Genomic DNA, 56,749 nt, shown 5'->3' with positions numbered 1-56,749 from the left:
CCATCACGCCGACGTCGCAGACGGAACCGCAGGCGCCGTTTTTCGCGTCGTAGGCGCCGAAGTAGATGCGGCGTATTCGTGCGTTCAGCAGCGCGCCGGCGCACATCGGGCACGGCTCTAACGTAACGTATATATCGCAGTCGGAAAGGCGCCAGCCGCCGACCGCTTCGCAGGCGCGGCCGATCGCGACCATCTCCGCGTGAAGGCGCGGGTCGCCGTCCGTTTCGCAGGAGTTCCGTCCCGCCGCGATTATTTCGCCGTTACGCACTATCACCGCGCCGACCGGCACTTCGCCCTCCGCGGCGGCCTTCTTCGCCTCCGCGACGGCGGCTTCCATAAATGCGTTTTTCATACTCTGTCAAGCGCCTGATCGAGATCGGCGATTATGTCCCGTATGTCCTCTATGCCGACGGAGAAGCGCACCGTTCCCTCGGTTATGCCTCCGGCGCGGAGCTGCTCCGCGGAAAGCTGAGAATGCGTCGTTGACGCGGGGTGTATCACCATCGAGCGTACGTCGCCGACGTTAGCTACGTTGGAAATAAGCTTCAGCGCGTCGATGAAGCGTGCGCCCGCTTCCCTGCCGCCCTTCAGCTCGAAGGCGAAGGTGCCGCCGATCCCTTTGGGCATATACTTCCGCTGCAGCGCGTGGTAACGGTTGCTCTCAAGCGCGGGGCAGTCGACGGAAGCGACCTTCGGGTGCTTCTCGAGGTACTCCGCCGCCGCAATCGCGTTCTCGCAGTGGCGCTGCATACGCACGGAAAGCGTTTCGCACCCGAGCGTCAGCATAAACGCGTTGAACGGCGAGAGCGCCGCGCCGACGTCGCGCAGGATCTGCGCGCGCAGCCGCGTGAGGAACGCGAGCCTGCCGAATTTCTCGCTGAAAACTATATCGTGATAGCTCTTGTCGGGCTCGTTGAACTGCGGGAAGCGCGGGTTGCCTCCGAAATCGAAGGTGCCGCAGTCGACGGTGACTCCGCCCATGCTCGTGCCGTTGCCGCAGATATACTTCGTCGCGGAATAGATGACTATGTCCGCGCCCGCCTCCTTCGGTCTGAATACCGCCGGCGTCGCGAATGTGTTATCAACGACGAGCGGCACTCCAGCTTCGCGGCAGATCGCGGAAAGCGCGGCGAAATCCGGTATCGCGTCGGTCGGGTTGCCGACGGACTCGACGAAGACGAACTTCGTCTTTTCGTTTATCGCGGCGCGGAAGCTCTCCGCGTCGTTGATGTCCGCCCAGCGCACCTTTATCCCGAGATTGCCGAGCGTCACTCCGAAAAGGTTGACCGCGCCGCCGTAGATCGCCGTCGAAGAAACGAACTCATCCCCGTGCCTGCAGAGGCAGAGCGCGGTCATCAGCATCGCGGCGTGTCCGCTCGCTGCCGCGACCGCCCCGACGCCGCCGTCGAGCGCGGCTATGCGCTTCTCGAAAATATCGACGGTCGGGTTGCCGAGGCGGGTGTAGATATACCCATCCTCCGTGAGCTCGAAAATTGAGCGCGCCTGCTCGGTGCTGTCGAACTTGTAAGCCGCGGTCTGATAAATCGGCACCGCCACGGATTTCGTGGTTTCGTCCCCGTCGTAGCCCGCGTGGACGGCGAGGGTGTCAAGACTGTAATTCTCCATAAAAATACTCCTCACGGCGGCTGATTCCCAAAAATTATAATTGATATTATCCGTCGGGTATGATATAATCGTATTCGGAAACGATTGCCCGAACGCTATTATTGCCGTTCAGTGCTATTATAATGGAGGAAACGCGAATGTGCAAGAGGTTTTTTTGTGTATTGTTCGCCGCGGTACTGTGCTTTTTAACGGCGGTGCCCGCGTTCAACGCGAACGCCGCGCTTTATGAAAAGCCGGATCTCGAGCTCTCCTCCGAGCACGCGCTCGTCATCAACCTCAACACCGGAGTCGAGGTGTTCGGCGTCAAGCCCGACGAAACGGTATTCCCCGCGTCGATAACGAAGGTGCTTACAGCGATACTCGTTATCGAGAACTGTACCGACCTCGAGGAAGAAGTCGAAGTAACGCATTCCGCGCTCAGCCGCGTCGATACTATCAACCACTCGAACGCCGGACTCATCGCCGGCGAACAGCTCACGGTGCGCAAGCTTCTCGAGCTGCTTATGGTCTGCTCCGCCTGCGACGCCGCGACCGTGCTTGCGGAGCGCGTTTCCGGCTCCGAGGAGGCGTTCGCGGAGCTTATGAACGCCAAGGCCGACGAGCTCGGCTGCACCGGCACTCACTTCGTCAACTCCAGCGGCGTACACGACGCGAACCACTACACTACGGCGCGCGATATGGGCGCCATCGCGCTTTACGCGCTGAAGAATCCCGCCTTTGTCGAGTTCTTCGACATGAAGCAGACGAAGAGACCGGCTTACGGCAACCGCCCGGAAAAGACCTTCTCCACCACCAACCTTTTGCTCATCGGCTCGGATCCGAATTACTACAAATACGCCACCGGCGGTAAGACCGGCACGACGACTCCCGCCGGGCGATGCCTCGTCAGCACCGCAAAGAAAGGAGAGGACGAATACCTCTGTCTCGTCTTCGGCGCCGCCGCGGAAAAGGGAGTTAACCAGGCGTTTCCCGACACAAGAAAAATCTATAAGTGGTGCTTCGACAACCTCTCCGTCGTCAAGGTCGGCACGACCGAAGGCGCACAGTTCGAGACGAAGCTCCGCTACGCATGGAACCACGACTACGTGACCCTCTCCGTCGAAGAGGACGTCTACGCGGTCATGCCTAACGGCGCGGATACGACCGTCAATCACGACAACGAGGACGGCACTGCTACCGGATTGCTCGTCTCCGTCGACATACCCGACCACCTCGACGCGCCCGTCGCGAAGGGCGATCCCGCGGGCACGGCTAAGTTCTTCTACCGCGACGAAGACGGCGTCGTCGAGCTCGCCACAGGCGCCGTAGTCGTTTACGAGAGCGTCGACCGCAACTTCTTCTCATTCATCTTCACGAACATCGGCGCGTTCTTCTCGTCAACGCCGGTGCTGATAATCTTCTTCGTGCTTCTCGCCGCGCTGATCGGCTTCATCGTCTTTATGATTATCCGGCATTCGCGCAGCAACAGACACCGCACCACTTTCCGCCGGCGCAGAAGCGCTAAAACGAATTACAGACGCAGCTTCAGAAGATAATCATTCAAGGAGGTATCGTTATGAAAAAACTGCTTTCACTCGCGCTCGCGCTCATCATAGTCGCGGCGCTTCCCGTCGCCGTTTCCGCGGTTGACACGCCGCCGATTATCGTCTCGACGGACGGCGGCGGCACCGCGTCTTATGAGGTAGTCTACGAAACCGACACGGAGATCACGCTGAACGTCACCTTCTATCCCGACGCCGGCCATGAAACCCTGCTCCTTTCGGTATCCGGCAGTCTCGGCGCCTTCGAAGAGCCGTTAGAATATGAAGAATTCAACGGTAACGCTCCGGAATCGATCGAGTTCACGGTGGAAAAGGATTACAAATCCATCACTCTGCTGATAATGTTCGTTGAATCCGGCGCTTCCTCTCTCAAGGGCGACTTCGACGGCGACGGAGAAATCACCGTTTCCGACGCGCTCGCCGCGCTGCGCATCGCCGCGAAGCTCGCCGAGGAAACCGACGACGCAATCAGGATCGGCGACACCGACGGCGACGGCCACGTCACCGTTTCCGACGCGCTTGCGATACTCCGCGTCGCCGCGAAGCTCGCCGACCCGGGCACGCTCGGATAACGCTGCATATCGCGCGGAGAGATTACGGCGTTTAATCAAACATGTTTTTTATTCAAACTCCACCCTCGTGGCGGAGTTTTGGGGTGATGATATGAGCGAAAAAGAATACGCGCGGATCGCGTTCAACAAAGGCGTGCCGGAGAAGGTACCGCTGTGGGAGCTGCACTTCCACCTCTGGAACAAGTATTCCGACGAAAAAGCGGTTTTCGGCGGCGACTTCCTCGCGCTGCCGGACGGCGAAAAGGACGACGCGCTGAAGCGCGACGCGGAGATAATGGCGAAGGTCGGGCAGGAGCTCGGCTTCGGCGCCGTTTCGGTGCCGGATATGCCGTGGGACTGTCCCTACACGCTGCCGGAGGACGCGCGGCTGAAGCTGATACGCTTCCTGCGCGAGCTGGAGCCCGACTTCCTCGTCGGCGGCGGCAACAGCTGCTGCCTGGCGATGCCGGACAACGAGGAATATATGGACTTTTCGTATATGATGTACGACGCGCCCGAAAAAATAGTCGAGCGCGCGGAGAATATGCTTACGAACGGGCTTGAGCAGCTCGGGCGGATGGCGGACGCCGGCGCGGAGTTCGTCTACCTGCCGAGCGATCTTTCCGACGCGCGCGCGCCCTACTTCAACCCCGAGCAGCTCGAAGAGTTCTTTATGCCCTTCGCGAAAAGATGGAGCGCGAGAGTCAAAGAGCTCGGGCTGATCCCGATATTCCACACCGACGGCAACATAATGCCGATAATAGACAAAGCGGTCGAGACCGGAGTCAACGCCCTGCAGGCGCTCGACCCGATTGCCGGAATAACCGTCGGCGGACTGCGCGAAATGCTGGAAGGCAAGCTCTGCCTCTGCGGCAACGTCGACTGCGGGCTGATGCTTTCCGGCGCGCCGGAGGCGGTCTACGCCTCCACCGCGGACATTATCGCGCAGGGAAAGGGCAGCCCATTCGTGCTCGGCAATTCCAACGCCGTAGTCTACGCCACGCCGAAGGAGAACTACGACGCGTTCCTGCAGGCGTGGAGAGATAACAGATAAACGGATACGTTTTCAAAAAGCGCCCGCGAATTCGCGGGCGCTTTTTGTTGTATAACCGGCGGCTTGATGATCCGCGCCGACTTTGTCGGCGGGAGTGGTACTATCGCTGACGCGATAGTGATATTGCTCGCAGTGGTATTACGCTCCGCATAGTGGTATTGCGGCTGCGCCACAGATACAACCCCTCAGTCGCCTGCGGCGACAGCTCCCCTTGCACAGGGGAGCCGCGGGCGATTGAGATCGCCCCTGCGGCGGCAGATACCGCGCATAACAACGCCCCCGTCTGTCAACGGACGGGGGCGGGCGGCGAAACACGCAAACGCAAAACTTATTCTTTTTCGCCGTCGGTAGTATTATCTGCCACGACGGCGCCGCTTATGCGCGGAAGCATTTACCACTTCGGCATATTCTCGACGAAGTTGCCCGCCGCATGGAGCGCCTTGCCCGCGGATTTCTTGATGCTGTTCATCTTCGGCTTCTTCTTGAGCATCAGTCCGCCGACCATGCCCATTGCGGCTCCGGCGGCGAAGCCCGCGGCGGCTCCTTTGATCGTACCCTTCATAAAACGACCTCCTTCGGTAGTTTCGTTTCTATTCTGTGTAAAAACGAAACCGTTATCCCGAGGAGGCGCGTGAAAAATATGTATTTTTGAACGTTTTATTGCGGCGTTCTGACCTTTTCCGGATACGCCGCGAGCATCTTTATGATTTCGGCGAGGTTCTCGCGTTGAAACTTATCCGCCCATTTCAGAAGCTTCCGCAGCGAGCCGAGCGTTTCCTTTTTGCCTTTTTCAATGCCGAGCTTGCGGCGGATATATCTGCGGATGATGCGGTATCTGTATTTGTGCCGCGGAACGCTGAGCAGGTATATCTCGTCCGCTTCTTCAAAGCAGCGGCCGCACCATTTGTAATAAACTCCCTCGATGATCCAGCCGTCGTTCCGCAGTATGCCGCCGAGCAGCGCGTCACGCTCCCGCGGATCGCGCTTAACGCCGTATCCTTCCGCTTCGTTATCCCATTGCAGTTCGTCGAGGTCGTGGTGCGGTATGCCGAGCTGAGCAGAAAGCTTTTTCGCGAGGTAGGTCTTCCCGCTTCCCGGCCCGCCTATTATATGGATTTTCATATCGCGGCTTCTCCTGCTGTCGTTATTCGTCTTCTTTGAAAAGCTTTTTGCGGAATATCGAGAATAGCGCGATACCGACCGCGAGAACGCAGAGCGCGATACCCGCGGCGAGGCGCCCGTCGATAAAGCATTTGACCGCGCAGCCGACCGAAGCGATGGCGAGTATCGGGTAGATTATGATGAAGGTTTTTTCTTTCGCGTCCATGGCGGCCTCCCGTATTTGATGGTGTTATTCTATCATATCCGCGCGAAAAATGCAATCTCGAAAACAAAAGTAAAAATATGCTTGACATCTCGGGCGGTAAGTGCTAGAATATATCCTCGGAGTTCGGAAAAAACCGAATACGCGCCCGTAGCTCAGCCGGATAGAGTGTTTGGCTACGAACCAAAAGGTCGTGGGTTCGAATCCCGCCGGGCGTGCCAGAAAGTCCCGCTGCAAGCAGCGGGACTTTCTATATCCCTTTGCTTTTCGAGTACGCCTTCATCAGCACCGTCGCGGAGAGCATGAGCAGCACGACGGCGGCGGGGACGTTATCCACCTTCGGCACGGCGCGGACGCCGTCCGACAGCGTCGAAAACGCGCCGACGGCGCGGCCGTCAAGCCGCAGTAGCAGCGAAGCGAAAAGCGCCGTAAGCGCGGCGTGCGCCACGCGCGAAGCGAGCATGGGCGCGACGTTCAGCCGCTCCCCTTCCGTCCGTGTCAGCGCGGCGCACTGGCAGAGCGCGCACAAGCCGCCGAAGCCCGCGCCCGCGGCGCAGAGCGCGAACCCGCCCGAAACGGCCGCCGCCGCGCTCCCGTTCGTCAGCTCCAGCGCGAGCTTCACCGCCGACGCGGCGCGCGCGGAGAGACCGCCGAGCGCCGTACCATCCGCGACTCCGATCAACGCCCCGAAAAGCACCGTCAGCGCGCAGATCTTCAGCATGCTTTCCGCGCCGTCCGCCACCGCCTCCGCGAAGCCGGACTCATATTTCACCGCCGCCGCTTTCCGCGGCGGTTCTTTTTTCGCGAAAAACCTGCCTGCGACGCCGATCAGCAGACAGGAGATAACCGCGCCCGCGTATATGCAGAAGCCCGCGTAGGCGCTGCCGAAAAGCGAAACGCCGACCGCGCCGACCGCGAACGAAGGCGAAACGCAGGCGCAGAAGGTCAGCAGGCGCTCCGCCTGCGCCTTCGTCAGCGCGCCCGCCTCGTACTCCCGCGCCGCCGCGCGCGCTCCCGCGGGATAGCCGCAGAGCCAGCCGGAAAGTATAGCGTTCGCCGCCGCGGGCGGAAGCGCGAAAAGCGCACGCGTCAGCTTCCCCGTAAGCTTTCCTCCGGAAAACGCGCCCGCGCCGCTCGCCCACGCCGACAGCGTCATGAACGGCAGCAGCGCCGGAACGAGCGTTCCGCAGAGCTTCAGTCCCCGCGCCGCGCCCGCCGCCGCGAGCGAAGGGAACGCCAGCAGCGCGAGCGTCAGCGCCGCCGGGAGCAGCGCCGCGAGTTTTCTTCGCTTTTTCGCTCTCAAAACCGCATTCATATCCTCACTCCTCACACGATAATATGCCGCGTTCGCCCGCATTATTGCGCCGGCGCGGTCATATTTATTTCACGGGTGAAAAGAAATGAAGATGAGCCGAATCATGAAGAAATACGCCGCGAAAGCGAAGTTCCGCTTCGCCGGAGACACGGAGCCGGATTCCCCCGCCGGCGTGCGCGTCGAGCTCGGGCGCAGATCCGCGCTCGTGGAGGGCTGCCGCGGCGTAGCGGAATACGACGCCGAGAGCATCACTCTGACCGGCCGGCCGCGCGTCCGCGTGCGCGGGAGCGGCCTCGAGCTGCGTTCGCTCGGCAACGGCAGCGCGATGATAAAGGGCTGCATCGACGGGGTGGATTTTACGGAGGAAGAGAAATGCCGGTAGCAAAACTGCTTCGCCGCCTGCGCGGCTTCGTGAGGTTTTCTCTGCGCGGCGGCTGCCCCGAGCGCGTCGTTACGCTCGCTGCGCGGGACGGCGTTTCCGTCCGCGACGTTCACGCCGTCGAGGGCGGCGTCTGCGCCTACGTCGACGCGCGGGATTACCGCCGTCTGCGCAGGCACGCGAAAAACAACGGCTGCCGCATGCGCGTCGAGCGCAAGTTCGGTCTGCCCTTCCTCTTCTGCAGGGGCAGGCGCAGGAACGGGCTTATCGCCGGCGCGGTCGCGGCGGCGTTCCTTCTCGCGCTGCTGTCGCGTTCAATCTGGGTGACGGACGTCAGCGGAAACACGAAAGTCAGCGAGGGCGAGATACTGTCCGAGCTGGGGCGGCAGGGGATCTATCCCGGCGCCTTCAAAAGCGATATAGACCTGATCGCCGCCGAGCAGAACGCGCTTATCGCCCTGCCGGAGCTTTCCTGGCTCGCGGTCAACCTGCGCGGTAGCCGCGCCTCCGTGGAGGTGCGCGAGCGCACGGCGCCGCCGGAAACCGTCGCGCTTTCCGCGCCCTGCAACGTCGTCGCCGCGCGGGGCGGCACGATAAAGCGCGTCAGCGCGTTCAAGGGCGACGCCGTCGTCTCGGCGGGCGACTCCGTAGCCGCGGGCGACCTGCTCGTCAGCGGGCTGACCGACGAGGCGGGAGCCGTCCACGCGGCCGCCGAATGCATCGCCGTCTGCCCCGTGAAGATCGAGGTCTTCATCCCCTATTCTTCGCAGGAACGGGAATATACGGGAAATACCGTGAAAAAAACGGCTCTACGGCTGTTTAATTTGAATATTCCTCTTTCTTTTTTCACGAAAATGAGTTACAATGAATATGATACCGTGACTTATAATAACCGTCTGCGTTTCGGCGGCGCAGAGCTCCCCGTCGGGACGGAGGAAACGGAGTACCGCGAATACGTCACCGTAGAGAAACGCGTTACGCCGCGGCAGGCGGCGGAAGCCGCTTCGCAAGAGGCGCGCAGACGCGCCGCGCTTGAAAAGGCGGACGGAGAGGCCGTCTCCGAAACCGAGAGCGTGACCTTCCTGCCGGACGGCGCGGTCTGCACGATCGAGCTAATGCTCGAAACGGACATAGCGAAAGAAAAGGAAATATATATCGAACGGGAGGCCGACATTGGCTGAAAGATTCATTGCAGTTGACAGAATGGAAAGCGTTATAAGCGTTTTCGGCAGCTTCGACGAGAATATGAAGCTCGTTGAGCGGCATTACAACGTGAGCGTTTCAAACCGCGACGGCGAGCTGAAGATCACCGGCGCGGACGAGGAGAACGCCGACCGCGCCGCGAAGGTGATCGAGCACCTGCTGATGCTCACCGCGCGAGGCGAGAACATCACCGCGCAGGAGGTACGCTACGTCATCTCCGTCGTCGACGAAGGCGGCGCGGACAAGCTCAGGACGATGAACGGCGACTGCGTCTGCGTCACCGCGAAGGGCAAGCCCATCAAGGCGAAGACGCTCGGCCAGAAGCGCTATATCGACGCGATAAAGAAGAATACTATCGTCATCGGCGTCGGCCCCGCCGGCACCGGCAAGACCTACCTCGCCGTCGCGATGGCGGTGCAGGCGTTCCGCGACAAGCAGGTCAACCGCATCATCCTCACACGCCCCGCGGTCGAAGCGGGCGAAAAGCTCGGCTTCCTGCCCGGCGACCTGCAGAACAAGGTCGATCCCTACCTGCGTCCGCTCTACGACGGGCTTTTCGATATGCTCGGAGTGGAAGCGTACAACATCTACCTGCAGCGCGGCAACATCGAGGTCGCGCCGCTGGCGTATATGCGCGGGCGCACGCTCGACGACGCCTTCATAATTCTCGACGAGGCGCAGAACACCACACGCGAGCAGATGAAGATGTTTCTCACCCGCCTCGGCGTCGGCTCGAAGGCGGTCATCACCGGCGACATCACCCAGATCGACCTGCCCGCCGGAAAGAAGAGCGGACTCGTGCACGCGATGCGCATACTCGGCGGCATCGAGGACCTCGAGATCTGCCGCTTCACCGAGAAGGACGTTGTGCGCCACGCGCTCGTGCAGCGCATAATCAAGGCATACGAAAAGGCGGACGCGGAGGCTCAGTCGCGCCCGCGCCGCCGCGTCAGGAGCGAAGAAGAATGAAGCTGAAGGTCTGTATGGATTTTGAAAAACGCCTTTACCGCGTAAAAGCGCCCTGCGCGCTGATACGCGGATGCTGCCGCGCCGCCGCCGAAGCGGAGGGGCTGAAGGGCGAATACGAAGTTTCCGTGCTCGTCACGGAGAGCGAACGCGTCCGCGAACTGAACCGCGACTACCGCGGCAAGGACGCGACGACCGACGTGCTCTCCTTCCCCCTATTCGACGAAGTCGGAACTCCGCGCCAGCTCGGCGACATAGTGCTCAACCGCGACCGCGTCTATTCGCAGGCGAAGGAGTACGGGCATTCATACGAGCGCGAGCTCGCCTTCCTGACGGTTCATTCGATGCTTCACCTGATGGGCTACGACCACGAGGAGGAATCCGACCGCGCAAAGATGCGCGCGCGGGAGGAGCTTATACTCAAAGACATCGCGCCGAGAGACTGAAACGCAAAGGAGAAACGCCGTGAAAAAGTTTTTCGCCTCATTCGGATACGCCTTCCGCGGACTCGCGGAGACGATACTGCGCGAGCGTAACATGCGCGTGCATATCTGCTTCTGCGTTTTCGTCACGTTCTTCGGTTTCGTATGCGGCATCGAGCCTTACGAATGGCTCGCCGCGGTCATACTTATGGGGCTCGTTATCTCCGCTGAGGCGCACAACACCGCTATAGAGCGCACGCTCGACCGCGTCGGCACCGAGCGAAACGAGCAGACAAGACGCGCGAAGGACGCCGCCGCGGGCGGAGTTCTCGCCGCCGCGATATTCGCCGCCGTCGGAGGCGGGATCATCTTCTTCCGCAAGGCGCGCGTCGACGCCGCGCTCGCCTTTTTCAAGGCGTACCCGTGGGCGATAGCGGTCTTCGCCGCCGCGCTCGCCGGAGCGGTCGTTTTCGTCGCGCTCGCCGGAAGACACAGAAAGGAAAAGTAATATGACACAGAGCGTTTTCGCCGCGATACTCGGCGTGCCGAACGTGGGCAAGTCCACGCTTCTCAACAGGATGGTCGGCGAAAAGATCGCCATCGTTTCCCCAAAACCGCAGACGACGCGCACCCGAGTGACCGGAGTCGTCACCGAGGGCGAAACGCAGTTCGTCTTCCTCGACACTCCCGGCATCCACAAGCCGCGCACCCTGCTCGGCGAAGGTATGATAAAGACGGTCGGCGAGGCCGCCTCCGGAGTCGACGCCGCGCTGCTCCTCTGCGAGCCGCAGGGCGCGGGGCTTTCGCCCGTCGGCGAGTTCCTTGAGCGATTGAAGAAAAGCGGCGTACCGGTCATACTCTGCGTCAACAAGATAGACACGCTGCGCGAAAAGGAAGCGCTGCTTCCGGTCATCGCGGAGCTTTCCGGACAGTTCGATTTCGAAGCCGTCCTCCCCATCAGCGCCGAGACCGGCGAGGGAGTCGACGAGCTGAAGGCGGAGCTGAAAAAGTTCGCCGTGCCGTCGCCGCACTTTTTCCCTGACGACGCCGTTACCGACCAGCCCGACCGCGTTATCGCCGCCGAGCTTATACGTGAAAAGCTGCTGCTTTCGCTCGACCACGAGATCCCGCACGGGATAGCCGTCGAGATCGAGCAGTTCTCGACGCGTGACAGCGGCATACTCGATATTTCCGCGATAATCTATTGCGAAAAGGACAGCCACAAGGGCATAATCATAGGCAAAAACGGCTCGCTGATAAAGAAGACCATGACCGCCGCGCGTATCGACTGCGAAGCGTTCTTCGGCTGCAAGGTCAACCTGCAGACGCGCGTCAAGGTCAAGGAAAACTGGCGCAACAGAGCCGGATTCATAAACTCGATAGGGATGTTCGATACTCAATGACGCTGAAAACCAAGGGGCTCGTTATCCGTGAACAGAAGGTGTCCGACGGCGACTGCGTCATCACGCTGCTCACCGAGGACCGCGGAGTGATCCGCGTCTGGACGAAGGGCATCTTCAATCCGAGGAGCAGAAACTCCGGCGCGAGACTTTTCTGCTACTCTGAGTTCACCCTCTACAAGTCGCGGGAGCGCTATTCGCTAAACTCCGCGGATCTTGCCGAGGGCTTTTTCGCGCTGCGGAGGGACATCTCCGTCGTCGCGCTCTGCTCCTACATTTCGCAGGTCGTATATTCCCTGCTCGACGAATACGCCGAGACGGCGGATATACTCCCGCTCGTGCTCAACTGCTTCCACCTCGCCGCCGAAGGCAAAAAGCCGCTGAAACTTATAAAGGCTTGCTTCGAGCTTCGCCTCGCGGCGATACTCGGCTACGCTCCCCTGCTCGGCGACTGCGAGAAGTGCGGCAGGCCCGACTTCCCGCCCGAGGGGATCGCGTGGCTCGACCTTACCAGCGGAGCGCTCCGCTGCGACGGCTGCCGCGAATCCGCATCCGGAATGACTGCCGTGACGCCCGCCGTTCTGCTCGCGATGCGGCACGTCGTTTCCGCGGAGGCGGGGCGCGTTTTCTCCTTCTCGCTCGGCGGCGAAAACCTGCTCCTTCTGGGGCAGACTGCCGAAAAATACCTACTCGCTCAATGCGGCAGGGGCTTCCCTGCCCTCGACTTCTACAAGGGGCTGGAATAATATGGATTACAGCGTAAAATCATACGAATCGCTCGAGCTTCCGCAGATAAGGCATATGCTCGCAAAGGAGTGCCAGTGCGAAGAAAGCGCCGCGCTCGCCGAGGCCCTCGAGCCCGCGGGCACGCTCGAGGGCGCGCGCAGAAGGATGAAGCGCACGACCGACGCGGTCGGGCTCATCACGCACTACGGCGGACTCGATTTCGGCGGACTGCGCGATATCGAACGCCTGCTGCTCCTCGCAGAGCAGGGCGGCTCGCTTTCGCCCGGCGACCTGCTGACCGTCGCGGACGTGCTCAAGGTCTCCAAACGCGTCGTCGCCTACCGTAAGAACATAAAGACCGGCGGCGACAGCCTGAGCGAATTCTTCAACGGAGTCGTTCCGAACGCCGACCTCGAGGAACGCATCGTCTCCGCGATACTCTCGCCCGAGGAGATCGCGGACAACGCGAGCCCCGAGCTGCTCTCGATAAGGCGCAAGAGCCGCGCCGTCGCGGAGGAGCTCCGCGTTTCGCTGCAGAAGATAATAATGTCGCCCGACAAGCAGAAGTATCTGCAGGAGGCGCTCATCACCGTGCGCGACAACAGATACGTCATACCCGTCAAGGCGCAGTACCGCGGCGAGTTCCCCGGTCTCGTGCACGACACCTCCGGAAGCGGCGGCACCTACTTTATCGAGCCGATGGCGGCGGTCGACGCTAACAACAAGCTCGCCGTACTTCGCTCGGAGGAGCAGAAGGAGATCGCGCGCATACTCGCCGAGCTTTCCGCGCTCGTCGCCGCGGCGGCGGGTTCGGTACGTTCGACATACAAGAATATAATCATGCTCGACTTCGCCTTCGCCTGCGGCCGGCTTTCGTTCCAGCTTGACGGACGCGAGCCCGAGCTGAATGCAGACGGGATAATCGACTTCGTAAAGGCGCGGCATCCGCTGATACCGAAGGGCAAGGCGGTGCCGATAGACGTGCGGCTCGGCGGCGCGTACACCTCGCTCATAATCACCGGCCCGAACACCGGCGGCAAGACCGTCGCGCTGAAAACGCTCGGCCTGCTTTCGCTGATGGCGGCGTGCGGGCTGCATATACCCGTCTCCGAAAACAGCAAGGCGGCCTTTTTCACGAGCGTGATGGCGGATATCGGCGACGAGCAGTCGATAGAGCAGTCGCTCTCCACCTTCTCGGCGCATATGAAGAACATAATCGCGATACTCGACTGCTGCGACCGCGACAGTCTGGTGCTTTTCGACGAGATAGGCGCGGGTACCGACCCGGTCGAGGGCGCGGCGCTCGCCATCGCGATACTCGAAAAGGTCAAGGCGACGGGCGCGGCGCTCGCCGCTACGACGCATTACGCGGAGCTGAAGCAGTACGCTCTGAACACCGAGGGCGTCGAAAACGCCTCCTGCGAATTCGACGTCAAGTCGCTGAAGCCCACCTACCGCCTGCTCATCGGCGTGCCCGGCAGGTCCAACGCCTTCGCGATAGCGGAACGCCTCGGACTCGACGGCGGCGTTATCGCACGCGCAGGCGAGCTTATCTCCGCCGACAACTCCCGCTTCGAGGAGGTCATCTCCAAGCTCGAAACGGCGCGGCAGGCGGCGGAAAAGGAGAAGGAGCACGCCAACGACCTTCTACGCCAGGCGAGCGCGCGCAAAGCGAAAGCCGAGCAGGAATACCTCGGCCTCGAGCGCACGCGCGACGCGCTGCTGAAAGACGCGGAAAAGGAAAAAGAGCGCCTGCTCGACGATTCGCGCAAGGAGGTCGCCGCGATAATGGAGCGCCTTAACAAGCTCGCGCGCGAGCTTGACGACGAGGAGGTCCGCAAAAAGATACTCGACGCGAAACTCGCCGCCAACACCGGCCTTAACAAGCTCGAAAACGAGATCGCGGAGCGCAAGCCGGTCAACGACCACTACGAGCTGCCGCGTCCGCTCAAGGTCGGCGACTCCGTCTTCGTCACCGACGTCAACCGCAACGGCACGGTGCAGTCCCTGCCCGATAAGAACGGCAAGCTGACCGTCATCGTCGGCAACGTCAAGATGAAAATCGACCAGTCCTCCCTGCGCCTGCTCGAGGGCAGCATGAGCAAGCCTAAGAGCGCCGGCGGCACCTCCGTCGTGCGCGTTGAAACGCCGGCGAAACTCGAAATAGACGTTCGCGGCAAGACCGCGATGGAGGCGGAGATCGAGCTTGACTCCTTCATCGACAGCTGCGTGATGAACAAGGTCAAGAACTTCACGATAATCCACGGCAAAGGCACGGGCGCGCTCCGCGCCGCCGTAGCCGTCTATCTGCGCTCGCACAAGGCGGTCAAGAGCTACCGCCCCGGCACTTACGGCGAGGGCGAGCACGGCGTCACCGTCGTCGAGCTCAAATAATTGTCGATATATGTCGAATGCTATTGATTTTTACAGCTTCGATATGATAGAATATTCCCATAAACAAAACGAAGGAGCGATAATATGAGCAACTGGAAGCTCGTCTTCGAGGACGATTTCAACGAGCCGAAGCTCAACGAAAAGGTCTGGCACAAGGATACCGGCCTTATCCGCAACAGAGAGCCGCAGTATTATACCAAAGAGGACAGAAACTGCTTCATCGAAGACGGCTGCCTCGTCATTCAGACGCTCCGCGAGGAATACGAGGGCGCGCCGTACACCTCCGCCGAGGTGACGACGGAGTTCTCCCACGCATGGACCTACGGCCGCTTCGAAATGCGCGCAAAGCTCCCCCGCAGCCGCAGCGTATGGCCGGCGTTCTGGACGCTCGGCACGAATATCCACGAGGTCAACTGGCCGCTCTGCGGCGAGATCGACATTATGGAAAAGCTCGGCGGCACCGAGCTCCGCGAAAGGCAGACGATCGCCACGCTCCACTGGCTTTCCGCCGAGACCGGCGAGCACCGCGAAAGCGGCGGCACCTCCAACGGCGTTTATACCTATGACAGAGAGCTCAGCGAAGACTTCCACGTATACGCGGTCGAATGGACGAAGGAGAAGTTCGTATGGTACTTCGACGACACCGTGATTTACGAATGCGATATAACCCCCGACATGCAGGGCTCCTTCGACAAGCCGCACTACATCCTGCTGAACACTGCGCTCGAGAACTGGGACGAGAACACCTGCCCCAACGAAGAGACCGACCTGCCGCAGAGATACGTTATAGACTACGTCCGCGTTTATCAGGAGGCGTGATATGAAATATACAAACCTCGTTTTTGAAGACGACTTCAACGGCTCCGATCTCGATCCGCAGGTCTGGGCGAAGGAGGTCGGCATGCTCCGCAAGGGCGAGCCGCAGTACTTCACCAACCGCCGCGAAAACTGCTTCGTCGAGAACGGCTGTCTCGTGATACGCACCCTGCGCGAAAACTACGAGGGCGCGGAATACACCTCCGCGAGCGTCATCACCGGCCCGCGCAAGGCGTGGCTCTACGGCCGCATTGAAATGCGTGCTAAACTCCCGCGCAGCCGCGCGCTCTGGCCTGCTTTCTGGACTCTCGGCGCCAACTTCTTCGATGGCGTCGACTGGCCGCTCTGCGGCGAGATCGACATTATGGAAATGACCGGCGGAGCCGGCGTCCGCGACTGCGAAACGCTCTCCACGGTGCACTGGGAATCCTATGAGAAGCGCGGTCACGACCAGTACGGCGGACGCGAAAAGTCCTACGTCAACGACCGCCCGCTCTGCGAAGACTTCCACGTCTACGCGGTCGAATGGGACGCCGAGGGCATGACCTTCTTCTTTGACGAGCACGAGCTCTACAGAATGGAGATAACGCCGGATATGCAGGGAGCCTTCAACAAGCCTCACTTCATCATTCTCAACACTTCGCTCGAGAACTGGGGTCCGGACTCCTGCCCGAACGAAGAGACCGAGCTGCCTCAGGACTATATTATCGACTACGTGCGGGTATATCAGTAAACCGAGATACCCATAATAGACAGCGGAGAAAGCGAGGAAGATATGGATAACAGTAACGAAGCCTATGAGAGTCTCCGTCTTATCGCCAGTTCATACAACTCCTTTACCGGCGACGCCCTCAACAGGATAATGAACATCTGCGGCGATTTGATACAGGATGAGCTTCCCGGATATGTGAAGAAGAATCTTGGCGAGATAGACGGTGAATGCTGCCGTCTGATGCGTAACCGCCTGCTGCTCAAGGGCATCTCCGACCGTATCATCAGCGAGAAAGATGACGACGGAAGCACCTGCTCCTTCCCCGACGTTTATTCGAACTGCTGCCGGACGGTAGAAGCGATCTGCTCTCATGCCGGCGTCGAATTCAGCTTCTCATCCTTCCTGCCGGACTGCGTTCTGGGCATTTCCTCAAAGGAATGCTGTTATCTGCTTATGCTTCCGATCGCCCTCGCCCTCGAACGTGACAAAAACGCCAAACTATGGCTCATCGCGTCGAAAAAGCACCGCCGCCTTGAGCTTGAATACGCCTCCTCGGTTGAGATGCCGCAGATCGCGGATCTTGTAGAGGAATGCCGCAAGACCGACTACAGCAGCGGACTGTTCTTCGCCGAGCCGCTGCTCGGACTGAATCTTCACAACGCCGCCGAGGACTGCGGCGCCTTGCTCTACGAGCAAAACAAGAAACTCACGCTTTCGATTCCGATACTTAATCCGGACACGACCGTCACTTCACCGTCGGAATCCTATATCGATAACCGCTTCTCGCTGCCTTATATCATGCTTTCGGACGTCATAAGGCGCGAAATATAAAAAACGGCCGCAAAGCGGCAGAACGGAGACCACCTATGGAAATCAAGATCATCGGCAAATCCATCCCGAACATCCCCTGGCAAAACAAGCCCGAGGGATACCCCTTCCCCGTGTGGCGCTATTCCGAGAATCCCATCACTCAGTGGAATCCCGTCGGAAGAGCGAGCCGCATCTTCAACAGCGCCGTTATCCCGAAGGACGGCAAGTTCGTCGGCGTTTTCCGCGCCGACAACCGCGCCATCCTCCCGCAGATACATTTCGGCACCTCCGAGGACGGTATCCATTGGGACATCAACCCCGACTACATACACTGGAAGGATGAAAACGGCGATGAGTTCGTTTCCGCCTACGGCTACGATCCGCGCCTTGTTGAAATCGAGGGAACCTATTACATAACCTGGTGCACCGACTTCGGCGGCGGCCCGACCATCGCGGTCGCGAAGACGAACGACTTCAAGGAATACACCCGCCTCGACAACGCCTTCCTCGTGCCGAACCGCAACGGCGTGCTCTTCCCGAGGAAAATCGGCGGCAAGTTCTATATGCTCTCCCGCCCGAGCGACTACGGTCACACCCCCTTCGGCGATATCTATATCAGCGAAAGCCCCGATATGATATATTGGGGCAGACACCGCAAGGTGATGAGCAACAAGGCGTACGGCTGGTGGCAGGATATGAAGATAGGCGCCGGCCCGATACCGATAGAGACCAACCTCGGCTGGCTGACCTTCTATCACGGCGTATGCAACACCTGCAACGGCTACGTTTATTCAATGGGCGTCGCCATACTTGACAAGAACGAGCCGTGGAAGGTGCTTTACAGAGCGTCCGACTACGTTCTCACGCCCGAAATGCCCTATGAAGTCAGCGGTATGGTGCCGAACGTCTGCTTCCCCTGCGCCGCGCTCGCGGACGCCGACACCGGCAGGATTGCGATCTACTACGGCGCGGCGGATACCTACACCGCCCTCGCCTTCACCACCGTCGACGAGGTCTGCCGCTTCGCTATCGAAAACAGCAAGCTCGCGCCGAAAGACGACGAGACCGTGAAATAAAACGCCGAGAGGAACGGAGGGAAAGCCATGTTTCCGAAAACCCCGCCCATGGGCTTCAACACCTGGAACACCTTCGCCGACAAGATCGACGAATCGCTGATACGCGAAACCGCCGACGCCATGGTCGATACCGGCCTGCGCGACGCGGGCTACGAATACCTCGTCATAGACGACTGCTGGAGCGAAAGACAGCGCGATCCCGTCACCGGCAAGATACTGCCCGATCACGTCAAGTTCCCGAACGGAATGAAGGCGGTCAGCGACTACGTCCATTCAAAAGGGCTGAAGTTCGGTATGTATTCCTGCATCGGAACGCGCACCTGCGCGGACTTCCCCGGCTCCTTCGACCACGAATTCCTCGACGCCGAGACCTTCGCGGAATACGGCGCGGACTTCCTGAAATACGACACCTGCTACAAGCCGGCCGCCGCGCCCTCCCACCTGCTCTACCGAAGGATGAGCCTGGCGCTGCAGGCAACGGGGCGCGACATACTCCTCTCCGCCTGCAACTGGGGCATGGACGGCGTTCACGACTGGATACGCTCCACCGGCGCGGGAATGTTCCGCTCGACCGGCGACATCCACGACTCCTACGAGTGCTACAAGCAGATATTCTTAAGTCAGATAAACAACTTCTCGCATAACGGCGGCGGCTGCTTCAACGACATCGACATGCTGACCGTCGGGATGTACGCGCGCGGCAACGCCGGACTGACCGGCTGCACGGATATCGAATACCGCACCGAGTTCGCGCTCTGGTGCATGTTCGCCTCGCCGCTTATGATCGGCTGCGACGTACGCAGCATGAACGATTTCACCCGCGAGCTGCTGACGAATCCCCGGATGATACGCATCAACCAGGATCCCGCGTGCCGCCCGCCCTTCATCGCCGTTCACACCGAGAAGGACGAGAACAACGTCTACGTCCGTCTGCTCTCGGATAACGAAATCGCGATAATGTTCACGAATCTCAGCGATGAGGAAGGCATCGGCACATGGCTCGCCTTCGAGGATATCGGTATCCCCGCCTCCTCCGGCAAGGGGCTGGCGCTGACCGACGCCTTCACCGGCGAGGAGATCGGCGTGCGCAGGGAGTATATGAACGAACGCGTCGCCCCGCATGACTGCAGAGTTTTTCTGGCGAAGATAGTCGACGCGAAATAAGAAACGGACAAAAACAAAAGAAAACCGCCTCACAATCGTGAGGCGGTTTTTTCACATATTGTTTCAGCTTGAATGCGCGGGCGGTCGGGACCGCCCCTACGGATGCGCTCACTAAAAGCGAGGGATTTTCGGATGATTTGCGGCGCGGAAGGAGGAAGGCAGGGCTGTCTGCCCGCCGACGACGACAAGCCGCAAAGGGCCGAAAATACACGCTTTACGCTATCGGTTCAAAGTCGGCGGCGCCGTGCTTACACAGCGGGCAGACGAAATCGTCCGGCAGCTCGTCGCCTTCGTAAACGTAGCCGCATATCTTGCAGACGAAGCCCTTTTTGCCCTCCGTCTGCGGCTTCGGCTTGACCTTTTCCTGATAGTAGGTGTAGGTCATGGTTTCCCTGTCGGATATGACGCGCGCCTCGGTTATCGAGCAGATGAACATCCCGTGAGTGCCGAGGTCGACGTACTGCTCGACTTTAAGTGACATAAAGGAGTTGATGTACTTCGGCAGGAAGGCGAGCCCGTTATCCGAGCGGAGCGGCTCGCAGTCCGCGAACTTGTCGACGTTTCTGCCGCTGCGGAAGCCGAAGTCCTCGAAGACCTTGAACGGCGCCTCGACCGAGAGGCAGTTGACGTTCATAATACCGGTCTGCTTGATTATGTGGTGGGAATAGTTCTCTTTGTTGATCGTCACGGCGACGCGGTTGGGGGTGTTGGTGACCTGCGTGACGGTGTTGACGATGAGGCCGTTATCCTTTTTGCCGTCGTTGGAGGTCACGACGTAGAGCCCGTAGCCGATCTTGAAGAGCGCGGTAAGGTCGTTCTTGTTCGCGGTCTCGTCGCGCTGCGCGAGGTAGTCGCGGCAGAGCTCCTGCGCGAGCGATTCAATCTGTTCCTTGCTCGTTTCGTTCAGCGCGGAGGTGATGTGTACGGTCGTTTCGGTGAAGGAGATATCCTTGCAGCCCTCGAGCATCGCGCGCATCGTCTTCGCGGCGAGCGGCGCCCAGCTGCCGTTTTCGATAAGCGCGACCGTTCTGTTGCGGAAGCTGCGCTCGGTCAGGTGGTGGATAAACTCCTTCATAAACGGGAATATATCGGCGTTGTAGGTGGTCGTCGCGAGGACGATGCGGCCGTAGCGGAAGGCGTCTTCGACCGCTTCCGCCATATCGCCGCGCGCGAGGTCGTGGACGGCGACCTTCGGGCAGCCCTTCGCCTTCAGCTTCTCTACGAGAAGCTCCACCGCCTGCTTCGTGTGTCCGTAGACGGAGGTGTAGGCGACGACGATGCCGTCACTCTCCACGCCGTAGGACGACCAGACGTCGTAGAGGCCGAGATAGTAGCCGAGGTTTTCGGTCAGCATCGGGCCGTGAAGCGGGCAGATGACGCGGACGTCAAGCGCGGCGGCCTTTTTCAGCACCGCCTGCACCTGCGCGCCGTACTTGCCGACGATGCCGAAGTAGTAGCGCCTCGCCTCGTGCGCCCACTCCTCGTCCGCGTCCAGCGCGCCGAACTTGCCGAAGCCGTCGGCTGAGAAAAGGACTTTGTCCGCGCTGTCGTAGGTCATGATGACCTCCGGCCAGTGGACCATCGGCGCGGTTATGAAGTTCAGCGTGTGCTTTCCGAGCGGGAGCGTGTCGCCTTCTCCGACTACTACGCGGCGGTCCGCGAAGTCGGCGCCGAAAAAGTTATTCATCATATTGAACGCTTTGGCGGAGGAAACTATGACCGCATCGGGATAGTTCTTCATAAAGTTCGCGATATTCGCGGAATGGTCCGGCTCCATATGCTGAACGACGAGGTAGTCGGGCTTGCGGCCGGCGAGCGCCTCGGCGAGGTTATCGAGCCATTCGTGAGTGAAATTTTTGTCGACCGTGTCCATAACGGCGGTCTTTTCGTCGAGGATGACGTAGGAGTTGTACGCCATACCCTGCGGCACGGCGTACTGCCCCTCAAAGAGGTCGATCTTGCGGTCGTTTACGCCCACGTAGATTATATCGTCGGTGATCTTTTTCATGTGATTTCCTCCGTCAGTTTTTAAGGCTGTGAAGCGGCGCGGGAATGCGTCCGCCTCTGGCGATGAAGGCGCGGGGGGAATACCCGTTGACCTTCATTATCGGCCCGCCGCCGAGCAGTCCGCCGAAGGAGAGCTCCTCGCCCGCCTTCTTCCCTATCGCGGGGATCACGCGGACGGCGGTCGTCTTGGTATTGACCATGCCGATGGCGGCTTCGTCCGCGATTATCGCGGAAATGACCTCCGGCGGCGTATCGCCGGGAACGTTTATCATATCGAGGCCGACGGAGCAGACGGCGGTCATGGCTTCGAGCTTCTCGATGGAGAGCGCGCCCGCCTTGACGGCGGCGACCATGCCCTCGTCCTCCGTTACGGGAATGAAGGCGCCGGAAAGTCCGCCGACGTGTGAGGAAGCCATCACGCCGCCCTTTTTGACGGCGTCGTTCAGCAGCGCGAGCGCGGCGGTGGTGCCGCAGGCGCCGCAGGCCTCAAGCCCCATCTCCTCAAGTATGCGCGCGACGGAGTCGCCCACAGCGGGAGTCGGCGCGAGCGAAAGGTCGACTATGCCGAACGGCACGCAGAGCTCGTCCGAAACGCGCTTCGCGACGAGCTGGCCCATGCGGGTTATCTTGAACGCGGTGCGCTTTATCAGCTCCGCGACTCCGGCGAGGTCCATGCCGGGATCCGCCTCCGCGAGCGCGGCGCGCACGACGCCGGGGCCGGAAACGCCGACGTTTATCACGCAGTCCGGCTCGCCGGGCCCGTGGAACGCTCCCGCCATAAAGGGGTTGTCCTCGGGCGCGTTGCAGAAGACGACGAGCTTAGCGCAGCCGATGCAGTCGCGGTCGGCGGTCGCCTCAGCGGTCTGCTTTACGACCCTGCCCATCATCGCGACGGCGTCCATGTTTATGCCGGATTTCGACGAGCCGACGTTGACGGATGAGCAGACGAGGTCGGTCTCCGCGAGCGCGCGCGGGATGCTCTCGATCAGCGCGTAGTCGCCGGCGGAGAAGCCCTTGTGCACAAGCGCGGAATAGCCGCCGATGAAGTTGACTCCGCAGTCCTTCGCCGCCGCGTCGAGCGCCTTGGCGAACTTCACGGGGTCGGAGCTCTGGCACGCCGCCGCGAGCATCGCTATCGGCGTTACCGAAATGCGCTTGTTGATGATCGGAATGCCGAGCTCCTTCTGCAGCTTCTCGCAGGTAGGAACGAGCTCTCCGGCATAGCGCACGATCTTGGCGCGGATCTTATCGCACGCCTTGTCGATATCCGGATCCGCGCAGTCGAGCAGCGATATCCCCATCGTCACGGTGCGGATATCGAGGTGCTCGTCGCGTATCATTCGTATCGTTTCGAGTATATCGTGAGTGTTGAGCATAATGACTCCTCAGATCCTGTGCATGGAATCGAATATGTCGCTGTGCATTACCTGCACCGCCATACCCGTCTCGTCGCCGACGACCTTCATCTTGTCGGCGAACTCGCCGAAATCGACCGTCAGTCCGGAAATGTCGCAGAGCATTATCATACAGAACATATCCTGCAATACCGTCTGCGAGACCTCGCTGATGTTCACGCCGTACTTCGCGCATTCGCCCGCGACGCGCGCGAGGATGCCGACGGCGTCCTTGCCCACTACCGTTAAAACAGCTCTCATAAATACCGTCCTTTCGGGGATAGTTTTTTACAATTAAACTTTACCATAAATAACGCGAAATGTAAATACCTTCTTGACAACCCTTGACCGTTTTTGATAAAATTACAAGTATAAAGAAACGCTTCCGGGAGGGCGAAATATGAAGTCTAACGGTTATCTGCGATACGTCAACACGCGCATGGGCTCGCGCAACGAGCCGCGCTTTTCAAACGGGAACACGCTCCCCTTCGCGCAGCGCCCCTTCGGCATGGCGGGCTTCGTGCTCCAGACCGGCTCGCTGATAAGACGCTGCGAGTATTTCTACGACCCTGACGCGTACGCCTTCGAGGGCTTCCGCCTCTCGCACCAGCCGAGCCCGTGGATCGGCGACCACGCCGCGCTGCTCATTCAGCCGCAGGCGGGACAAAGCCGCCATTCCGAATACGATCACTGGGCGGGTTTCGACAAGCGCAGGGCGATACTCGACCCGGACTACATCTCCCTCTACGTCGCCCGCTGGCGCATAAACGCCGAGCTGACGCCGACGGAGCGCGGCTGCGTCATGCGTTTCCGCTTCGACCACCCCGACAAGCAGCCGAAGCTCGCGTTCTTCTGCACGCGCAGCGAGGCGTCCTTCACCATCGACCCCGAGAAGCGCCGCGTCTACGGCTGGACAAACGACTGCCCGAACTGGCAGGTCTTCGACGAAAACCGCAGCTATAAAGAATACTTCGTCGCGGAGCTCGACTGCGATATCGACGCCGAAAACTGCGACCGCTTCGACCCCGCCGCGAAGGACGGCGATGGCGACTACGTCAAGGCGCTTCACAGCGAAGGCGAACGCTGCAACCTCTTCGCCGCGCTGAAATCGCGCGACGTACGCCTGCGCATGGGAATATCCTTCATCAGTCTCGAGCAGGCTGAACTTAATATGGAGCGCGAGACCTCCTTCGACTTCGACGCCGTGCGCGCCGAGGCGAACGAAGCGTGGGAAAAGAAGCTCTCCTCCCTCGAAGCAGAGTGCGCGACCGAGGAGGAGATGAAGACCTTCTATTCCTGCCTCTACCGCGTTATGTGCTATCCGCACAAGTGCTACGAGATCGACGCGGGCGGAAACGAGGTGCATTACTGCCCGTTTGACGCTACGGTCAGACCCGGCAAGCGCTACACCGACAGCGGCTTCTGGGACACCTTCCGCACCGTCTTTCCGCTGCTTTCGATAATACTTCCCGACGACTACGCCGAGATAGTCGAGGGCTTCGTGACCGACTACGTCGACCACGGCTGGCTCCCACGCTGGACCGCGATGGGCGAATCCGGCGCGATGCCGAGCACTATGATCGACTCCGTCATCGCCGACGGCGCGGTCAAAGGCATTCTCAAGGGCAAGTTGCTCGAAACCGCCTTCGAGGGTATGCTGAAAAACGCCTCCGTCGTTTCGCCCGACCGCCACTTCGGCAGGAACGCCGTCGGCGAGTATATGCAGTACGGCTACGTTCCGCACGGCGCGGAATACGACGTCGTCAATCTGACGCTCGACTTCGCCTACTGCGACTTCTGCGTCGCGCAGGTCGCGCACATACTCGGCAAATACGATATCGAGAACGAATACCGCGCCCGCGCGAACAATTACAAGAACATCTTCGACCCCGGCACGGGACTGATGCGCTGCAAAAAGACGGACGGCGAATTCACCGAGGATTTCAATCAGCATCAGTGGTTCTACGGCTACACCGAGGGCACGAGCTGGCAGAACTCCTTCTTCGTGCCGCACGACACCGAGGGCTTCGCGGCGCTCCACGGAGGGAAGGACGCGCTGATAAAGAAAATGGACGAGCTTTTCGCCCTGCCCCCGATCTATGACGATCCCGGCTACGAAACGCACGAAATGAGCGAAATGAGCGTTTCCGATCTCGGTCAGTGCGCGATCTCCAACCAGCCGAGCCATCACATCCCCTTCATCTTCGCCGCCTGCGGCGCGCCGGAGAAGACGGCGTACTGGGTGGGAAAGATCTGCGACGAATACTTCGACAGCGGCGTCGAGGGCTACCCCGGCGACGAGGATAACGGCAGTATGTCGAGCTGGTATATATTCGGCATGATGGGCTTCTACCCCTACTGCCCCGGCAAGCCGGAATACCTGCACTTCGGCAGCAGACTCAAGAGTTTGAAAATCAACGGCAAGCCCTACGACGACAAGGCGCACGGCCCGACCGTGTCGCACTTCGATCTGTAAGTAAACAACAAAAATGCGGAACGGGCGCAAAGCTCATCCCGCATAATACGCGGATATGGCGGAACTGGCAGACGCGACGGATTTAGGATCCGTTACCGAAAGGCGTGCAGGTTCGATTCCTGTTATCCGCACCATTAAAAAGCACTTGCAAATCGCAAGTGCTTTTTAATGGTATTCGTTTCTTAATGAATCTCCTGATTTCACACACCTAATTCTGCAATGAGTTTTGGAATCTCTTCGAGCTTATCGACAGCCTCTTTTGCCCACTTGGGAAAAACATCCCTGCTCATGGCATAATAGAGGGAAACAACAGGGTCACAGATCCGGTCAAGAAGCAGAAGCTCGTTATCTGTTTTCCCGTACACTGAGAAGAACAGTTTCTTGTTTTCCTCTGTGAACCAATATGTGACGTTCCTGATATCAGAGGCAGGATTTCCTTTTCCCAGCAGGTTATAATCAAACATCATGGCTTCAGAAGCGTCTTTTTTGACCACCAGGTTGGTGTGATAGAAGTCATTATAGGTGAGCGTGCGTGGGGCGGCGTCTATTCTTTCCCGTAACTCCCCATAGTGATCCATGATGGCCTTCAGTCCTTCAGAGCCTGCCAGCTCGAATCGATCCCGAATGGCCTCGATATTTTCCATAGTAAAGCAGTCCCATTCCTCGTACATTCCAGAGCCATATTGCTGAACATACTGTCCGCCATTGGTGTGGAGGATTTTATACCATTTCGCAATTGCTTTGATTACGGCCGGGGCGTCGAGATCCTGCTCCATACCAAGACGATATGTATCAGAGGAGTCTACATCCTCCAGTAGAATCGAGCGGTCGCTTTTTCCCAGCACAGTGATGGTCGGAATGCCGCAGCCATGCAAAATATCGTAATTCTGAATCTCTCTGCGGAATGCTGTGTTTTCAAAGCACTTCAAAACTGCCGTGCCATTGTCCCAACGCACTCTTGCTACGATCACGCCTTCTTTGCTTCGGATAAGGTGGACGTCATTCCCGTCTAACCCATATAAACGAAGTTCCTCTTGGAATAAGGTGGAATCCAACACATGTTCCATTTCTTCACCTCATGCAATTAAAGGACGGATTGCAGATCACGAAGGTTGTCCACTGTATAATCCGGAACTATAGCAGTAATACCATGCGTCGCCGTCATCGTCTGCATGGTCAAAAACGAAACCCGCCCTTTCAAACGCTTTTTGCGATGCCGGATTATTTGGGAAGATCACGGCGGTAGCTTTCTTTATCCGATGACCGATAATCATTTCTCCGTATGAAAGCAAATCGCACAGAAGAGCTGTTCCAAAACCTTTTCCTCGTTTTTCCGGCTTTACAAGGAGTTCCATAATGTGAAAATCGCCTTTGTATACAGATAACGCGATCACTGCAAAAGGAGCTTCGCCGTCATAAACGACTTTGCACCAGTAATCTTTGCCGGGTGTCATTTCGCCGTCGGTGACCCAGTACTCGTGAAATGCCCGCCAACCGTCGTCCATTCCGGTCATTTTTACGGCGTAGTCATCAAGCCATTCCTCGACAAAGGGCATTGTATCGTTTGTGTAGTCTTTCCAATCAAATCTCACAACTCGTCCTCACTCAATCATGTGCTCTCGATTTCTCTCACCGATTGTGAGAGATTTTTCCTTGATCTTGGTTCTCTTTTTTAGAGCGAACAATTATTTCCCATACCACGAAGGAATGACTGTTCTCATATCGTCGTACCATCCCATAATGTCTTTTGTTTGCTCAACGAATTTTTGAATCTCGCTTTCGCCAAATGGGATTGCCCACGGGATAGAGGAAAGCGTGTTGCTGCTGATGTAAAGCGCAAGCAACTTCCAAAAATCTGCCGGCACGTCGCCGTCGAAATAGCCGTCGATCATACCGCAGGCGAAACGCGGCGCTTTCTGCGCACACCAAACGATACGATTGAATTCCTCCCACGGATCGCCGAAATCATAACGATCAAAGTCGATGATCACAAGTTTCCCGTTTTCGATCATCATATTCCCAATGTGGTAGTCGCCGTGCTGGAAGCATTGCGGCCGGCCGCGAAGAAGCAGGCGGTTTTGCTCTATGTAATCGATAAAGCACTCGGCGCCATCGACCTTAATCGGGCATTCGATATATTTCTTGATCTTATAATCCATTTTAGCGTTGAAGCGCGGTTCCCAATCCGGCGCATTCGGAGGCGCGGGGATGGAATGGATGAGTTTGAGTATTCTTCCCGATTCGACGCCATAACGGTATTGCTCTTCAGGCGACAGATCGCGCACTACTTCATCTGCAGCAACACCTTCGATCCAACTTTGCACAGTGTAAACGTCGCCTTCCGTTGTTTCGCCTATCTTGATCGGAACGCACATAGGTACATCCAACTCGGCTACCCGTTTCTGGTATTCAAACGCTCCGCGCGTGCGTTCAGCCTTTTTCTGAGGCGCGATACGCAGAAAGAATTTGTATCCTTCCGGCGACACCGCACAGTACTTTTTATCACCCGACCAACCCTTTTCAATCGGAGTCTTGGTAACGAATCGCATTTTGTCACCCATATACTTTCCCATACGAAAAGCCATCAATTAATCTTTTTAAAACAATTTTATTTGACAATCTCGACATGAACGGACTTCTCTTTGTTTAATTACATCATCTTGACCAACACTACCAAACAATAGCGGGGACTGGGGATCGTGTAATTTATTATTCGCACGCACTGTTTTTTGGCTGTAATTTGCATAGCAATACAAACATCCGTTTTTACATGTATTATATGCACCAATATCTATGCTTGCAATGCAACCACACTCTTGCCTTTGGTTTTTATCTTTTTCGATTTTCAAAGCGTAATTCCCAAGGCGTTCAAATCTCGCCCGATCAATACAATGCGCATGTGTAATTCCGAATTTATCCAAATCAATTTTTTCAGAACAAGTGTCTATGTGGATTCCGTTTTCATTTGCTATTTGACTAAACTCGCTCATGAGCATTTGTACTTGCTCATCAGTGGGGTTTCGTATCTGAAGTGGAGCAGTATTGCGTTGTGTATTCTTGTAAAGGTCAATAAAACTGATCGTACATTTTTCCGTATATCCCGATAGTCTTTCGGCCAAAATCCTAAAATACTTAATATGATAATCTACCGTGTACTTGTCGTTCAGAAGAATTGGATCATATCTCCAAATAATTCTGTCTTTTCCTATGGTTTTCGATAGTTTTTTAAAAGCCGGAATAATCACTTCTTTTTTTGAAGGAATGTTCGGTTCAACATCTGTTCCGTACGAATTCAATGTGAATTGAAAATAGTACACATACCTGTCGAGTTCATGGAGTCTATCAATCATAGGAATTGGATTTTTAGTCCAGAAAACAATGCCATCGACAACATCCGGATGAAGCGATATTTCGCTTATCTGGTGTATGCTCATAGGATTCCGAACGTACACAAACCCTTCGCGTATTCTGTTGAAAAACCACTCCGAATAATAGGTTGGGATATCGGTTCTTCTGCTTGCACTTATTATCATTATTGTACCTCCACAATAAGTTGTGCGCTACGGCACCGCCCATCAACGTGATACTCTCTTTTTTTATTTGCGTCCATAACAAACAGGGGACTGTTTGATTCATATGGTTCACCGTTTCTTTGGAATTTGTTGAGCTTGTCCGAATCAAAATACCTAAATGAATAAGTCCCGTGTAGGCCTTTCTTTTTTAGTTTGTCAATTAGCTTAGGGAAATAGTCTCTTCCTCTATTACAACTATTTACATCGTTAATGATTATCAGCTTCTTATCATTGTTTCGAAGGACAACATTATTAATGATCAAATCAAAAAACAGTAATATATCATTCTTATGTGCTGTGTTGTAAAGATAAGACAACAGGTAACTTATCACAATAACATTGGCGGAATTGTGGTAATACTTTTGAAAGTGTTGTATTGCATCTTCTATAAAGAACCTTCTTGTAATGTTTTTCTCATCACAATACCTACTTATCCGATTGTGAATTGGACTCCACAAAGGATTAATATCAAACCCTGTATATCGTATGTTTTGTGATAAGTGCAAATCGTTTGCAAACTTTTCAAAAGCCATAAGATCTGCACATCCGCCGCACCCAATGGACATAATACTATAACTTGAAAAAGTAGATAGAAAGTCTTCCTTTGATCTCAATCCATATAACAACTCAGAAGCATACCTTAAAGAGTATTGACAGACGTAATGATATAGCATTTTCGGACAGTCATATTCTCTTTTTTGTATTTTTTGATCATTAGGGTAATGAATCTCATATAGACAATTATAGCAACTCCCACTACAATTGCCGCATGGATGCGTACAGGTCGTGTTACCACATCTATTTCCATAAGTCCGATATTTTGCATCAGAATACTCAATAACATTCTCAAAAAGCATATTCGATTTTCCTTTATCAATTATTTGTTAACATCAACAATATCATTAATAGTGCAGTTCAATACAACACAAATCTTCTCAAGTGTTTCCAAAGGAACAGACTCATCACGTCCCAGTTTTGCCATGGCGTTTGTGGTGATACCCGCCGCCTTGCACAACTGGGTTTTGTTGATTTTTTTGTCGATCATAAGCTTCCACAATTTATTATAAGAGCGAGCCAAAGGACCAACCTCCGTAATCATATAATAACCTACGTTAATGATATCACACATCGACTCTAAAAGCAAGAGGCAAAATTGAATTTTTCAAGGCAAAATTGAAAATTCCACGCGAAACCTATGGACAAACCGGCTGAAATATGATATACTTTTCTCCGCAGGGAAAAGAGCGTGGCGCTGTTTCAGCAAGCACTGGAAAATGTGTACATTTTCCGGCGGTGCTGTTTCGGCAAGCATCGCGTTTTGACTCCACCGGAGCAAAACACCACGGCATTGCCTTCACAAGCAACGACTTTGGACTCCCACGTCCAAAGTCCGGCTTGCTCGCAGCTTAGCAAGCATCGCGTTTGGGAACCCAAACGCCCGCTTGCTTCGCCCGCCGCTTGTTAGGGAGAGCCCTAAAACCCCTGCGAAACAATCTTGAGCAAAGGAGGTGAGAAAAGAAAAATGAAAGGCGTGATCTACGCAAGGTATTCCAGTGACAACCAGCGTGAAGAGTCTATAGAAGGTCAGATCCGTGAATGCAAAGCGTTCGCCGAGAAGAACGGTATCGACATCATCGAGATCTACATCGACCGCGCGCTGTCCGCGAAGACAGATAACCGTCCGGATTTTCAGCGGCTGATCAAGGAGAGCGGAAGCAAGAAGTTTGAAGTCCTGCTCGTATGGAAGCTCGACCGTTTCGCACGGAACAAGTTCGACTCGGCGCACTACAAACGGATCCTGAAGAACAACGGCGTTCACGTTGTATCAGCTACAGAAGTCATTTCGGACGGGCCGGAAGGAATACTGCTTGAATCGCTACTCGAAGGCATGGCGGAATACTATTCTGCCGATCTTTCGGAAAAGGTCATGCGCGGGCAAACAGAAAACGCGCTGAAATGTATGTACAACGGCGGTACACTCCCTATCGGGTACGTCATCGACAAGGAACAGCACTTTCAAATCGATCCGGTCGCGGCGCCGCTGGTATTGCAGGCGTTCACCGACTATTCAAACGGCAAGTCTATGCGTGAAGTAACGGATATGCTGAATCTTGCAGGAATCCGCACGAAACGCGGAGGTAAGGTCAGCATCAACAGCGTGACACGAATGCTACATAACCGCAGGTACATCGGCGAGTATCAGTATCGCGACGTCGTTCATCCGCACGGAATTCCGGTGATTATACCGGAAGATCTGTTTGAACGCGTGCAGGAACGCTTGGCTAAAACAAAGAAAGCCCCTGCCAAATTCAAGGCAGAGGATGAGTATCTGTTGACGACCAAACTGTTCTGCGGAAAATGCAACTGCTATATGGCGGGAGAGTCCGGCACAAGCCACACCGGGATCGTTCACCGGTATTACAAGTGCGTGAGCGTGAAGAACCACAAGGGCTGCGACAAGAAGTCCGTGCAGAAAGAGTGGATCGAAAACCTCGTCATCGACCAAATCAAGAAGATCCTGTTCGACGATGAAATGATCGAAAAACTTGCGGACATGGGCATGGAGCGTCAACGCAAAGAAAACACGGTGCTTCCCATGCTGAAACGGCAGCTTGCCGAAACGGAAAAAGGCATACGGAACTTTGTGGACGCGATCCAGCAAGGGATCATCACGGAATCGACGAAGGAACGGCTTGAAGGGTTGGAAAGAATAAAGAAAGAACTTTCGGCGCAAATCGCACGGGAAGAATTGCTCCAACCGCCGGAATTCACCAGAGATCAATTCCTGTTCTGGTTTGAGCGGATGCGCAAGTACGACACCACGAAGCTCGTTCACCGTCGCCGACTGATCGACAGTTTTGTCAATGCGATATACCTTTACGATGACAGGATCACCCTCGTCTTTAATTTCAAAGACGGCACAAAAACGATAACTTTCGCCGAGCTTGAGGAATCAGGCTTGGGTTCGGATATAAATGCACTCGCTGCACCAAAACCGCCTCCGGACGCCGGGGGCGGTTTTTATTGACAAAAGCCGCGGGGGTTGGTAGAATATGCTTATATTCATTCGCCAGGAAAGTGACAACGCGCCATGCCGAACATAATCGAAGTTACAGACCTCTCCGCGCCCGGACTTGAGGACTACGCGAAGCTGACCGAGCGGGAGCTTTTCCATCAGAACAAGCCCGAATGCGGCATATTCATCGCCGAGAGCCCGAACGTCATACACCGCGCGCTCGACGCGGGCTTCACGCCGCTTTCGCTGCTGATGGAGCGCAGTCAGATCGCCAAGACCGCCGACGTGCTCGAACGCTGCGGGGATATACCGCTTTACACCTCCTCGATGGAGGTGCTTTCCGAGCTGACCGGTTTCAAGCTGACGCGCGGAGTCCTCTGCGCTATGCGGCGCAAGCCGGAGCTGACGCTCGAAGAAGTTCTCCGCGGCGCGACCCGCGTTACCGTTCTCGAAGACGTCGTGAACCCGACGAACCTCGGCGCGATATACCGCTCCGCCGCGGCGCTCGGTATGGACGCGGTGCTGCTGACTCCCGGCTGCTGCGATCCGCTTTACCGCCGATGCATCCGCGTCAGCATGGGCACCGTCTTCCAGACGCCGTGGGCGCACGTCGGCGAGGAAACGTCCGACTGGCCGCACCCGGGAATGGAGATACTCAAAGAGCACGGATTCAAGACCGTCGCGATGGCGCTGAAAAACGACTCCGTCGCCATCGACTCCCCCGCGCTCGCCGCGGAGAAAAAGCTCGCGATAATACTCGGCACGGAGGGCGACGGGCTCGCCGATTCGACGATAGCCGCATGCGACTACACCGTGAAGATCCCAATGTCACACGGCGTCGACTCGCTCAACGTCGCCGCCGCGAGCGCGATCGCATACTGGCAGCTGGGAAACAGATGAGGAGCGGCAAATGAACGATATCATAATCGGCAACGTGTGCAGCCTTTGCGCCGCCGTCACAGATTCCATAAGCGGCGCGCAGAAGAAGCGCAACCGCATACTCGCCTTCCAGACGCTGAGCCAGGTCTTCTACGGCGTCGGCACGATAATCCTGAAGGGCTACAGCAGCACCGTGCAGAACGGCGTCGCGATACTCCGCAACTTCGCCGCGATGAAGCGGATAAAGAGCAAGGCCGTCGAGTGGATACTCATTCTGCTCGGCGTCGCGCTCGGGATCGTCTTCAACAACCTCGGCCTGCTCGGCTGGCTGCCGATCGCCGCGAACCTCGAATACTCGCTCGCCGTGTTCCGGTTCAAGGACAACGTGCGCCTGCTGAAGATCGCATTTATAATAAACATGCTGATGTATCTGACCTTCAGCATTATGATAAAGAATTACGTCGCCGCCGTCGCGAACGTCGTCGTCGCGGTCATAACCGCGATCGCGCTGATAAAGGGCGAGCCCGAATCCGCGGACGGATCCGAAGCGGAAGAGAAAAACGAAGAATCGCAAACAGCGGACGAAGAATAAAGCGCATACGCAAAAAACCGAACCCCGCGGGGTTCGGTTTTTAATCTTTCTCATATCGCAGGGCGCGTCAGATAAGCCCCTGCTTTTTCCCGTCGATAACGCTCTTCAGCGTGGAGAGCATTTCTTCTACGTTCAGCGGCTTGGCGATATGGCCGTTCATACCCGCCGCTTCCGCGACGGCTATATCCTCGCGGAACGCGTTGGCGGTCACCGCCACAATCGGTATCCCCGAAAGCGCAGGATCCGGAAGCGAACGGATCGCGCGCGCGGCGGAACAGCCGTCCATAACGGGCATCTGGATATCCATAAGTATAACGTCGTAATAGCCGTCTTCGGAAGCGGCGACCTTGTCGACCGCGATCCTGCCGTTTTCCGCCCTGTCGATCTCGAAGCCCGCCTGCGTAAGCAGCAGATTCGCTATCTCCATATTAACCTCGTTATCCTCTACGAGCAGCGCGCGGAGTCCGTCGAATCTTATCGCGGTTTCGCTCTCCGCCTTCGTTTCCTCCGGCTTTTCTATCGGGAACGACACGTTGATGATGAACTCGGTGCCTTTGCCCTTTTCGGTGACGACCTCTATACTGCCGCCCATCATATCGAGTATGTTCTTGGTTATCGACATACCGAGTCCTGTGCCCTGTATCTTGCTTACGGTGGAGACGCGTTCGCGCTCGAACGGCGAGAACATATGCTCGACGAAGTCCTGATCCATACCGATACCGGTGTCTTTCACGCGGATCTCGTAACAGCCGGTGCCGCCGTCTTTGGACAGCTGCTTCAACCCGAGCTCGACGGCGCCGTTTTCGCCAGTGAACTTGCCCGCGTTGCTCAAAAGGTTCATGAGCACTCTGGTCAGCAGGTTTTTATCGCAGAGGACCCACTTGTCCTCCACGTCGCTCGACTGCGTGAAGGTGATGTTTTTCTCGTTCAACTGCGTTTTAATGATCTCTCCGGCCTCGCGGACGCATTCTTCGATATCCGTTCTGCGCTGTTCGAGCTCTATTTTGCCGCTCTCGATGCGGCTCATTTCCAGAACGTCGTTGACGATAGCCAGGAGCTGACGGCTCGCCGTATCGATCTTATTGACGTACTCAAGCTGTTTTTCAGGCGACTCCTCTTTTTTAGCGAGCGTGGTGTAGCCGATTATCGCGTTCAGCGGAGTACGCAGGTCGTGGGTCATGTTGGAAAGGAAAAACGTCTTCGCTCTGCTCGCTTCCTCGGCCGCGGAAAGCTGCGCTTCAAGGTGCTCGTTTTCCTGCACCCTGCTGACCGTCCGCTGTATCAGCCACATCATTACGAAAACGAATATGCTTCCTCCGAAGAGGATAGCCGATATGACGATATCCGGCTTGCCGAATATTCCGACGATCAGGTAGCCCGCGAGAAACAGTATCAGCAGCACTATCGGCAGATTCAGTACGCGGCGCTCCTTATCCCAGTTCCCGCGCTTGCGCACCCTGCGGGCGAAACGAACGTAAAGGAAGATATTATACGCCATCAGCGCGCTTCCCGCGAACACCATGGAATAAATCAGATATTCGGATGTTATCAGCCGCTTCAGAAACTCCATGCTTTCGTCCGTTCCTCTCAAAATCAAGACTTAACGTGTCTATAGTTTGATTATATCCCCGGAAGACTTTTAAGTCAATATATTTTCTCGATAATAGTCCGCCGCCCCTTAAATTAAGGGACGGCGGATTTCCCGCGTTGCGTTTATGAGATAAATCCGTTTTCGTCAAGCTCGCCGCAGATGACGTTTTCAACTGATTTTGTCGCGTAATCGAAATACACGGCAATATAACGGCCGTCCATCGTCCAGATGCTGCCGTATAACCCGCTGAAAAAGCTCGACGGCTCGCCCCACCACGCGACGAGGTCCGCTTCCTTCGCTCCTTCGAGCGCTTCGGTCAGCTCCTCCCGCGACATCGTGAACGCCTCGGCCTTGTCCTTCACGTTCTTTCCGCCGCAGGCGGCGAGCGCGAGCAGCAGCGCCGCGCAGAGAATAATCACAACGATCTTTTTCATAAACTCATCCCTCCGGATAAGAGACTCCGTAATCACAAAAGTATTACAAAAAAACACCGAAAAACCGTCAGTTGCGATTATATCACGCGCCTCTTCGGCTTGTCAAGCGCACAAACCGCGCGTTATTATAACGAAACGTAAACTTCTATTTCGTATACTTTATTTGACAAATAGGAAAAAGGTGTTATAATTCATACCTTGTGAGGTGAAAAGCATGCGCACGAAAAACGAAATAGCCGAAAACGGCTGCGAATATTCCTACGACAAGCTCTGGAAGCTGCTCATAGACCGCAAGCTTCGCAAGAAGGATCTGCAGAAGCTGACTCACATCAGCCCCGCGGTCATCGCGAAGATGGGGCGCGGCGAGGCGGTCAACCTCTCCACGCTGGGCAAGATATGCGTCGTGCTCGAATGCGGGCTTTCCGACGTCGTCGATATCGTCAAGAAGGTCAAGCCGAAAAAACGCAGAAGCAAGACCGCGATAATATAATGTGCGCGCCGGCATTCCGGCCGCGAAAAGAGGACATATGAACGTTACGATAATCTGCGAGGTTCTGGGCGAAGCGAATAACGGCACCTCCGTCGCCGCCTATAACCTCATAAACCACCTTAAAGCAAAAGGTCACAACGTCAAGGTCGTCTGTCCGGACGAAGACAAGCGCGGGCAGGACGGCTGGTACGTGCTGCCGCAAAAAAACTTCGGCGCGATCATAAATCGGATGATCAAACGCAACGGCGTCGTTATGCCTAAGTTCAGCAAGGAGATAATCGGCGAAGCGATAAAAGACGCCGACGTCGTGCATATCATGATACCGCTCTTTATGGCGCGGAAATGCTCGAAGTTCGTCAAGCGCGCGGGCAAGCCGATCACGGCGGGCTTCCACGCGCAGGCGGAGAATTTCACGTCGCACATCGGACTGATGGGCTCGCGAATCATCAATAATATCATCTACCGCTGGTATTACGGCAATCTCTATAAGCGCGCCGACTGCATACACTACCCGACACAGTTTATCCGCGACGTTTTCGAGAAGCAGATCGGCAGAAAGACCAACGGCGTAGTTATCTCCAACGGCGTCAACGACTGCTTCAGGCCCGCTCCCGCGGAGAAGCCGGAGCAGTACCGCGACAAGTTCTGCGTGCTTTTCACGGGCAGGTTCTCGAAGGAGAAGTCGCATAAGGTGCTGCTCAAAGCGATCGCTAAATCGAAGTACGCCGACCGCATACAGCTCTTCTTCGCAGGCAACGGGCCGACCGAAAAGCGCATTATGCGCATGGGCGAAAAGCGCCTCCCCAACGCGCCGGTCATCGGCTTTTACTCCCGCGAAGAACTTGTCAGGCTCATCAACTCCTGCGACCTCTACTGCCACCCCGCCGAGGTAGAGATCGAAGCGATTGCCTGTCTCGAAGCGATATGCTGCGGGCTCGTCCCCGTCATCGCTGATTCGCCGAAGTGCGCGACAAAGAACTTCGCGCTCGACGGGCGCTGCCTCTTCAAGGTCAACGACAGCGCGGATCTGGCGAAAAAGATAGACTACTTCATCGAGCATCCCGAGGAACGCGCCGCGCTGCGCGAGCGCTATCTGCGCGAAAGCGCCTCCTTCGACCAGCGGACGTGTATGGAGCAGATGGAGCAGATGCTTCTCGACGTCGCCGCGAGGGCGAAAGCCGCGGAAAGCGCCAAGGCGATCGCCGCCGCCGAGGCGAAGGCCGCCGCGGTGCGGGAAAGAGCCCGCGTCAACGCCGGAGCCGAAGCGCTCGGCGAGCTTTTCGACGCCTCCGAGCCCGAGCTTGAAGACTCGGAAGAGACTGAATCCGGCGATTGCGGCGCGCCTGCCAAACGCTGACCGACACTCCGGTATATGAACAACCCCTAAACGTCCTGCCGATACATCGGCAGGACGTTTATTCTTTAATCGCAACGTCACGAATATATAATAGTTGAAAACAGAACGAAAACGTGTTATAATTTATTGAATACTATTTACTTCGCTTGTTCCATCACAGAACTGCCGCGGCTGCGCGGCGAAGAGGAGAATATTTATATGTCAGGCGGAAACAAAACCGGAAATAAGCTCGGCGGATACCTGTCGCCTCTGGGCGTATGGGCGCTCGCGTTCGGCTGCAGCGTCGGCTGGGGCGCGTTTATTATGCCCGGCACGACCTTCCTGCCGATCGCGGGACCGCTCGGCACCGCTTTAGGCATCGTCATCGGCGCGGCGATAATGTATATCATAGGCGCCAACTATCACTACATGATGAACCGCTACCCCGACGCCGGCGGCACCTTCAGCTACGCCAAAGGGGAGTTCGGCCACGACCACGCCTTCCTCAGCGCGTGGTTTCTCGTGCTGACGTACGTCTCGATAATCTGGGCGAACGCGACGGCGCTCGCGCTCATCGCGCGAAACCTGCTCGGCAATACGCTGCAGTTCGGATTTCATTACACGATCGCCGGATATGACGTTTATATGGGAGAGCTGCTGCTCTCCGCCTCCGCGCTGATAATCTTCGGTTTCATATGCGCGAAATGGAAGCGCCTCGCGGGCGCGCTGCAGATCGCTTTCGCGCTGATACTCATCATAGGAATACTCGTCACCTTCGGCTTTACGATGGCGAACCTCAAGGACGGCCTCTCCGCGTTCAAGCCCGGCTTCGCGCCCGGCAAGAGCCCGTTCGCGCAGGTGGTCGCGATAGTCGCGCTCGCGCCGTGGGCGTTTATAGGATTTGAGTCCGTTTCGCACTCCGCGAGCGAATTCAGGTTCTCGCAAAAAAAGTCATTTCTGATAATAGCGATCGCCGTCACGACCGGCGCCGTCGCCTACCTGACTCTCGCGGAGATTGCCGCCGCCGCGCTGCCCGAGGGCTTCGCAAACTGGACGGATTACATCGCCGCCGTCAACAGCGGCGAGCTTTCCGGCATCGAGGGCATCCCGACCTTCTTCGCCGCAGAGAACGCGATGGGCGAAATCGGTTCGACGGTGCTCGGAGCGACTCTGCTCGGCGGCGTGCTGACGGGACTTATCGGCAACATGATCGCCGCGAGCCGCCTGCTCTATTCGATGTCGGAAAACGAAATGCTCCCCTCCCGGTTCGGAAAGCTCAGCAAGAGCGGAGCTCCGAAAAACGCGATACTCTTCATAACCGCAATCTCCCTCGTCATCCCCTTCTTCGGCAGAACGGCGATCGGCTGGATAGTCGACGTAACGACCATCGGCGCGACTATCGCCTACGGTTACACCTCCGCCACGGCGTTCAAACGCGCTAAGCGGGAAGGCAGAAAGCTGATAATGGCGACCGGCGTGATCGGACTCGTTATGTCGGCGGCGTTCAGCATCTACCTGCTGATACCGAACTATCTCTCCGCGGCTCCGCTGGCAACCGAATCCTACCTCATTCTCGCGCTGTGGAGCATCATAGGCGTTATATTCTTCAGAACGCTTTTCAACAAGGATAAGAGCCGCAGACTCGGAAAGTCCACCGTAGCATGGATAGTGCTGCTTTTCCTTATCTTCTTCATCTCGCTGATGTGGATGCACCAGTCGACCAACAAATCGATGGAGGAGTTCGCAGCGAACGTCAACGAATACCACACGCAAGAGGCCGTAGAAACCGGCGTATCGCCCGACGATCCGCATCTGAAGGCGCACGAAGAATATATCAACTCCGAGCTCGACAAAATGAACGACACCGTCACGCGCGACAGTCTGATACAGATGGGGCTTATCGTTATCGCTCTGATCTCGATGTTCAATATTTACTCCGTCATGCAGAAGCGCGAAAAATCCGCCGATATCGAAAAGATCAAGGCCGAGCAGAGCAACAAGGCGAAGAGCTCCTTTCTCTCTAATATGAGCCATGATATCCGCACTCCCATGAACGCGATCACCGGCTACACCGCCCTCGCGAAAGCGGAGCCGGATCTTTCTCCCAAGGTCCGCGAATACCTCGACAAGATCGACTCGTCAAGCCAGCACCTGCTCGGACTTATAAACGACGTGCTCGATATGGGCCGCATCGAAAGCGGCAAGATCGAACTCCGCATTGAGGACGCCGATATTGTAAAGATCGTCACCGACGCCTGCGACGTCTTCATCCCGCAGATGAACGCGAAGCACATCGATTACAAAGTCGACGTTTCCGAAGTCGATAACAGGTGGGTGCGCTGCGACGACAACCGTCTCAGCCGCATCCTTCTCAACCTCGTATCCAACGCTTACAAGTTCACTCCCGAAAACGGCAGCGTCTCCGTAACGCTCCGCCAGACCGGCGGCGCCGACGGCGTATGCGATTACGAGCTGCGCGTCAAGGACTCCGGCATCGGTATGAGCAAGGAGTTCGCGGGGCATATCTTCGAGGCGTTCGAACGCGAACGCAGCAAGACGGTCGAAGGCATCCAGGGTACCGGCCTCGGAACGGCGATAACCAAGAGCTTCGTCGATATGATGGGAGGCACCATCTACGTCGATACTGAGCTCGGCAAGGGTACGGAATTCATCATCAACCTGCCGTTTGAGAAGGGCGAGGAGGTCAAGACCGCCGCCGAAAACGAAACCTTCGATTTTACCGGCATGAGGATACTCGTCGCGGAGGATAATCCCGTCAACTTCGAGATAGCGAAGCTCGTGCTCTCAAAGGCGGGCTTCGAGGTCGATTCCGCCGAGGACGGCGCCGTCGCGCTGGAAAAGGTCCGCTCCTCCGAGCCCGGCCGCTACGACGTCGTGCTTATGGATTTCAATATGCCCAACATGAGCGGCCTCGAGGCCGCGGAAGCGATACGCGCTCTGGACGATGAAAAACGTGCTTCCGTTCCGATAGTCGCGATGACCGCCAACGCCTTCGCCGAAGACGTGCAGGCGGCTCTCGACGCCGGTATGAACGCGCACATCTCCAAGCCGATCGACGTTCCCGGAATGCTGGCGACGCTTAGAGAAGTGCTCGCCCGCACGCATTGATTGCAGAAAGGAAAGCCCTATGAGAAACAACGCCCCCGCCTTCGGGCGCAACGACGAATCTCCCATAGAGATGATGCCGACGCTGCTTGCGGTCGGCGATATGCTCCCCGGCGGTTTCTTCGTCTACCGGAACGATGAATCGCAGGAGATATTCTACGTCAACCGCGCCGCGCTCCGTATCTTCGGCTGCGCGGATATGGAGCAGTTCCGCGAGCTGACCGGAGGGACCTTCCGCGGACTCGTGCACCCTGACGACTACGAGAATATCCAGGATTCGATCGACCGGCAGATCGCGGACGAAAGCAACGATAACCTCGACTTCGTCGAATACCGCATCATACGCCGCGACGGCGAGATACGCTGGATCGACGACTACGGCCACCTCTCGCACCTCGAGGGATACGGCAGCGTATACTATGTCTTCATCAGTGACGTGACGGATAAGCTCCGCGCGGAGCAGGAGAGATTCAAGGCCGAGCTCGAGCTCGCGCAGGAAAAGCGCGCGAACGAGATGAAATCCGCCTTCCTTTTCAACATTTCGCACGATATACGCACGCCGATGAACGCCATAATCGGCTTCTCCGATCTCGCAAGGCGTCACGCGGACGATCCCGCGATGCTGGCAGACTGCCTCGAAAAGGTTGAAATCTCAAGCAAACAGATGCTGGCGCTTATCGACGATATGCTCGATATGAATTCGCTGGCCGGCGGCCGCTTCGTAGCGAAGTCCGAGCCGGCGAAACTGACTGACCTGATATCCGTCGCGGTCGACGTCTTCCGCGCGAAGGCGCAGGAGAAGAATATCGCGCTCCGGCAGGAGACCGACCTGCCCGACCGCGCGGTGCTTCTCGACAAGCACCGCTTCCTGCGACTGATGAACAACCTTATCGACAACGCCGTCAAGTTCACCCCCGAGGGCGGAACGGTCACGGTAAAGGCGCGCGTCAAACGCAGCGAAGGCGCCTACGCCCGCTATGAGTTCTCCGTCGCCGATACCGGCGTCGGTATATCCGAGGAATTCGCCGCGCATATGTTCGAGGCGTTCGAGCGCGAAGAAAACTCCACGAAGAGCGGCTCGATCGGTACGGGACTCGGGCTCTCCATCGTCAAGGCGCTGGCGGACATAATGGGCGGCACCGTAACCGTTCAGACCGAAAAGGGCAAGGGCTCCGTCTTCACCGTCGAGCTGCCGCTGAAAGCGGCGGACGCGGACGGCACCGCTCACGTCGAAATCAAGCAGCCGAAAGCGGACGGAAAACGCCGCCTGCTCCTCGTCGAAGACGTATATATCAACCGCGTGCTCGCGGAAACGGTGCTGACCGAGGCGGGCTTCACCGTCGAATCCGTCACCGACGGCTGCTACGCCGTCGACGCGGTGCGCGAGCGCCCCGCCGGCTACTACGACCTCGTGCTGATGGATATACAGATGCCCGTCATGAACGGCTACGAAGCGACGCGCGCCATCCGCGCACTCGACAACGGCGCTTCCCTGCCGATACTCGCCCTCTCCGCCAACGCGCGCGAGGAGGATAAAAAGCGCAGTCTCGAATCCGGCATGAACGGCCATATCGCGAAGCCTTTCGAAACCGCCGGCCTCGTTTCGAGAATAAACGAACAGATAAACAAAGGCGAATAGGTATACAAAAAGAAAAACGCCTCCACGCGGGAGGCGTTTTTTTATATCAGATTCGCTTATTCCTTTTTCAAAAAACGTGAGTAACCGCTGCCGTACTGCACGCAGCGCGAAACGCGGCTGAGCGTCGCGGAGGATATCTCCGTCTGCTCCATCACCTGCGAATAGGTCTTGCCTTCTATGAGCAGCTGCGCCGCCTTGATGCGCTGCGCCATCTGCTCGACCTCCTTGACAGTGCAGAGGTCGTCGAGCAGTTCGCGGCATTCGTCGACAGAGGCCACTTCTACAAGCACCTCGTAAAGCTTCTCTATATCCGCTTTGCTGACCTTATGCTCTGTCATTCCGCGACCTCCGCGATTCATTCTTTGCTTATTATACTTTATTAAACTAAAGTTGTAAAGACATTTTTGCATTTTTGTGAGAAAAAAATTCGGGACGCGCGATTTGCGCGTCCCGAAGCCGTATCGGGTTTATATCAAAGAATGCCTTTCAGGAAGATCTCTATTCCTATCAAAATGAGGATCGCGCCGCCGATAACGGCCGCCTTGTCGGCGACGACCGCGCCCGCCTTCCTGCCGAGCCATACTCCCGCGGCGCATATACCGAAGGTGATCGCGCCGATGATAAGCGCCTCGGCAAGCGCCCAGCCGAAGCTCAGTTCCGCAATCGTGAGCCCGACGGAGAGCGCGTCGATCGAGGTGGCGATCCCTTGAACGAGCAGCGTTCCCGCGCCCGCGGTCTTCTCCGCTTCGCCGCGCAGCCCCTCCCATATCATCTTGCCGCCTATGAAAAGCAGCAGCACGAGGGCGATCCAGGGTATAAACTTACGGAACGACTCGAACTCCTCGAAAAGCGTGTGCACGCAAACCCATCCGAGAAGCGGCATCACGGTCTGGAAGCCGCCGAACACCGCCGACGAAATCAGTGCCTTGCGCTTTTTCATATCAGGTTCGCGCAGACCGTTGGCGACGGAAACGGAGAACGCGTCCATCGCGAGCCCGACTCCGAGCAGAGCCGCGTTTATGAAAAACATAGCGTTCAACCGCGTTCACCACCATTCCGGAAATACAGTAATAATATGCGCCCCGCGCCGAAAAAATCAACCCCGCGCGAAGATACGCTTCACACGGGGCGAGATGCTTTATGTGAAGTTACTTTTTTGCGGCGTCCTGCTGCTTTTTGTTATATCGCGTCCAGAGAAACGCCAGCAGACCGCCGCTGACAAGCGCCGCCGCGCCGAGCAGTATCGCCATTATCTCCAGAAGGCCGAAGCCGTTTGACGCAGGCACGAAATCCGCGAATTCGCATACGGCGAAGTAATACTTCCTGCCGGACTCGAGCGTTTCGGATACCCTGATAACGCCGCTTCCCGCGAGCTCTTCTTCCGACTCTCCGCCGTCGCTCCCGGAGAGGGCCGGCGAAACCGCCTTGCCGACGTTCTTGTTACTCGTCGAAACGTGAGACGCGCGTTCGGGGTAGAACAGCACGACCATACTTCTGCCTATCAGGCTTGCGTCAACGGGCAGGATAATCGTCACCTTGGATTTGAAGTTTTCGTCGCCGCCGAGCAGGACCTCGTAGCAGCAGACAAGCTCCTTATCCTTCGACGCGTCGAGGAGCTTTTTGTAGATATCGGCGTACTCCTTATCGTCCGCGGAGACCGACTTTGCATCTATCAGCAGAGCATCGTTCGGCTGCGAAAGCCCGATGGTGATACCGGTGACGTCGTGCGTTATGGTCTGCGCGTATGCCTCTTCGGAGGACGAACTGCTTGACGAGGAGCGGCGTTCCCCACGGCTCGATTCGCTCTCCTCGGATGAGGACTCTTCCTCTTCGGACGAACTGCTTTTTTCTTCTTCGGAAGAGCTGCTCTTCTCCTCTTCGGAGGAACTGCTTTTCTCTTCTGCGGAAGAACTGCTTTTTTCCTCCTCGGATGAGCTGCTCGATTCCTCGGCGGACGAACTGCTTTCGGCTGACTGCCCCTCTTCGCCTTCGGCAAATACGCTGAATGCCGTCAGAGAGCTCATTATAAGCAGCAGCGCGATGACTGCCGCGAGTAATTTCTGCAACCTTTTCATACGTTTCCCTTTTCGGTATTTATCTGATTTTGATATTATATAATACTACAAAAGCGCGTGATTGTCAATACCGAGAGATTATTGCCCGCCGCACTTGATTTTCGGCAGCGTTGTGATATAATATCGGTATGAAAGAATTATTGAGTATGTTTCTGACCTTTGCGAAAATAGGCGCGACAACGTTCGGCGGCGGTTACGCGATGCTTCCGATGTTTCAGCGCGAACTCGCCGACAAGCGCGGCTGGGTGACGGAAGAGGAGATTTTCGACTACTACGCGATCTCCGGCTGCACCCCCGGCGTTATCGCGGTCAACGTCGCAACGCTGACCGGCTACAAGCTGCGCGGGGTTATCGGCGCGCTATTCTGCACGCTCGGAGTCATTGCGCCTTCGCTTGTGATAATAACGCTGATCGCGGCGCTGCTGACAGGCTTCGGCGGCAACGAGATCGTGCTCCACGCGCTCGCGGGAGTCCGCGTAGCCGTATGCGCCCTCGTTTCGGTCTACATCTGGAAGATGATAAAGAAGGGCGTGAAAGATCTCGTCACGCTCGGCATCTTCGCCGCCGCGCTCGCGATAGCGGTATTCCTGCCCGTTTCGCCCGTCTACATAGTCGCGGGCGCCGGCCTGCTCGGAATCATACTCTCCTTCATACTCCCGATGAAAAAGGAGGATGAAGCGGAATGACCTTTCTGATGCTGTTCTGGGAGTTCTTCAAAACGGGGCTTTTCGCCGTCGGCGGAGGGCTCGCGACGCTCCCCTTCCTCCGCGATATCGCGACGCGCTTCGACTGGTTCACGCTCGATCAGCTCTCGGATATGATTGCCGTTTCGGAGGCGACGCCCGGGCCGATAGGCGTGAATATGGCGACCTACGCCGGCTACAACGCCGCATATATACTCGGCGCGCTGACCGCGACGCTCGCGCTCGTGCTGCCGTCCTTCATTATCGTCTGCATTGTCGCGCGGTTTTTGCAAAAATACAAAGAAAGCCGCCTCGTGAACGGTCTGTTTTATGCGCTGCGTCCGGCTACCGCCGCGATAGTTACAGCCGCGGTCGCGGGCATCTTCATCAGCGCGATATTCAACGTTTCCGCAGGCTCGGGAGCGCCGCTGACGCAGATGATCTCACTGCCGGCGCTCGGGCTTTTCGCCGTCACGCTCGCGGGAGTCGTCGCCGCCGGCAAGAAAGTGCATCCGCTGGTATTCATCGCCGCCGGCGCCGCCGCGGGGATACTGCTCAAATTATAAACCTTGACTGATTGGCGATAAGGACAATACGCCTGACAAACGGTCAAATCCGGAGGTAATTATGAAAAAAACAGCCAGACTGCTCGCGCTCCTGCTTTCGCTGTCGCTTCTGCTCTGCGGCTGCAATTTCAGCATATCCTTCGGCCCGGCTCCCGAAAGCGGCTCTTCCGGCTCGTCCGGCGGCTCCTCCGGAAGCGAAGACGGGCCCTCCGAATACACGCCGGAGCTCTGGCGCGTCACATCGGACGGCTATGCCGGCTCCTTCTATCTCTTCGGCTCGATACACGTCGGCGACGACGAAATGTTCCCGCTGCCCGACTACGTCGAGAACGCCTACGCCGAATGCGGTGCGCTCGCCGTCGAATGCGACATAGTCGCCTTCGAGCAGCTGCCGGAGGCGGAGATCGCGAAGTATTACACCCCCTTCGTGCTGACCGACGGCACAACGATACGCGACCACATCGACCACAATATTTACAGCGCAGCGAAGAAGCTGCTGAAGGACGCGGGTTATTACAACTCCTCGATGGACTATTACGGCGCAGCGATGTGGTGTTCGCTCGTCGATCAGGTCGCCGTCGAGAACAGCGGCCTGAAGTATGAGAACGGCATAGACCGCCACTTCCTCGAGGACGCGCACAAGACCGGAAAGAAGATACTCGAGGTCGAGTCGGTGGAGTTTCAGTACGCGATGGAGCGCGGCTTCTCCGACGATATATACAACGTCGTGATGCGCGACTGCGTTGAGGACGGCTACCTCGACGACTACTCCGACGGCATTCACGAACTGCTCCGCTGCTGGAAAAACGGAACCGTTTCCGATGAGCTGAAGGCCGAATCCGACTACAGCGAACTGACGGACGAGGAACGCGCGCTCATGGAGAGTTACGACAAGGTCATGTGCGACGACCGCAACGTCGGAATGGCGGACGCCGCGGAAAGATATATGAAACAGGGTATGAACGTATTCTTCGTCGTCGGAGCCGCGCATATGTGCGGCGACAAAGGCGTCGTCGCGCTGCTGAAGGCGCGCGGATACGACGTTCAGCCCGTAAGATAAGTTATCACCATCATAATCAGCCAAAAATCCAAACGAACGGAGCTTCGGTATGACAGACATCAACGAAATCATCGCAAAGCACAAGGGCAAAAAAGTGGCAGTGCTCGGCCTCGGCGTCAGCAATATGCCGCTGGTGCGCCTGCTGAAGACCTGGGGCGCGGAGATAACGATACTCGACCGCCGCAGCGAACTGCCGGACGAATTTCTCTCCGACGTGACGCTGAAATTCAGCTGCGGCGACGGCTACCTCGACCGCCTCGCCGATACGGGTTACGATATAATCTACCGCACGCCCGGTCTCTACCCCTACATTCCGCAGATAAGCGCCGCCGTCAAGAACGGCGCCGTGCTTTCCAGCGAGATGGAGCTTTTCTTCGAGCTCTGCCCCGCGCCGATAACCGCGGTCACCGGCAGCGACGGCAAGACCACCACCACGACGCTGATAGCGAAGCTCTACGAAGCCGCGGGCTACAAGACCTTCCTTGGCGGAAACATCGGTACGCCCCTGCTTTCCTCGCTGGGCGATATCAAGCCGGCGGACAAGGTCGTGCTCGAGCTCTCCTCCTTCCAGCTGATAACGATGGTGCGCTCGCCTGAAACGGCGGTCATCACCAACCTTTCGCCCAACCACCTTGACGTCCACCGCAGCTATGAGGAGTACGGCAACGCGAAGAAAAACATATTCAAGTATCAGTCCGCCTACGGCACGGTCGTGCTGAACGCGGATAACGACTTCACCGCCGCCTGCGCATCCGAAGCCAACGGCAGGGTGCTGATGTTCAGCCGCCGCGAAAAGCCCGAGAACGGCGTCTATAAGGACGCGAACGGCGACATTTACTTCCGCGAAAACGGTAAGGAAACCTACCGTTTCAACGGCTCCGAGATCATGATAAAGGGCGAGCACAACGCGGAGAACTTCATGGCGGCGATGGCTGCCGTCGGCTGCGAGATCGCGTCGAAGTACGCGCCTCAGCTCGCGCGCACCTTCGCCGGAGTCGAGCACCGCAACCGCCTGATCGCGACGAAGAACGGCGTCCGCTTCTACGACGACTCCATCGGCACGAGCCCGACCCGCACGATCGCGACGCTCTCCGCCTTCGACGAGCGCGTGATTCTCATACTCGGAGGCTACGACAAAAAGGTCAGCTTCGACCCGCTGAAAGCGCCGGTCGGCGAAAAGGCGAAGGCGGTTTTCCTCTGCGGCAACACGGCCGGCAGAATCGCCGCTGCGCTGGACGGCTGCGGCGTGCCGCTGACGCGCTGCGCCTCCTTCGACGAAGCGGTCAGAGCCGCTGCGAACGCCGCCTCCGACGGCGACGCGGTGCTGCTCTCCCCCGCCTGCGCGTCGTTTGACGAATTCAAGAACTTCGCCGAGCGCGGCAGACGCTTCGCGGCGATAGTAAACGAACTGTAATTAACGGAAGTGATATAATGAACTACCTGAAAATACTCTCCGCGCTTGAAGCGCCCTCAGGCGCCGAACACGGCGTCGCGCCCGCGCTCGCGGAGCTGCTGAAACCCTACACCTCCGACGTGCGCGTGACCGCGCTCGGCTCGGTCGTCGGCGTCATCCCCTGCGGCGAGCCGGACGCGAAAAAACTGATGCTTGACGCGCACCTCGACTCCGTCGCCGCGTTCGTCACCGAGCTTGTCGAAGGCGGTTTCGTCCGCGTCGGCGTGCTCGGCATGGACCGCCGCGTTATGCTGAACGCGGAATTCACCATCCTCGGCAAGGGCGGCGGCGTCCGCGCCGTCCCCTGCGTGCTCCCGCCGCATCTGCAGAAGGAAAGCGGCAAGGTGCCGGAGGATTCCGAGATGGCGTTCGACACCGGTCTGCCGCTCGACGAACTGAAAAATAAGGTCGCCGTCGGCGACCCCGTGATATTCACCCCGAAATACGCCGAGCTGCTCGGCGGAAGAGCCGTCTGCACCTCCGGCGACAACCGCGCCTCCTGCGCCGTCGTGCTCCGCGCGCTCGAGCTGATCGGCGGAAAGAAGGCGAAGTTTGATATCATCGCCTCCTTCGCCTCGCAGGAAGAGGCGGGCGGAAGCGGCGCGTTCACCTCCGCCTTCGAGTTCGCGCCGGACGAGGCGGTCATCCTCGACGTATCCTTCGCGCAGACGCCGGACACGCCATACCCCAAAGCCGGCAAGCTCGGCGGCGGCGTTATGATAGGCGTTTCTCCGCGGCTTTCGCGCGAACTGACGGACAAGCTGAAAGCTGCCGCCGATCGCATCGGCGAGGCGTATCAGACAGAGGTCATGCCGCGCGACACCGGCACCGACGCCGACGACATATCTATCTCCGGCAGAGGCGTCGCCTGCGCGATGCTCTCGACTCCGCTGCGCTATATGCACACCCCCGCCGAGGTCACCGACGCGGCGGACATCGAATCCGCGGCGAAGATCCTCGCGGAATACGTAATCAACGGTTAGGAGGACGCGGAAATGCTCGAACTGATCAAAGAACTCTGCAATATCGACGGCGTTTCCGGCGGTGAAGCGCCCGTGAGGGAAAAGATAATCTCCCTCATCGACGGTTTCTGCGAATGGTCCGTCGATCCGCTCGGCAACCTGCTCTGCTTCAAAAAAGGCAGACAACCGGCAAATAAAAAAGTCATGTTCGCCGCGCACATGGATGAGGTCGGCTTTATCGTCACCGGTATAGACGGCGACGGATATCTGAAGTTCGGCACTGTCGGCGGCATACTCGACAGCGCGCTCCACGGTCGCGTGCTCCGCAAGGGCGGGCTGAAATGCGTCCTCGGCGGCAAGACCTGGCACCTCGTCAGGGACGACGGCAAAAAAGAGTATATAAAGCTCGACGATCTCTACGGCGACGTCGGCGCGAAATCGAAGGAAGAAGCCGAGAAGTACGTTTCGCCCGGCGATCTCTTCGCCTTCGACGTCGAGACCGTCGACTTCGGCGCGAACTCCCTCTGCGGCAAGGCGCTCGACGACCGCGCCGGCTGCGCGATCATGATCGACATGATAAGAAGCGAACTCGAATACGACGCACACTTCGCCTTCACTGTCTGCGAGGAGGTCGGACTGCGCGGCGCGGGTCCCGCTGCGTTCAGCGTACGCCCGGACGTCGCCGTCGTGCTTGAAAGCACCACCGCCGCGGACATCTGCGGCTCCGAAGGCAGCAAGCGCGTGACCGTTCAGGGCGACGGAGTCGCCGTTTCCTTCGCCGACCGCGCGACCGTTTACGATCGCGAGCTTTTCGCTCTCGTATGCAAGACCGCGGAAAAGAAGGGTATCAAATATCAGGTCAAGTCCGCGATCGCGGGCGGCAACGACTCCGGCGCGATACATAAAGCCGCCGCCGGCGTGAAAACTACCGCGCTCTCCATCCCCGCAAGGTATATCCACACGTCCCAGAGCACCGTCAACAAGGCGGACGTCCTCGCCTCCCGCGCGCTCGCGGAGGCTGTGCTTTCCGCCGTGCAATAACTCAAACGGAGAAACGCCCGTGAGAAAGACGATTTCGCTCATACTCCTCATCGCGCTGCTGGTCACGCTTCCGGCGGCGCTTTTCGGCTGCGGAGGCTCCGCCGCCGACGGCATCAAGGGGATATATATGACGAGCGCGGGCGTACTGCTCATCTCCGACGAGACGCTCTCGGTCAAGGTCTACGACAGGCACGGGGAAAAGATATACGGCAAGCTGAAAAAACTCAAAAAAGAAGACTTCCCCGAGCTGGCGCCCTATATGACCGCGAAAAAGGCGTTTCTGCTCGACTTCGCCGCGCTTGCGGAAATAAGCGCCGAGGGCAGCTATAAATGCCGCTACTCCGTCAAGGGCGAGGACGCATACCTCGAGCACACCTACGTCGTCAGCGCGTCACCCGCGGAGCCGCCGGAGGTCTTCTCCGCGGAGGCGACCGCGCAGGACGGCTACGCGATGCTGACCGTCAGCGTCGACCCGAAGTACGCGCGGCTTTTCGAGGTGTGGACGGACGCCGTTCCCGAAAGCTCGCGCTTCCCCGACTTCGCGCTCGAATGCGCCAGCGGTTACGATCAGATCTCAAACGGCGAAATGGTTTATGAGCTGCCCGTCGCCGTCGGGCGCGAGACCGTTTTTTACACGCGCGGGCTTTACAACTTCCTGGGTTACAGCGACAGCGAGTTGAAGATGATAAATAACCCCGAATACCCCGACTTCGTTACGCCGTGCGTCTGTCTGCAGCTGCTGAACCCCTACGACACACGCGTATTCAACCTCGGCAACGACACGCATATGCAGAAATTCACGATATACTCCCCCTCCGAAAGCGTCAAGCTGACGAGCGTCTACAGCGCTCCTCCGGTACCCGAGCCCGAGCCGCCCGTATTCTCCGCCGAGCTTGTCGCGGAAGGCGGAAAGGCGAAACTGAAGGTCAACCCGTTCCCGAAGGCGGTCTATTACCGCGCCGTAATCACCGAGCACTATAACGGCAGATCCCGCGTCGTCTGCAACGCCACATTGACGACAAAGCTCGTCGCGCAGGCGGATATCCGCAAGAACGCCCCCGCGGTCTACACCGGCGACGTCTACGCGATGCTCTCGGACGGCACGATGACCGAAAAACTCGAGCTGCAGGGCTTCTCCACCCGTTTTGTCGAAACGCCTGCTCCGGAGGTCACGTACGAAAGCGGCGAGGTCAAGGCGGTCTTCCCGCGCAAAGTCAACGTAAGCGTATGGCGCTCCGGCGCCGCGGTCAGCACCGACACCATGGTCGTCGGCGTCGACAACGTTTTCACCTACGTCCCCGACGGCGCGGGCGAATACGGCTTCATCTACAAGGTTTTCGGCAACGGCGCCGATATTCTCGACAGCGGGCTGATAGATTCGTCTAAGGTGAAGACAGAATAAGCCTCGGCAAAAGCAGAAAAATAATAACCCTTGAGGATCTCAAGGGTTATTTTTTAATATACGTGATACGTGATTCAACGCCCCTCAGCCGCGCGTCATATGACTCAGAAGCTTCTGCCGAGCGTTTCGACCGCCGCGATAAGCTGCGGATCGTCCTGCTTATCCATATCGTAGAACTTAGCCTGCTGTTCGGCGGAAAGCGTCACTCTGATATGCGGCTCGACACCGACGCCCTCGAAATTACTGCTGAACGGCGGGTAGAAGTACGCCACGGAGATGGAGACCGCAGAGCGGTCGCTCAGCGGGAACATCTGCTGGATCGTACCCTTTCCGAACGTAGTTTCCCCGACTGTCGTCGCCTTGTTGTAGTCCGAAAGCGCACAAGCGAAGAGCTCCGCCGCGGATGCGGTGTTCTCATCCATAATGACCGCCATCGGCATATCGAGCGAAGCGTCGTCGCTGGTTACGACCTCCGGCTCCTCCGAATCAGCGTAAGCTCTCGACATTATCGTGCCCTCCGGCAGCAGCGTGTCAAGCACCTGCGCGGCAACGTCAACATCGCCGTTGGAGTTGCGGCGCACGTCGAAGACGAACGCGCCGACTCCGCGCTCGCAGAGCGTGTCGACAGCGTCGTTGAAACCGTCGAGCGTCGTGGCGTCAAAGGTGTATATCCTGATATATCCGACGTCGCCCGCGATAACCTCGTATTCGACAGACGGAACGGATATGACGTCGCGCTTGACGGTGTAGTTTATCTTTCTGGTCATATTCGGGCGCTGGACGGTGAACTCCGCTGCGGTACCCTCCTCGCCGGCAAGCGCCGCGCAGGCGTTGACGAAGCCCATTTCGGCGGCGTCTTCACCCGAAATCGAAACTATCACGTCGCCGACCTTCATGCCTTCATCAGCCGCGGGCGAGCCCTTGACTACGCGAACGACGCGCATATAGCCGCTCTCGTCCTCAACTACGCTGATACCTATGCCGACGACCTTTCCCTGCTGTTCCTTCTTGTAGCGGGCGTAATCCTCGACCGAGTAGTACTTTGCGTAGGCGTCGCCGAGGCCGCCTATCACGCCGGTCGCCATCCCGTTGTTCAGCGCGGTTTCGTCGATATCCCCGATGTAGCGCTCGCGGAGAAGCTTGTTGATCTCTGCCATCTTCGTGAATGCCCTCTCCTGCGCCTGCAGGTTCTCGCTGACCTTATCGTATTTCGCGCGCATATATCCCGCGGTTATCGCCATCGTTGTGGCGGCCGCGAGGATAATGACAACGATCATCGTCAGTATTCCGAATCTCTTTTTCATTTCAGTTCTCTCCGATCGCTACTTGATATATGAAACATAATTCAACGGATCGACTCGATCGCCGTTCACGATAAACTCGAGATGCAGGTGATACCCGCTGGCGTTTCCGGTTTGGCCGACCTTGCCGATAACCTGACCCTTTACGACGGTGTCACCCTCGCTGACGGTCGGGCTTCCCGATATCATATGCCCGTAAAGCGTCGAGATGCCGCCGCCGTGCGATATGACAACGTACTGTCCGTAGCCGTCCGACGTCTCATTGACTTTGATAACAGTCCCGGAGTTACACGCCAAGATCGGCTTTCCTTTGATGCCTTCGCCTGCGGCATTCCTGCCGGCAATATCCATACCTGTATGGGCTTTTCTCCAGTATTTGCCTTTCTGCCCGAAGTAAGCGCTGATGTTGCTCTTTTTGTTGAAGCCGGACACCGGCCACAGGAACTCTCCGCCGACGTATTCGCCCTGCGACTGCTGCTTTATCAGCTCTTTTATCGCTTCGTATTCCTTATCCATTTCTTTCTGCGCGGCGGCGCGCTGCTTATCGTTCTGTTTTTTAAGCGTTTCGAGCTTGTCTGCGTTGCGTTCAAGTTTATTACGCTGAGTTACAAGATCGGATTTCAGCGCATCCATTTCCCGCTTGTCGCTTTCGAGACTCGCCTTGACGCTCTCGTAATCGCTCTTGGCGGTCTTGAACTCGGTCACCATATCCCTGTCCGCGGCGACGAGGATCTTCAGCGTATCGAGCGTATCGAGGAATGAGCCGAAGTCTTTGCTCTCAAAGAGCATATTGACGTAGGAATCGCTGCCGCCCATGTATATCGCGCGGATACGCTCCTCCATCTGCGCGGTGCGGACGGCGATATCCTCCTCCGCGCCGGCGATATTTTCGCTCTGCTCGTCGATCGCTTTGCCCAGCTCCTTGATACGGTCGTTGGTCAGGTCGATCTGCTCCTCGATCTCCTCGGTCTGCTCTTCGATAAGACCAATCTGTGAAAGCAGCTCCTTGCCCTCTTTTTCAAGTTTGGCAATCTTTTCCTCAAGGTCGTTGACCTTGCTCTGCTTCGCGTTTATCTGGTCCTGCAACGAATCCGCTCCCGCGGTTATCGTCATCGTCGTGGCGACCGCGAGGATAATGACGACGACCATCGTCAGTATTCCGAATCTCTTTTTCATCTCAGCTCTCTCCGATCGCTACTTGATATACGAAATGTAACCCAGCGGATCGACCTGCTTTCCGTCCACTATGAATTCGATGTGAAGATGCGGACCGGTGACGTTACCCGTCCTGCCGACGTAGCCGATGACCTGTCCCTTTGCGACTACGTCGCCCTTGCTGACGGTCGGACTGTCCTTTTTCATATGCGCGTAAAGCGTGGAGATGCCGCCGCCGTGCGATATGACGACGCGCTGGCCGTAGCCGCCGGAGGTGTATTTGACCTCGATGACCGTTCCGGCGTTGCAGGCGACTATCGGCTTGCCTTCAATTCCTTCGCCCGCGGAGTTCCTGCCGGCGATGTCCATACCGGTATGCTTGCCGCTGCCCCAAAGACTGCCGGCCTTGCCGAAGTAGCAGCTTATGTTGCTCTTTCTGCTGAAGCCCGGCACCGGCCAGATGAAGTCGCCGCCGACGTATTCGCCCTGCGACTGCTGCTTTATCAGCTCTTTGATCTCCTCATACTGCTTAGCCATTTCCTTTTCGGCAGAGGCGATTGCCTTCTTATTCTGGTCGCGGAGGGTCTTGAGCCTGGCCTCGTTATTCTCGAGCTTCTTACGCTGGGAGACGAGATCTGCCTTCAGGTCGCTCATCTCTTTTTTGTCCTTCTCAAGGCTCGCCTTGACGCTCTCATAATCGTTCTTGGCGGTCTTGAACTCAGTCACCATATCTCTATCAGCCGCGACGAGGATCTTCAGCGTATCGAGCGTATCGAGGAATGAGCCGAAGTCTTTGCTCTCAAAGAGCATATTGACGTAGGAATCGCTGCCGCCCATATATATCGCGCGGATACGTTCCTCCATCTGCGCCGTGCGGTCGGCTATGTCCCTCTCGGCGCCGGCGATATTTTCGCTCTGCTCGTCGATCGCTTTGCCCAGCTCCTTGATACGGTCGTTGGTCAGGTCGATCTGCTCCTCGATCTCCTCGGTCTGCTCGACGATGAGCTGGATCTGCGAAAGCAGCTCCTTACCCTCTTTTTCGAGCTTGGCGATCTTTTCCTCAAGGTCGTTGACCTTGCTCTGCTTCGCGTTTATCTGGTCCTGCAGAGAGTCCGCGCCGGCGGGCGCGCCGATAACGCCGGAGCATAAAAGCGCCGTCGTCAGCAACATAACTATCGCGGTTATTATCGAAACTGTTCTTCTCATAATACCCTCCCGGCGTCAGACCTTCAGATGCTTTCTGACGGAAATCACGCTGCCGAGAACGCCGGTCAGCACGCCGACAAGCAGGAACGACCCCGCGAGCGGAAGCGCGATCTCTTTGAACGGCATAGGCTTCAGAAGTTCGATCGAGCCTATGAGCTTCTGCATTCCGTAAACGTATATGAAATACTCGATGACGTAGGCGATGACGCTGCCGATAACGCCGATGAGGAATCCTTCGATGATGAACGGCTTTCTGATAAAGCTGTTTTTCGCGCCGACGAGCCGCATGATCCCGATCTCGAGACTGCGGTTCTGCATCGAGGCGCGTATAGTGTTTGAAATAATGAACGCGGAAATGATCGCCAGAATTATGACTACCGCGCCGCCCGCTATTTCAAGCACCCGCTTTATAGTGACTATCGTGCGCGTGGCGGAAGCCGACCACGTTACCTTCTCCACCCCTTCGATCGACTGGAGAACGGAAATGGTCTCGCTCGTCCTGGTCATATCCTTGAGCGTTATCACGAACTTATCCGGCAGAGGATTCGCCTCAAAGCCGTCAAGAATGTCGCCGTATTCACTGTATGACTGTTTGAATTCCTCCGCGCCCTCTTCCTTCGGAACGTAGGTCACGGTCGCGACGTTATCCGCCGCCTCGAGCGCAGTCTTCAGGTCGTACACCTCGCTCTGCGTCGCGGTGTAAGGCGGATATACGCGCACCACGTTCGCTTCGCCGAGCCGGTTGAGATAGCTTGAAATGTTCATCGATACAAGGACGAACGTTCCGAGCAGCAGCAGGCACACAGTCAGCACGCTGACGGAAACGATCGCCATCGGTTTATTGAACTTCGTGCTGAGCATCGAGCGCCCCCACGAATACTTCGTGACTTTATTCTTGCTCATATCACGTACCCGCCTTCGGCGTCGCTGATGACGACGCCCTCCTTGATCGCGATGACTCGCTTCTGCATCGCGTTGACGAGCTCCTTCTCGTGCGTCATTATAACGATGGTAGTGCCCTTTTCGTTAATCCTATCGAGCAGATACATCATTTCCGTCGAAAGCTTGGGGTCGAGGTTACCGGTGGGCTCGTCCGCTATAAGCAGCGACGGATTGTTGACGAGCGCGCGGGCAAGCGCGACGCGCTGCTGCTCGCCGCCGGAAAGCTCGGACGGCAGGACGTTCGCCTTCTCGGAAAGTCCGACGAGGTCGAGCATATACGGAACGCGGTTGCGTATGTGCTTTACCGGCGCGCCGATGACGCGCATCGCGAACGCGACGTTCTCGAAAACGGTCAGAGTCGGAATCAGTTTGTAATCCTGAAAGACTATGCCCATCGAGCGCCGCAGGAACGGGATCTCCTTCTTCTTCATCTTCAGCAGGTTGAATCCGTTGATGATGATCTCTCCGGAGTTGGCGGTTTCTTCGCGGATCATCAGCTTCGTGATGGTCGTTTTGCCCGCGCCGCTTTCGCCGGTGATGAAGACGAACTCCCCGTCGTTTATCGTAAAGCTCACGCCGTTAAGCGCCCGTTTCTTGCCGTTTTTGCCGTTATACCGCATAGAAACGTCTTTGAACTCTATCATTTCTTCTCCTTATCAGCCGAAAACAGTTTGCCGCGTCAATACTTGACGGGCTTTTCCTGAAGGTACTTGTGGACCATGAGCGCCACCTTGAAGACGATGGCGTTCTCGAATTCGCGCAGGTCGAGCCCCGTCAGCTTCTTGATCTTGTCAAGGCGGTAGACGAGGGTGTTTCTGTGGACGAACAGCTTGCGTGAGGTCTCGGATACGTTGAGGTTGTTCTCGAAGAAC

At 57.2% G+C, this 56,749-nt stretch carries 57 protein-coding genes and 2 tRNA genes (2 of these 59 only partly in view); 33 read left to right on the top strand and 26 right to left on the bottom strand.

Annotation, left to right across the window (positions count from 1 at the left end; all coding sequences use genetic code 11):
- Positions 1-352, bottom strand: partial view of a nucleoside deaminase gene (locus J5441_04060; GenBank protein ID MBO4934329.1) — the 5' portion only. Its footprint begins 89 nt before the window's first position; only the first 352 of its 441 coding nucleotides appear in the window; it begins with the start codon at positions 350-352; its stop codon lies off the left edge, out of view.
- A complete protein-coding gene (locus J5441_04055) occupies positions 349-1,626 on the bottom strand; it encodes an O-acetylhomoserine aminocarboxypropyltransferase/cysteine synthase (protein ID MBO4934328.1) in 1,278 nt (425 codons plus the stop codon). The genes J5441_04060 and J5441_04055 overlap by 4 nt, the downstream gene beginning before the upstream one ends.
- A gap of 137 nt (positions 1,627-1,763) precedes the next feature.
- Here J5441_04055 and J5441_04050 point away from each other — a divergent pair, with 137 nt between their 5' ends.
- The 3 genes from J5441_04050 to J5441_04040 all read left to right on the top strand — a co-directional run bounded on the left by J5441_04050 (position 1,764) and on the right by J5441_04040 (position 4,772).
- Complete coding sequence (locus J5441_04050; GenBank protein MBO4934327.1) at positions 1,764-3,161, top strand: serine hydrolase; 1,398 nt, start codon at positions 1,764-1,766, stop codon at positions 3,159-3,161.
- A 20-nt stretch (positions 3,162-3,181) separates the two neighbouring features.
- The gene (locus J5441_04045; GenBank protein ID MBO4934326.1) at positions 3,182-3,739 is read left to right on the top strand and encodes a dockerin type I repeat-containing protein; all 558 of its coding nucleotides are present in this window, start codon (positions 3,182-3,184) and stop codon (positions 3,737-3,739) included.
- A 91-nt stretch (positions 3,740-3,830) separates the two neighbouring features.
- Positions 3,831-4,772, top strand: coding sequence for a hypothetical protein (locus tag J5441_04040; GenBank protein MBO4934325.1), 942 nt, complete (start codon positions 3,831-3,833; stop codon positions 4,770-4,772).
- A 391-nt stretch (positions 4,773-5,163) separates the two neighbouring features.
- Here J5441_04040 and J5441_04035 read toward each other — a convergent pair whose 3' ends face one another.
- From J5441_04035 to J5441_04025, 3 genes are all read right to left on the bottom strand, one after another.
- Positions 5,164-5,334, bottom strand: coding sequence for a hypothetical protein (locus J5441_04035; protein MBO4934324.1), 171 nt, complete (start codon positions 5,332-5,334; stop codon positions 5,164-5,166).
- Between the two features lie 95 nt (positions 5,335-5,429).
- Positions 5,430-5,894 carry a DNA topology modulation protein FlaR gene (locus J5441_04030; protein ID MBO4934323.1) on the bottom strand — a complete coding sequence of 155 codons (465 nt, stop codon included), beginning with the start codon at positions 5,892-5,894 and terminating at the stop codon, positions 5,430-5,432.
- Positions 5,895-5,916: 22 nt separating this feature from the next.
- Positions 5,917-6,099: a hypothetical protein gene (locus tag J5441_04025; protein ID MBO4934322.1), complete on the bottom strand. Its 183-nt coding sequence runs from the start codon at positions 6,097-6,099 to the stop codon at positions 5,917-5,919.
- A 141-nt stretch (positions 6,100-6,240) separates the two neighbouring features.
- Between J5441_04025 and J5441_04020 the strand changes: the two genes are divergently transcribed.
- Positions 6,241-6,317, top strand: a tRNA-Arg gene (locus J5441_04020).
- A 29-nt stretch (positions 6,318-6,346) separates the two neighbouring features.
- On the opposite strand, the gene J5441_04015 is transcribed toward J5441_04020, so the two are convergent.
- The gene (locus tag J5441_04015; GenBank protein ID MBO4934321.1) at positions 6,347-7,411 is read right to left on the bottom strand and encodes a hypothetical protein; all 1,065 of its coding nucleotides are present in this window, start codon (positions 7,409-7,411) and stop codon (positions 6,347-6,349) included.
- Positions 7,412-7,496: 85 nt separating this feature from the next.
- On the opposite strand from J5441_04015, the gene J5441_04010 reads away from it, so the two are divergent.
- From J5441_04010 to J5441_03950, 13 genes are all read left to right on the top strand, one after another.
- Complete coding sequence (locus J5441_04010; GenBank protein MBO4934320.1) at positions 7,497-7,793, top strand: YabP/YqfC family sporulation protein; 297 nt, start codon at positions 7,497-7,499, stop codon at positions 7,791-7,793.
- Entirely contained in the window at positions 7,784-8,971 is a 1,188-nt protein-coding gene (locus J5441_04005; protein ID MBO4934319.1) for a sporulation protein YqfD, read from the top strand. The genes J5441_04010 and J5441_04005 overlap by 10 nt, the downstream gene beginning before the upstream one ends.
- A 22-nt stretch (positions 8,972-8,993) precedes the next feature.
- Positions 8,994-9,962, top strand: coding sequence for a PhoH family protein (locus J5441_04000; protein MBO4934318.1), 969 nt, complete (start codon positions 8,994-8,996; stop codon positions 9,960-9,962).
- On the top strand, positions 9,959-10,405 hold the full coding sequence (gene ybeY, locus J5441_03995; GenBank protein MBO4934317.1) for an rRNA maturation RNase YbeY: 447 nt from the start codon (positions 9,959-9,961) through the stop codon (positions 10,403-10,405). The genes J5441_04000 and ybeY overlap by 4 nt, the downstream gene beginning before the upstream one ends.
- Before the next feature lie 19 nt (positions 10,406-10,424).
- Positions 10,425-10,889, top strand: a complete 465-nt coding sequence (locus J5441_03990; protein MBO4934316.1) for a diacylglycerol kinase family protein — start codon at positions 10,425-10,427, stop codon at positions 10,887-10,889.
- A 1-nt stretch (position 10,890) separates the two neighbouring features.
- A complete protein-coding gene (gene era / locus J5441_03985; GenBank protein MBO4934315.1) occupies positions 10,891-11,784 on the top strand; it encodes a GTPase Era in 894 nt (297 codons plus the stop codon).
- Entirely contained in the window at positions 11,781-12,527 is a 747-nt protein-coding gene (gene recO, locus J5441_03980; GenBank protein ID MBO4934314.1) for a DNA repair protein RecO, read from the top strand. The genes era and recO overlap by 4 nt, the downstream gene beginning before the upstream one ends.
- 1 nt (position 12,528) lies before the next feature.
- Positions 12,529-14,901, top strand: a complete 2,373-nt coding sequence (locus J5441_03975) for an endonuclease MutS2 (protein ID MBO4934313.1) — start codon at positions 12,529-12,531, stop codon at positions 14,899-14,901.
- A gap of 84 nt (positions 14,902-14,985) precedes the next feature.
- Positions 14,986-15,720: a glycoside hydrolase family 16 protein gene (locus J5441_03970; GenBank protein MBO4934312.1), complete on the top strand. Its 735-nt coding sequence runs from the start codon at positions 14,986-14,988 to the stop codon at positions 15,718-15,720.
- Position 15,721: 1 nt separating this feature from the next.
- Positions 15,722-16,450, top strand: coding sequence for a glycoside hydrolase family 16 protein (locus J5441_03965; GenBank protein MBO4934311.1), 729 nt, complete (start codon positions 15,722-15,724; stop codon positions 16,448-16,450).
- A 42-nt stretch (positions 16,451-16,492) separates the two neighbouring features.
- Entirely contained in the window at positions 16,493-17,260 is a 768-nt protein-coding gene (locus tag J5441_03960; protein MBO4934310.1) for a hypothetical protein, read from the top strand.
- A 35-nt stretch (positions 17,261-17,295) separates the two neighbouring features.
- Positions 17,296-18,315, top strand: coding sequence for a glycoside hydrolase family 130 protein (locus tag J5441_03955; protein MBO4934309.1), 1,020 nt, complete (start codon positions 17,296-17,298; stop codon positions 18,313-18,315).
- Between the two features lie 27 nt (positions 18,316-18,342).
- Positions 18,343-19,479 carry a glycoside hydrolase family 27 protein gene (locus J5441_03950; GenBank protein ID MBO4934308.1) on the top strand — a complete coding sequence of 379 codons (1,137 nt, stop codon included), beginning with the start codon at positions 18,343-18,345 and terminating at the stop codon, positions 19,477-19,479.
- 214 nt (positions 19,480-19,693) lie between these two features.
- On the opposite strand, the gene J5441_03945 is transcribed toward J5441_03950, so the two are convergent.
- From J5441_03945 to J5441_03935, 3 genes are read right to left on the bottom strand one after another with little or no spacing between them, the layout of a single operon-like run.
- Complete coding sequence (locus tag J5441_03945; protein MBO4934307.1) at positions 19,694-21,487, bottom strand: flavin reductase; 1,794 nt, start codon at positions 21,485-21,487, stop codon at positions 19,694-19,696.
- Positions 21,488-21,500: 13 nt separating this feature from the next.
- Positions 21,501-22,862: a PFL family protein gene (locus tag J5441_03940; GenBank protein ID MBO4934306.1), complete on the bottom strand. Its 1,362-nt coding sequence runs from the start codon at positions 22,860-22,862 to the stop codon at positions 21,501-21,503.
- 9 nt (positions 22,863-22,871) lie between these two features.
- A complete protein-coding gene (locus J5441_03935; protein ID MBO4934305.1) occupies positions 22,872-23,141 on the bottom strand; it encodes an ACT domain-containing protein in 270 nt (89 codons plus the stop codon).
- Between the two features lie 139 nt (positions 23,142-23,280).
- On the opposite strand from J5441_03935, the gene J5441_03930 reads away from it, so the two are divergent.
- Both J5441_03930 and J5441_03925 read left to right on the top strand, forming a co-directional pair.
- On the top strand, positions 23,281-25,356 hold the full coding sequence (locus tag J5441_03930) for a GH92 family glycosyl hydrolase (GenBank protein ID MBO4934304.1): 2,076 nt from the start codon (positions 23,281-23,283) through the stop codon (positions 25,354-25,356).
- A 49-nt stretch (positions 25,357-25,405) separates the two neighbouring features.
- Positions 25,406-25,490: transfer RNA gene (locus tag J5441_03925), tRNA-Leu, on the top strand.
- Between the two features lie 66 nt (positions 25,491-25,556).
- Here the strand turns inward: J5441_03925 and J5441_03920 are convergent.
- The 6 genes from J5441_03920 to J5441_03895 form a co-directional block, all read right to left on the bottom strand.
- Positions 25,557-26,423, bottom strand: coding sequence for a phosphotransferase (locus J5441_03920; GenBank protein MBO4934303.1), 867 nt, complete (start codon positions 26,421-26,423; stop codon positions 25,557-25,559).
- Positions 26,424-26,459: 36 nt separating this feature from the next.
- A complete protein-coding gene (locus tag J5441_03915; protein ID MBO4934302.1) occupies positions 26,460-26,948 on the bottom strand; it encodes a GNAT family N-acetyltransferase in 489 nt (162 codons plus the stop codon).
- A 93-nt stretch (positions 26,949-27,041) separates the two neighbouring features.
- A complete protein-coding gene (locus J5441_03910; protein MBO4934301.1) occupies positions 27,042-27,905 on the bottom strand; it encodes a phosphotransferase in 864 nt (287 codons plus the stop codon).
- Positions 27,906-27,953: 48 nt separating this feature from the next.
- Positions 27,954-28,889 carry a DUF1848 domain-containing protein gene (locus J5441_03905; GenBank protein ID MBO4934300.1) on the bottom strand — a complete coding sequence of 312 codons (936 nt, stop codon included), beginning with the start codon at positions 28,887-28,889 and terminating at the stop codon, positions 27,954-27,956.
- The gene (locus J5441_03900) at positions 28,889-29,461 is read right to left on the bottom strand and encodes a hypothetical protein (GenBank protein ID MBO4934299.1); all 573 of its coding nucleotides are present in this window, start codon (positions 29,459-29,461) and stop codon (positions 28,889-28,891) included. The genes J5441_03905 and J5441_03900 overlap by 1 nt, the downstream gene beginning before the upstream one ends.
- A gap of 344 nt (positions 29,462-29,805) precedes the next feature.
- Positions 29,806-30,006: a helix-turn-helix transcriptional regulator gene (locus J5441_03895; protein ID MBO4934298.1), complete on the bottom strand. Its 201-nt coding sequence runs from the start codon at positions 30,004-30,006 to the stop codon at positions 29,806-29,808.
- Between the two features lie 444 nt (positions 30,007-30,450).
- Here J5441_03895 and J5441_03890 point away from each other — a divergent pair, with 444 nt between their 5' ends.
- The 3 genes from J5441_03890 (at position 30,451) to J5441_03880 (ending at position 33,415) form a co-directional block, all read left to right on the top strand.
- The gene (locus J5441_03890; protein ID MBO4934297.1) at positions 30,451-31,956 is read left to right on the top strand and encodes a recombinase family protein; all 1,506 of its coding nucleotides are present in this window, start codon (positions 30,451-30,453) and stop codon (positions 31,954-31,956) included.
- 63 nt (positions 31,957-32,019) lie between these two features.
- On the top strand, positions 32,020-32,844 hold the full coding sequence (locus J5441_03885) for an RNA methyltransferase (GenBank protein MBO4934296.1): 825 nt from the start codon (positions 32,020-32,022) through the stop codon (positions 32,842-32,844).
- Between the two features lie 10 nt (positions 32,845-32,854).
- The gene (locus J5441_03880) at positions 32,855-33,415 is read left to right on the top strand and encodes a YgjV family protein (protein ID MBO4934295.1); all 561 of its coding nucleotides are present in this window, start codon (positions 32,855-32,857) and stop codon (positions 33,413-33,415) included.
- Positions 33,416-33,482: 67 nt separating this feature from the next.
- On the opposite strand, the gene J5441_03875 is transcribed toward J5441_03880, so the two are convergent.
- Together J5441_03875 and J5441_03870 are read right to left on the bottom strand one after the other, a co-directional pair.
- Entirely contained in the window at positions 33,483-34,985 is a 1,503-nt protein-coding gene (locus J5441_03875; protein ID MBO4934294.1) for a response regulator, read from the bottom strand.
- 143 nt (positions 34,986-35,128) lie between these two features.
- Complete coding sequence (locus J5441_03870) at positions 35,129-35,440, bottom strand: hypothetical protein (GenBank protein ID MBO4934293.1); 312 nt, start codon at positions 35,438-35,440, stop codon at positions 35,129-35,131.
- Between the two features lie 214 nt (positions 35,441-35,654).
- On the opposite strand from J5441_03870, the gene J5441_03865 reads away from it, so the two are divergent.
- The 4 genes from J5441_03865 to J5441_03850 all read left to right on the top strand — a co-directional run bounded on the left by J5441_03865 (position 35,655) and on the right by J5441_03850 (position 42,031).
- Positions 35,655-35,930 carry a helix-turn-helix transcriptional regulator gene (locus tag J5441_03865; protein MBO4934292.1) on the top strand — a complete coding sequence of 92 codons (276 nt, stop codon included), beginning with the start codon at positions 35,655-35,657 and terminating at the stop codon, positions 35,928-35,930.
- A 37-nt stretch (positions 35,931-35,967) separates the two neighbouring features.
- Positions 35,968-37,287 (top strand): glycosyltransferase, encoded by a 1,320-nt coding sequence (locus tag J5441_03860; protein ID MBO4934291.1) that lies wholly within the window; start codon positions 35,968-35,970, stop codon positions 37,285-37,287.
- Positions 37,288-37,485: 198 nt separating this feature from the next.
- Positions 37,486-40,395: an amino acid permease gene (locus J5441_03855; protein MBO4934290.1), complete on the top strand. Its 2,910-nt coding sequence runs from the start codon at positions 37,486-37,488 to the stop codon at positions 40,393-40,395.
- Positions 40,396-40,414: 19 nt separating this feature from the next.
- Positions 40,415-42,031 carry a response regulator gene (locus J5441_03850; GenBank protein ID MBO4934289.1) on the top strand — a complete coding sequence of 539 codons (1,617 nt, stop codon included), beginning with the start codon at positions 40,415-40,417 and terminating at the stop codon, positions 42,029-42,031.
- A 56-nt stretch (positions 42,032-42,087) separates the two neighbouring features.
- Here the strand turns inward: J5441_03850 and J5441_03845 are convergent, their stop codons facing one another.
- From J5441_03845 to J5441_03835, 3 genes are all read right to left on the bottom strand, one after another.
- On the bottom strand, positions 42,088-42,369 hold the full coding sequence (locus J5441_03845; protein MBO4934288.1) for a TrpR-related protein YerC/YecD: 282 nt from the start codon (positions 42,367-42,369) through the stop codon (positions 42,088-42,090).
- Between the two features lie 134 nt (positions 42,370-42,503).
- Positions 42,504-43,061: a manganese efflux pump gene (locus J5441_03840; GenBank protein MBO4934287.1), complete on the bottom strand. Its 558-nt coding sequence runs from the start codon at positions 43,059-43,061 to the stop codon at positions 42,504-42,506.
- Between the two features lie 118 nt (positions 43,062-43,179).
- A complete protein-coding gene (locus J5441_03835) occupies positions 43,180-44,106 on the bottom strand; it encodes a hypothetical protein (protein ID MBO4934286.1) in 927 nt (308 codons plus the stop codon).
- Positions 44,107-44,234: 128 nt separating this feature from the next.
- Between J5441_03835 and J5441_03830 the strand changes: the two genes are divergently transcribed.
- The 7 genes from J5441_03830 (at position 44,235) to J5441_03800 (ending at position 51,273) form a co-directional block, all read left to right on the top strand.
- Positions 44,235-44,792: a chromate transporter gene (locus J5441_03830; GenBank protein ID MBO4934285.1), complete on the top strand. Its 558-nt coding sequence runs from the start codon at positions 44,235-44,237 to the stop codon at positions 44,790-44,792.
- Entirely contained in the window at positions 44,789-45,355 is a 567-nt protein-coding gene (locus J5441_03825; protein ID MBO4934284.1) for a chromate transporter, read from the top strand. The genes J5441_03830 and J5441_03825 overlap by 4 nt, the downstream gene beginning before the upstream one ends.
- A 61-nt stretch (positions 45,356-45,416) precedes the next feature.
- Entirely contained in the window at positions 45,417-46,415 is a 999-nt protein-coding gene (locus J5441_03820; GenBank protein ID MBO4934283.1) for a TraB/GumN family protein, read from the top strand.
- A 49-nt stretch (positions 46,416-46,464) separates the two neighbouring features.
- Positions 46,465-47,829: a UDP-N-acetylmuramoyl-L-alanine--D-glutamate ligase gene (locus J5441_03815; GenBank protein ID MBO4934282.1), complete on the top strand. Its 1,365-nt coding sequence runs from the start codon at positions 46,465-46,467 to the stop codon at positions 47,827-47,829.
- Between the two features lie 17 nt (positions 47,830-47,846).
- Positions 47,847-48,851 (top strand): M20/M25/M40 family metallo-hydrolase, encoded by a 1,005-nt coding sequence (locus tag J5441_03810; protein ID MBO4934281.1) that lies wholly within the window; start codon positions 47,847-47,849, stop codon positions 48,849-48,851.
- A gap of 12 nt (positions 48,852-48,863) precedes the next feature.
- Positions 48,864-49,871, top strand: a complete 1,008-nt coding sequence (locus J5441_03805) for a M28 family peptidase (protein ID MBO4934280.1) — start codon at positions 48,864-48,866, stop codon at positions 49,869-49,871.
- A 19-nt stretch (positions 49,872-49,890) separates the two neighbouring features.
- The gene (locus J5441_03800) at positions 49,891-51,273 is read left to right on the top strand and encodes a hypothetical protein (GenBank protein MBO4934279.1); all 1,383 of its coding nucleotides are present in this window, start codon (positions 49,891-49,893) and stop codon (positions 51,271-51,273) included.
- 104 nt (positions 51,274-51,377) lie between these two features.
- Here the strand turns inward: J5441_03800 and J5441_03795 are convergent, their stop codons facing one another.
- The 6 genes in view from J5441_03795 to J5441_03770 are tightly spaced (at most 35 nt apart) and all read right to left on the bottom strand, a layout consistent with a single transcriptional unit that may run on beyond the window.
- Positions 51,378-52,577: a PDZ domain-containing protein gene (locus J5441_03795; protein ID MBO4934278.1), complete on the bottom strand. Its 1,200-nt coding sequence runs from the start codon at positions 52,575-52,577 to the stop codon at positions 51,378-51,380.
- An 18-nt stretch (positions 52,578-52,595) separates the two neighbouring features.
- The gene (locus tag J5441_03790) at positions 52,596-53,750 is read right to left on the bottom strand and encodes a peptidoglycan DD-metalloendopeptidase family protein (GenBank protein ID MBO4934277.1); all 1,155 of its coding nucleotides are present in this window, start codon (positions 53,748-53,750) and stop codon (positions 52,596-52,598) included.
- A gap of 18 nt (positions 53,751-53,768) precedes the next feature.
- The gene (locus J5441_03785; protein MBO4934276.1) at positions 53,769-54,935 is read right to left on the bottom strand and encodes a peptidoglycan DD-metalloendopeptidase family protein; all 1,167 of its coding nucleotides are present in this window, start codon (positions 54,933-54,935) and stop codon (positions 53,769-53,771) included.
- 15 nt (positions 54,936-54,950) lie between these two features.
- On the bottom strand, positions 54,951-55,838 hold the full coding sequence (ftsX, locus tag J5441_03780; protein MBO4934275.1) for a permease-like cell division protein FtsX: 888 nt from the start codon (positions 55,836-55,838) through the stop codon (positions 54,951-54,953).
- Complete coding sequence (ftsE, locus tag J5441_03775; protein MBO4934274.1) at positions 55,835-56,521, bottom strand: cell division ATP-binding protein FtsE; 687 nt, start codon at positions 56,519-56,521, stop codon at positions 55,835-55,837. The genes ftsX and ftsE overlap by 4 nt, the downstream gene beginning before the upstream one ends.
- A gap of 35 nt (positions 56,522-56,556) precedes the next feature.
- Positions 56,557-56,749: the final stretch of a helix-turn-helix domain-containing protein gene (locus J5441_03770; protein ID MBO4934273.1), read on the bottom strand. 893 nt of this gene lie beyond the right edge of the window; the window shows 193 of its 1,086 coding nt (coding positions 894-1,086); its start codon lies off the right edge, out of view — the gene reads right to left on this strand; its stop codon occupies positions 56,557-56,559.

Source organism: Clostridia bacterium (assembly GCA_017620395.1).
In the GTDB taxonomy this organism is placed as follows: domain Bacteria; phylum Bacillota; class Clostridia; order Oscillospirales; family RGIG8002; genus RGIG8002.
This window is presented reverse-complemented; position numbering and strand designations above follow the sequence as displayed.

Bases quoted from the DNA above. Each gene is read 5' to 3' on its own strand.
- J5441_04055 (MBO4934328.1), bottom strand. From the start codon at position 1,626: ATGGAGAATTACAGTCTTGACACCCTCGCCGTCCACGCGGGCTACGAC.
- J5441_04050 (MBO4934327.1), top strand. From the start codon at position 1,764: ATGTGCAAGAGGTTTTTTTGTGTATTGTTCGCCGCGGTACTGTGCTTT.
- J5441_04045 (MBO4934326.1), top strand. From the start codon at position 3,182: ATGAAAAAACTGCTTTCACTCGCGCTCGCGCTCATCATAGTCGCGGCG.
- J5441_04040 (MBO4934325.1), top strand. From the start codon at position 3,831: ATGAGCGAAAAAGAATACGCGCGGATCGCGTTCAACAAAGGCGTGCCG.
- J5441_04035 (MBO4934324.1), bottom strand. From the start codon at position 5,334: ATGAAGGGTACGATCAAAGGAGCCGCCGCGGGCTTCGCCGCCGGAGCC.
- J5441_04030 (MBO4934323.1), bottom strand. From the start codon at position 5,894: ATGAAAATCCATATAATAGGCGGGCCGGGAAGCGGGAAGACCTACCTC.
- J5441_04025 (MBO4934322.1), bottom strand. From the start codon at position 6,099: ATGGACGCGAAAGAAAAAACCTTCATCATAATCTACCCGATACTCGCC.
- J5441_04015 (MBO4934321.1), bottom strand. From the start codon at position 7,411: ATGAATGCGGTTTTGAGAGCGAAAAAGCGAAGAAAACTCGCGGCGCTG.
- J5441_04010 (MBO4934320.1), top strand. From the start codon at position 7,497: ATGAAGATGAGCCGAATCATGAAGAAATACGCCGCGAAAGCGAAGTTC.
- J5441_04005 (MBO4934319.1), top strand. From the start codon at position 7,784: ATGCCGGTAGCAAAACTGCTTCGCCGCCTGCGCGGCTTCGTGAGGTTT.
- J5441_04000 (MBO4934318.1), top strand. From the start codon at position 8,994: ATGGAAAGCGTTATAAGCGTTTTCGGCAGCTTCGACGAGAATATGAAG.
- ybeY (MBO4934317.1), top strand. From the start codon at position 9,959: ATGAAGCTGAAGGTCTGTATGGATTTTGAAAAACGCCTTTACCGCGTA.
- era (MBO4934315.1), top strand. From the start codon at position 10,891: ATGACACAGAGCGTTTTCGCCGCGATACTCGGCGTGCCGAACGTGGGC.
- recO (MBO4934314.1), top strand. From the start codon at position 11,781: ATGACGCTGAAAACCAAGGGGCTCGTTATCCGTGAACAGAAGGTGTCC.
- J5441_03975 (MBO4934313.1), top strand. From the start codon at position 12,529: ATGGATTACAGCGTAAAATCATACGAATCGCTCGAGCTTCCGCAGATA.
- J5441_03970 (MBO4934312.1), top strand. From the start codon at position 14,986: ATGAGCAACTGGAAGCTCGTCTTCGAGGACGATTTCAACGAGCCGAAG.
- J5441_03965 (MBO4934311.1), top strand. From the start codon at position 15,722: ATGAAATATACAAACCTCGTTTTTGAAGACGACTTCAACGGCTCCGAT.
- J5441_03960 (MBO4934310.1), top strand. From the start codon at position 16,493: ATGGATAACAGTAACGAAGCCTATGAGAGTCTCCGTCTTATCGCCAGT.
- J5441_03955 (MBO4934309.1), top strand. From the start codon at position 17,296: ATGGAAATCAAGATCATCGGCAAATCCATCCCGAACATCCCCTGGCAA.
- J5441_03950 (MBO4934308.1), top strand. From the start codon at position 18,343: ATGTTTCCGAAAACCCCGCCCATGGGCTTCAACACCTGGAACACCTTC.
- J5441_03945 (MBO4934307.1), bottom strand. From the start codon at position 21,487: ATGAAAAAGATCACCGACGATATAATCTACGTGGGCGTAAACGACCGC.
- J5441_03940 (MBO4934306.1), bottom strand. From the start codon at position 22,862: ATGCTCAACACTCACGATATACTCGAAACGATACGAATGATACGCGAC.
- J5441_03935 (MBO4934305.1), bottom strand. From the start codon at position 23,141: ATGAGAGCTGTTTTAACGGTAGTGGGCAAGGACGCCGTCGGCATCCTC.
- J5441_03930 (MBO4934304.1), top strand. From the start codon at position 23,281: ATGAAGTCTAACGGTTATCTGCGATACGTCAACACGCGCATGGGCTCG.
- J5441_03920 (MBO4934303.1), bottom strand. From the start codon at position 26,423: ATGGAACATGTGTTGGATTCCACCTTATTCCAAGAGGAACTTCGTTTA.
- J5441_03910 (MBO4934301.1), bottom strand. From the start codon at position 27,905: ATGCGATTCGTTACCAAGACTCCGATTGAAAAGGGTTGGTCGGGTGAT.
- J5441_03905 (MBO4934300.1), bottom strand. From the start codon at position 28,889: ATGATAATAAGTGCAAGCAGAAGAACCGATATCCCAACCTATTATTCG.
- J5441_03900 (MBO4934299.1), bottom strand. From the start codon at position 29,461: ATGGCTTTTGAAAAGTTTGCAAACGATTTGCACTTATCACAAAACATA.
- J5441_03890 (MBO4934297.1), top strand. From the start codon at position 30,451: ATGAAAGGCGTGATCTACGCAAGGTATTCCAGTGACAACCAGCGTGAA.
- J5441_03885 (MBO4934296.1), top strand. From the start codon at position 32,020: ATGCCGAACATAATCGAAGTTACAGACCTCTCCGCGCCCGGACTTGAG.
- J5441_03880 (MBO4934295.1), top strand. From the start codon at position 32,855: ATGAACGATATCATAATCGGCAACGTGTGCAGCCTTTGCGCCGCCGTC.
- J5441_03875 (MBO4934294.1), bottom strand. From the start codon at position 34,985: ATGGAGTTTCTGAAGCGGCTGATAACATCCGAATATCTGATTTATTCC.
- J5441_03870 (MBO4934293.1), bottom strand. From the start codon at position 35,440: ATGAAAAAGATCGTTGTGATTATTCTCTGCGCGGCGCTGCTGCTCGCG.
- J5441_03865 (MBO4934292.1), top strand. From the start codon at position 35,655: ATGCGCACGAAAAACGAAATAGCCGAAAACGGCTGCGAATATTCCTAC.
- J5441_03860 (MBO4934291.1), top strand. From the start codon at position 35,968: ATGAACGTTACGATAATCTGCGAGGTTCTGGGCGAAGCGAATAACGGC.
- J5441_03855 (MBO4934290.1), top strand. From the start codon at position 37,486: ATGTCAGGCGGAAACAAAACCGGAAATAAGCTCGGCGGATACCTGTCG.
- J5441_03850 (MBO4934289.1), top strand. From the start codon at position 40,415: ATGAGAAACAACGCCCCCGCCTTCGGGCGCAACGACGAATCTCCCATA.
- J5441_03845 (MBO4934288.1), bottom strand. From the start codon at position 42,369: ATGACAGAGCATAAGGTCAGCAAAGCGGATATAGAGAAGCTTTACGAG.
- J5441_03840 (MBO4934287.1), bottom strand. From the start codon at position 43,061: ATGTTTTTCATAAACGCGGCTCTGCTCGGAGTCGGGCTCGCGATGGAC.
- J5441_03835 (MBO4934286.1), bottom strand. From the start codon at position 44,106: ATGAAAAGGTTGCAGAAATTACTCGCGGCAGTCATCGCGCTGCTGCTT.
- J5441_03830 (MBO4934285.1), top strand. From the start codon at position 44,235: ATGAAAGAATTATTGAGTATGTTTCTGACCTTTGCGAAAATAGGCGCG.
- J5441_03825 (MBO4934284.1), top strand. From the start codon at position 44,789: ATGACCTTTCTGATGCTGTTCTGGGAGTTCTTCAAAACGGGGCTTTTC.
- J5441_03820 (MBO4934283.1), top strand. From the start codon at position 45,417: ATGAAAAAAACAGCCAGACTGCTCGCGCTCCTGCTTTCGCTGTCGCTT.
- J5441_03815 (MBO4934282.1), top strand. From the start codon at position 46,465: ATGACAGACATCAACGAAATCATCGCAAAGCACAAGGGCAAAAAAGTG.
- J5441_03810 (MBO4934281.1), top strand. From the start codon at position 47,847: ATGAACTACCTGAAAATACTCTCCGCGCTTGAAGCGCCCTCAGGCGCC.
- J5441_03805 (MBO4934280.1), top strand. From the start codon at position 48,864: ATGCTCGAACTGATCAAAGAACTCTGCAATATCGACGGCGTTTCCGGC.
- J5441_03795 (MBO4934278.1), bottom strand. From the start codon at position 52,577: ATGAAAAAGAGATTCGGAATACTGACGATGATCGTTGTCATTATCCTC.
- J5441_03790 (MBO4934277.1), bottom strand. From the start codon at position 53,750: ATGAAAAAGAGATTCGGAATACTGACGATGGTCGTCGTCATTATCCTC.
- J5441_03785 (MBO4934276.1), bottom strand. From the start codon at position 54,935: ATGAGAAGAACAGTTTCGATAATAACCGCGATAGTTATGTTGCTGACG.
- ftsX (MBO4934275.1), bottom strand. From the start codon at position 55,838: ATGAGCAAGAATAAAGTCACGAAGTATTCGTGGGGGCGCTCGATGCTC.
- ftsE (MBO4934274.1), bottom strand. From the start codon at position 56,521: ATGATAGAGTTCAAAGACGTTTCTATGCGGTATAACGGCAAAAACGGC.